We start from the raw sequence: 57,671 nt of genomic DNA, 5'->3' as shown, positions 1-57,671 counted from the left end.
GAAAACGACCAACGGATGAGCGGCTACGACAAACGGCTCGTTCGTCCGACGCTCGTTCCGAAGCTCGCGCGCCTCGCGCTGCTATTGATGCGCAAATGAGCGTGCCGCGCGCGCTCGCACGGGCACATTCACGACACGTCGCGCGGCGCAACGCGCCGTCGAACCGGGAGGGACACAGTACATGCAATGGACCGTCGATGAACAACTCGCGCTGACGGCGACACAGGCCGTCGCCGCCATCCAGTCGGGCCGCCTCAAAGCAACCGATTACGTCGCGACGCTGCTCGCGCGCGCCGCCGCGCTCGCGACGCTCAACGCGTTCACCGCGCTCGACATGGAAGGCGCGCTCGCCGCCGCGAAACGCATCGACGCATTGACGCCCGACGAGAAAGTCCGCCTTCCGCTTGCCGGGCTGCCCGTCGTCATCAAGGACAACATCAACACGGCGGGACTGCTGACTTCGGCTGGCACGCCCGCGCTCGACGGCTTCAAGCCGAAGACCGACGCGCCTTCCGTGCGCAAGCTCGTCGACGCCGGCGCGATCGTGCTCGGCAAGACCAACATGCACGAACTCGCGTTCGGCATCACCAGCACGAATCTGGCCTCGCACGCGGGCCCCGTGCGCAATCCGTACGACCCGTCGCTGATCGCGGGCGGCTCGTCGGGCGGCACGGCCGTTGCCGTCGCAGCGCGCATTTCGACGGCGGGGCTCGGCAGCGATACGGGCGGCTCGACGCGCATTCCCGCCGCGCTGACGGGCATTGCGGGCTTTCGTCCGTCCGTGGGCAACGGCGGCGGCGAGCGCCGCTATCACGATCCGCAAGCGGTGGTTCCCATCAGCCATACGCGCGATACCGTCGGGCCGATGGCGCGCACCATCGCGGACGTCGCGCTGCTCGACGGCGTGATCGCGGGCGACACGACCTTGCCCGATGTGCAGTTGTCCGCGCTGCGCATCGGCTTGCCTTCGCCGCTGTGGGCCGATCTCGAACACGCGACGGAAGACGCCGCGCGAGCCGCGCTCAAGAAGCTCGAAGCGGCGGGCGTCACGTTCGTGCCCATCCACATGCCGGAGTTGCTGCATCTGAACGAACAGACGGGCGGCCCGGTCGCGATTCACGAAGCGTTTGACGACGTGCGCGAGTATCTCGTCGCGAACGATGCGCCCGTCAAGACCGTCGCCCAAGTCGCGGCGCGCATCGCGAGCCCCGATGTGCGCGATGTGTACGACGTGGTGATGGCGCACGCGCTCGCGCAGCAGTATCACGATGCAATGACCATCTGGCGTCCGCGATTGCAGCAGCATTATGCGGACACGTTCGCCTCCGGGCGCCTCGACGCACTGCTCTTCCCGACCACGCGGCTCGTCGCCGCGCCGCTCGACGAAGTGAACGGCTCGTCCGTCGTGTCGATCGACGGCGCGCCCGCCATCGACGAAATGACCGCCTATCTGCGCAATACCGATCCCGCGAGCAACGCGGGCATTCCGGGCCTGTCGCTGCCTGCGGGCCTGACGCGGGACGGCTTGCCCGTGGGCATCGAACTCGACGGGCCGCTCGGCAGCGACCGGCGGCTGCTCGCGATCGGCATCGCATTCGAGGCGGTGCTCGGCCCAGTTCCGGCGCCCACCATCTGACATTCACACGCTGCAATGATCCGACCACGTCTTCGACACCTGGCCGCGCTCGCCCTCGCGCTTTGCACATCGGGTTGCGCGATCATCGCGGCCGCCGACCCCAACGCACTTTGGTCGATCGTCAACCGTCAATGCGTACCTGTTGCCCGCGCGTCCGGCAGCCCCGGTTTCTGCACGACCGTCGATCTCTCGAAACGCTATGCGATCCTGAAGGACATCAACGGCAACACGCAATATCTGCTGATTCCGACTGACCGCGTGACGGGTATCGAAAGCCCGAGCGTGCTCGACGCGAATGCGCCCGAGTATTGGGCCGATGCGTGGAAGGCGCGGCAATATGTGGGCTCGCGCATCGGCCTGACGTTTCCGCCCAATCAGCTGGGACTGGAGATCAACTCGAAGTACCGCCGCACGCAGCAGCAGTTGCACATCCACATGGACTGCATGCACGACGACATCATCAAGAACCTCGCACACTACCGCACGGCCGAGCCAGGCAAATGGCAATGGACGACGCTCGACGGCAACCGGTATCGCGTGATGCGCGTCCTTTCGCTGACGGGCGACAGCGACCCGTTCCGCATCGTCGCGCGCGACCGTCAGGGCAGCGATGCGATGGCGCAGCAGACCATCCTCGTGACGGGCGCGGGTCCGTCGGATAGCGACGGCTGGCTCGTTGTGAACAGCGGGCTCGAACTCGACGATGGCAGCGGTACGGCGGAACCATTGCTCGATCATTCCTGCGAGATCGGCATGCATCAGTAACGTTGATGTTGTTTCGCGCAGACGCAGGCATTTCGCTTAAACCCGCTTTCCTCAAAAGCTTAGCCAAACAAATTGGTTCGGCCGCCGCGTGCGCGCCATTAGGATCGTATCGACTGCAAAACGACCGATCCACCGATGGCCATTTATCTCGACGACGCGCAACGAGTGGCGCTTTTGCATCAACGCACGCGCTTCACATGGCGCACCGAATGGCCGACGTGGCTCTTGATCGGTGTGATCTACGGCGGGTGGTTTTTCATCGCGAGCCATGCGCAGACGCTCGGGTTGACCGTTGCGCTTGCGCTGCTCGCGCTGTTCAGCGCGTGGTACATGTCGTTGCAACACGAACTGCTGCACGGTCATCCGACGCGCTCGGCGGCCGTCAACGGCCTGATCGGCTTTGCGCCACTCGCCGTGTGGTTTCCGTATGCCGTCTATCGCGATCTGCATTTGCAGCATCACGACGACGCGCATCTGACGCATCCCGAGATCGATCCCGAAACGTTTTTCGTGAGCCCCGAAACATGGCAACAGGCAGGAACGCTGACGCGCGTTCTGCTCGTCGCGCGCAATACGTTTGTGGGACGTCTCCTGCTCGGCCCCGCGTTCTCGATTGCGGCGGCGGCCACGCAGTCGCTGCGCAAACCTTTGCGCGGCGACTGGTCGGATGTGCCCGCGTGGCTCGCGCATTGTTTCGCGCTCGCCGTGCTCGTCAGCTGGCTCGATCGCGCATGCGCCATTGCGCCGTGGCTCTTTATCGCGGGCGTCGGCTATCCGGCGCTCGCGCTGAGTTCGGTACGCTCGTTCCATGAACATCGCGCGGCGGCTTCACACGAGGAACGCTCGGTCATCAATGAAGCCGCATGGTTCTGGCGGCTGCTGTTTCTGAACAACAACTACCATCTGGTTCATCACGACCTGCCGCATGTCCCCTGGTTTGCGCTTCGCGCCGTCTATGAAAGATCCCGCCAGCAATACATAGAACGCTCAGGAGGCTTTCTGGTAAAGGGCTATGGCGAATGGGCGAGGCTCTACTCGATCATGCCGGTCACGCATCCGGAGCACGCTGATCGTTGCGGCTTCATCCACTTTAATCCGCCTGCATCGGCCACTGCCGAACGCCACGCCACAAGACAAACGCTATAGCATGCGTGAGCGCGACTCCATGTATTTGCTGGTATAGGTCGGTGGTTCGAAGTGCTGAATCGAGCTCATCTGTCTAAAGTCGCCACCCGCAAACGCCGATAACCGGTCATGTGGTGTCAATCGCTTCACTCACGGCATAGCGATCCCCGCTGTCGAGCCGAGGTTGACGGACATCCGGTGCGTGCCGCGGAGGCGTCGATCCCTGCCCTTTTCGCGTTCCCGGTCACCGCATGGGGCGACAAATAATCGTCGCGAGGCAATTCGCAGGTGCTCAAGTGACGAATCCAATCAAATCGTTCAGCTTGCCGCAGGGCAAGCTTGCTTGCTGGCTGCTGCACCCCGGCAGAGACACTCCGAAAGAGATCCGGACAGCGCTTGTCTATACGCTGTTCGGCACACTGCCGATTTTCCTGGGCGGCGTATTCAACACAATAGCCGTTGCCTGGGTGCTCGAATACCGCCATCCAGGCGCGCTATTCCGGTTCTGGCTGATCTCGGAGATCGTCGTCTGCGTGGCTCGCCTGTTCGTGCTCATGCTGGCTCACCGGCGGGCGCAACAGGGCAAGTCCACGCCGACCGACCTTTATATTCTTCTTGCGCCCTTATGGGGAGCGACAGTCGGTTATGGCGCGTTCATCAGTTCGATAAGCGGCGACTGGGTGGCAGCGACGCTCTCCTTTCTTTCCGCGGCGGCGATGGTGGGCGGAATCTGCTTCCGGAATTTCGCGGCACCGCGGCTCGTCGCCATCATGATCTTTCTGTCGCTCGGCCCGTGCTGTATCGGCGCGGTGCTGTCGGGCGAACCTGTGCTGCTGCTGACGCTGGTTCAGATTCCGTTTTATCTGTTCGCGATGAGCGTTGCCGCCAGAAAGCTCAACGCGATGCTCATTACCACCATGGAGGCGGAGCGCGAGAACGATCGCCGCGCGCGCCACGATGGCCTGACGGGGCTGCTCAACCGCGCCGGCCTTTTCCATGCGACGACCTGTGAACTTGCCGGGTCCGCTCATATCGGAACCGGCGTGCCGCTTTTCTATATCGACCTGGACGGTTTCAAGGCCGTCAACGACGCGCATGGGCACGAGTTCGGCGACAAGCTGCTGGCGCAGGTCGCGGCAAGACTGCGCCAGCTCGCCGGACCGGACGCCCTTGTTGCACGAATGGGCGGCGACGAATTTGTGATCGTCGGTCAGGTGCCAGGTGCCGCAGAACCCAACACCTTTGCAGACAGAGTCATCGCCGGGATCGAAAGGCCGTTCCATCTGGCTGACGACGTGGTAATCGAAATCGGCGCCAGCATCGGTATTGCTCCCGTGACTGGCGTGGGCAACGGGATCGACAAGGTGCTGGGGTCGGCGGACGTCGCGATGTATGAGGCCAAGCGCCACAAAAAGAAGAGCGCGGTTGTCGCTTGAAGCGGTTCAACGCTCAAACCGTTACATCAATGTGCGTGTGACGGCGCAAGCGAGCCGAGTGCAAAACCGAACTACCAGCGATAGTTCATCCCCGCAAAGACCTGGCGTCCGTAACCGAACGCGCACCAGCTTCCGTAATAGCACGAAGCAACGTATTCATTGTTGAACAGGTTCTGCGCGTTCACGTACAGCTCCGCGCCTCTCAGCTGTGATGCAGCGCGGCCGAGATCGTAGCGTAGTGTGGCATCGACGAGGAAGAAGCTCTGCACCTCGAAACTGTTGTCGGTGCTATACGTGGTGCCCGTGTAGCGTCCGCCCGCGCCCATCGACAGACCCGCGAGCGGGCCGCGATCGATCGTGTAATACGCCCACAACGCAGCCTGATTCTGCGGAATCGCGGCGAGATGCTTGCCTTCGAGCCCGCTGTTGTCTTTCGTGTAGACGGTGTTCAGATACGTATAGCTCGCCGCGACGTTCAATGAATTCGTCAGGCTGACCTTAGCTTCGAGTTCGACGCCACGCGACCGCGCCTCGCCTGCTTGCGACTGGAAGTTCGGATTCGAAGCATCCGTGGTCAGCAGATTCTCGCGCGTCAAACTGAAGAGCGCCGCAGTGAAGAGCGCGTTGTAGCCCCTCGGCTGAAACTTGACGCCGACTTCGTACTGGTGCCCGCGCTCCGGATCGAACGCCTTGCCGTTGATGTCGGTGCCCGCCTGCGGCGTGAACGACTGCGTATAGCTGACATAAGGCGCGATGCCGTTGCGGAACACATACGTGAAGCCCGCACGCCCCGTGAACGCGCGATCGAACTGGCTGGACGAGGTATCGAACGTGTCATTGCGTGTCTTGCTGCTTGCCCAGTCCTCGCGTCCGCCGAGTGTCAGGATTGCGTTGCCGAGGCGCGCCTGATCCTGCGCATAGACGCCGTACTGCGTGCCGCTCAGCACCTGATGGTAGCGGTCCGGCGGCGTGACCGGCTGGTTGTAGACGGGCGCGAACATGTCGATCGACGGCCCCGTGCCGAAGCCCGCGTCGAAGTTGCTCGCGTAGTGCTGGTAATCGAAACCGACGAGCAACGTATGGTCGATCGGCCCCGTTGAAAAATTCCCTTCGAGCTGGTTGTCGAGCGCGACGGTGTTCAGGTTATCCGTCGATGCCGCCGTTCCCCGGTCGAGCGTGCGCAGATCGTCTTCGAGCATCGATGCATAGACGCTCTTGTAGTCCTGCGCGAGATGCACGAAGCGGCCGTTCGCGCGGAACGACCACGCGTTCGTCAGACGCCGCTCGAACTTGTAGCCGATCGATTCCTGCACGCGATTGAAGCTCTCGAAGTTCGGGTCGCCGTCGTAGAAGTTGCTGGGCAGCTTGCCATTCGGATTGAACAGCACCGTGCCTTGCGGCGGGACGCTGCCATACGACGTGCTGCGCGGATCGTGCTGATAGAGACCGAACAGTGTCAACGACGTCCTGTTGTCCGGGCGCCAGGTGAACGACGGCGCAATCGCAATGCGCTCGTTCCTCGTCATGTTCACCTGGCCGTCTTCCTTGCGCGCGATGCCCGTCAGGCGAAACAGATAGCGATCATCGCCGGCAATCGGTCCGGACAGGTCGAACTTGCCCTGCGCGTGGCCGAAGTTGCCAACTTCGACGCCGACCTCATGCAGCGGCAGCACGGTCGGCATCTTGCTTTCCATATCGAGAAGCCCGCCCGCCGCCGCCTGGCCGTACAGCACCGATACCGGCCCCTTCACCACTTCGACGCGCTCCATCATGTATGGATCGAGTTGCGGCACCGCGTACCAGCCATTGTTGATCAGCTTCAGTCCGTTCCAGTAGGTGTCGGCGTCGAAGCCGCGGACTTTCAGCTGGTCGTAGCGCGTCGCGATGCTGCCGCGCGTCTCGGGCGTCACGCCCGACGTATAACGCACGACAGCGTTCAGGTTCTGCGCGTTCTGCTGCTCGATCTGATCGCGCGTGATGACGGAAACGGACTGCGGCGTCTCCAGAATCGGCATGCCCGATTTCGTGGCGCTCGAGTTCCATTCCGCGACGTATCCGTTGGTCGGCCCGTACGGCGCGTCCTGATTGCCTTGCGCGCTCACGCTGACGGCTGGGAGCGTGGCTTCGTGCTGAGCATCCGTAGCCGTAGTGGATGGTTGCGCATCCGCGGATTGCGCGCCGGCGTGCGTTGTCGCGAATAACAGCAGCACGGCCATCGTAAGCGGCCCGAGCGAAATGGATAACCTTCCGGGCGCCTCAACAAGAGGCAAGAGAGCGGCGTGCGGATATCTGGAAATGGACTGGACTCGACCTATCACACTCGCGGCATCGTGCGTTCGGGCCGTGGGCGCGTGCTGGCACAAAGTCATGCCTCGGGATTCGCGCTCCGTGCCGCTGGCAACCTGGCCACGGCGACGCGCGTGGCGTTGATGATCACGATCGAACTGGGTGCCGAGCGTATTCCTGGCTACGGCATTGCGATTCGCATCGTGCGCATCGCAGCCCGCTGCGGCAAAGAGTGTCCGCGCTTGTCAAACAGCGCGGAAAGGAGAAGTCGGCGGCTCGATTGGATCAAGCAGCGCTAAAGGTATCGGGGGCACCTGCACTCGCCGGCCTGGTGCTCCCCTGTCACTGACGATATGACGGCCACCCGAGGGCGAAGCCGTCGGATTCCAATGCCCGTATTTATTTCGACGACGGAGACTGGATCATCTTCCAGCCGTTGCCCGCCGGATCGCGGAAGCCGGCGTCGATGCTGCCAAAGCGCTCGACTGGCTCCTGGATGAATTCCACGCCGCGCGCCTTCAACTGCGCATAGCTCGCGCGGCAGTCGGCCACGGACAGAACGAGTGGCGGCATGGCCCCTTTGGCGACCATCGCACGCAGCGTTTGCGCGGTGGCTTCGTCGTGGATGGGCGGGCCGGGTTTGAACAGGCCGAGCTGGAACGACGGCTGCTCCGGATGCTGGACCGTGAGCCAGCGATAGTCGCCGTTGCGCACGTCCGTATGGACGCGAAATCCGAGTCTGTCGACATAGAACGCAAGCGCCTCGTCCTGATTGTCGACGTACAAGCCCACCACATTGATACCCTGGTTCATCACGACACCTCCTCCTCGATTGATGGCCGGAATGTACCTTTGGCCACGCGGCGGCGCTTCTCCAAAACTGCGATCGTGAGGTCCGGCCGCTGCGCCGCCTTCAGAACGCAGGCAGGCACGGGGCCGGGTTGAGCCGTAGCGTTCCGGGCCTCGACGCGCATCGCACCGGGGCTTCGGCCCGTGATGTCGCGAAATGTTCGGCCGAAAGTACCCAGGCTTTCCCAGCCGGTGGCGAACGCAATGTCCGTGATACTGAGTTCAGTGTCGCGCAGCAGGGCCGTGGCACGTTCGATGCGCCGCGTAAGCAGGTATCGGTGCGGAGGAACACCGAAAGCTCGTTTGAACGAGTGCGCGAAATGGGCTTCGGAGACGCCACTGACCTCAGCCAGGCGCCTTACGGGCCAGGCCTCGTGCGATGCAGCGTCCATGCGATCCTTGGCGCGTAGCAGGCGGCGCAGCAGCGCCGGGTCTTGCAATGCGCCGTCATCGACCGACGCGGATGACGGGGTGGATTGCCGGGCGTTGTGCATTTCGCGAAAGGGCATGACCTTCGGGATCTGGTGGCATGTGAGCAGAGTTTAAGTCCCACCAACCGCACTCGCATAGCGAAGGATGCCGCGATAGATGCGCCGCGCGAACATCAGATCGTCGGCCGGAATACCGCCACACTTGTTACTCCCATCGTTTGACGTGACGGCCCAAACTGTCTCTCAGCAAACATCCAGCGACGCATGCTGAACGGAATCGCGCTTCAGCCTGGCGTTGCAGGAATTTTCCCCAGATCAGGAGGTTGCAAAAGCCATGACGACATCAACCGGAAATACAACGAAAGACGCAACGACAGGCGGACAGCCCGCCATGCATACGCCGCCCGTCGTCTCGCAGCAGGCATGGGAAGAAGCGCGCCAGAAGTTGCTCGTGAAGGAAAAGGCCCATACCCGCGCCCGTGACGCACTGGCCGCCGAGCGCCGCCGCATGCCGTGGATGGCCGTCGAGAAAACGTATGCATTCGAAGGGCCTGCGGGCAAGGCGAGCCTGCTGGACCTGTTCGACGGTCGGCGTCAACTGATCGTCTATCGCGCTTTCTTCGAGCCGGGTGTGTTCGGTTGGCCCGACCACGCGTGCCGGGGCTGCTCGATGGTGGCCGACCAGGTCGCCCACCTCGCCCACCTGAACGCCCGCGACACGACCCTCGTCTTCGTCTCTCGCGCGCCTCAGGCGGACATCGAGCGACTGAAGACGCGAATGGGCTGGCAGATACCGTGGTTCACCGTCACGGACAGCTTCGACGCTGACTTCGGCGTCGACGAATGGCACGGCACAAACGTGTTCTACCGTGACGGCGACCGCATGTTCCGCACGTACTTCATCAACAATCGCGGCGACGAGCAGATGGGCGGCACCTGGAACTATCTCGACATCACGCCGCTTGGCCGGCAGGAAGTCTGGGAGGATTCGCCCGAGGGCTATCCTCAGACACCAACCTACAAGTGGTGGAACTGGCACGACAGCTATGTCGCCGACGCGCCGCCCGACAAGAAGTGGGTCGAGGTATCGGATGCGGGAGAGGCGGCGTTCAGGAACCAGCAAACGAACGGGCAGCCGTGAACGCGAGTGTCCGATGGCGGTCCTCGCTGAGCGGCACTGGCGCCGAGCGGGACCCGCCGCCCCAATGACATGCCTAGCCGGTCAACGACGCCGCGATAGCTTTTCTGAAAGGCATCGAGAACGAAGCCGCACGCAGCATGATGTTTCGCGCCAACTTCGCTGGGACGCTACTGTTCGTATAGATGTCGGTGACAAGCCGCGTGGCGAGATAGAGCGGCCTGGTCGCGCGGCGATGGCTATCGCCGTAACGACTCAAGACGGACTCCGCGCCCACATCGACGCCGTTCCTATGCGCAGCGACGATTCCTTTGCACAACGTCTCGACACTCGCCAGTCCGAAGTTGAATCCATGCGCGGTCACGGGGTGCATGCCTACGGCAGCGTCACCCACTGCCGCGAAGCGCTTCCCGACAAATCGCTCGGGGTAAACGGAGACCAACGGGTAAAGATGGCGAGTGCTCGCCAATTTCATCACGCCCAGCCGCCGCGCGAATCTTTGTTCCAGGTTGGCGCTGAATTCGCCCGGATCAAGGGAGGCAAGTCCGGTCGCCTCGCACGCGGGCAGCGTGAGCACCACCGAAGACTGGTGCGCATTCGTCGATCGATCCGGATTCATCGGAAGCAGCGCGAGCGTCTGTCCATATCCGAACCATTCCCACGCCGTGTACTGATGGGGCTGCTCGTGTGTCATTCGGCACACAAGCATCGATTTGCCGAAATCGCGCATATCGGCTGGAATTCCCATCATCTTGCGCGTCGCCGAGAAGCGGCTATCGGCTGCGATGATCAGCCTGGCCGAGAGAGTCTTTCCGCTCTCCAGCGTCACACTGGCAGAGACGTCATCGCTCTTGACGCTGCTCACCTTCTCCGCCGCGAGCAGCGTGACGTCATGGTTCTCGACGATACTGCGATGTACCGCGTCATAAGCGGCCTTGCGGATCAGGTAGTTGGAAACCAGCCAGCCCAGTTCCGTGTGGCCGGCCAGTTCGTGCCCGATCTCCAGTGCGGACAGGGATGCGCCATTGAATACCTTCGCGCGGCGCAGCGGAGAACGCGCGTCTGGGTCGATCAGATCCCAGAGACCCAGTTGCTGCATGAATCGAACTGACTTTTGAGTCAGCGCGATCTCACGGCCATCGAATTTCGGGTCGCTGATTTCATTCAAGGGCTGCTGCTCGATCAATGTGATCCGCAGGCCGAGGCCGCTGAGTGCGCGAGCGAGGCATAGCCCCACAGGGCCGGCACCCACGATAACGATGTCGTTTGCCATGTAAGCGAATTACTGGTCTGAAGTTGCGTGAATGAGGCGAGTGGCTCGTGTATCGTTCACGCGGCTTGAGGAACGCCGTGTTCCTGCATGTAGGCAACCATCATCGCGTCCATCGTTTTCACGTGATGTGCGAACCACACGCGCAACTCGCTCAACAGTCGGCGCCCCAGGTCAAAGCGGCCGTTGTCCGCCATTTCTCCGCGCACCATATCGACCACATGCAGCACATGACGATGCTGGCCCGCATGGCAATGACGCGGACCGAAGTCCATCGCATCCATCCACGCTTCTTCCTGCGAGAAGTGTTCCCTGGTGTGAGCAATCCAGTCGTCGAGCGAGGCGATGAGCGATTCGTCAGTGGCCAGGTCCGCGAGGTCGAGCAGGCGAATAAACTCGCTATGCGTTGCATCGGTTATAGGTTCTCCCAGTTGCAGATCGGGAGGAAGCATTGGCGTGCATTGCATTGCGGATGTCGACATGGCGGGAACTCAAAGCAGAAGCAGCTGGTACGGCTTTCTCAGGAAGCAAAGCAAGATAGCAAAGTGCTGCAGTTCTTCCGCTGATCTCGATCAAGCGTCACATCATTGACGAAATTGAAAATCCGGCCGGATATCGGCATTGGCAATGGCGCGGATTCAGTAGCAATCGTTGTTCCTGCGCCGCTTCTGTTTGCGAAGCCCGAGCGTTGATTCGTTCAATGGGCAATCGAAGGGAGTAGATCGCGCAAATCACACACGTCGAAAAGCATTCACTCTTAATCGCGTGAGAACCACTCGCAATTTGAGAACATTTAAAGCCCTTTCTTGAACGACTTCGAACGTCGCGTCATCGTGCATGTACTCCCAGAACTGCGCATTTCGCTGGATGGCGTACTGATGTTGTGAAGCGCCCGGGCAAATACCTCTCGCCGTCACAAAATATTCTTGCTACGAATGCCGCCGCGACCTAAAGTCCATTGCATTCCGCCGATTATTATCAGCTGTTAAACGGCGGGCCAGCGTAGTACCGCCTGACGACAAGAGCAGACCTGAACGTTGTGATAGAGCCGTAACCGACGCGGTGTCGGTGTTCACCGCTGGTGGCATGCAGCAGCCGGACCGGTAGCGCATGTGCAGCCTCGGAAGCTACTGTCGCGCCTGTTGCAGACCGCAAATGAAAAAGAGAGGCTTTCATGCGTCGCAACATATCCAATGTACTTCTGCCAGGGACAACACTCGTTCTCGCGTTGGCCGCGAGTTCAACGAGCCTGGCTTCCCCCGTTCTCGTTTCCGCTACACCCAGCCCGTTCGCGAACTGCACCATCGGCGGACCCGGTACGAACTTCGTGAACGCCGAGGTCGAACCGTGGCTGGCCGTCAATCCCGCCAATCAGTCGAACCTAATCGGCGTATGGCAACAGGACCGCTGGTCCAATGGCGGAGCACACGGTCTCGTCGCCGGCTACTCTTTCGATGGCGGCCAGACATGGAAACAGACCAACCTTCCGTTCAGCGCGTGCGCAAACGGGCTCGGGTACGAACGTGCGTCGGACCCGTGGGTGTCGATCGGACCGGACGGCACCGCCTATTCGGTATCCATTTCCTTCAACCAGTCCAATAACAACAATGCGGTGGCCGCGGCAGTGTCAACGGATGGCGGCATCACCTGGGGAAACCTGAGCGTGCTCATCGCCAACAATGAACCGACGGTGCAGTTCTTCAACGACAAGGAGTCCGTCACCGCCAACCCGATCAAAGCCGGTGTTGCATACGCGGTGTGGGACCGGCTCGAGTTGCCGAATGGCAATCCGTACGCCAATCTGCACACGGCCGCTTTTCGTGGGCCGGCTTACTTCTCGAAGACTGTGGACGGAGGCAAGACATGGAGTTCGCCTTCCGTCATCGTGAAGGTTCCGTCGCGGCAACAGACTATCGGCAACCAGATCGTGGTCAATTCGCGGACAGGGACTCTCTATGACTTTTTCAATCTGATCACGCCGCCCTTCAGCGTAACGGCCAACAAGGTCGCGTTCATCAAATCGACGGACGATGGCGCAACCTGGACGAAGCCGCAGATCATCGCCGACTTGAGAACCGTCGGTGTCACAGACCCGAACACGACTGAGCCTTTGCGTACCGGCGACATCATTCCCGAGCCCGCAATCGATCCGACGACGGGCCAGCTTTATGTTGTCTGGCAGGACTCGCGCTTCAATGGCGGTCAGTTCGACGAGATCGCGCTGTCCACTTCCACTGACGGCGGGAAAACATGGAGCAGTCCGATCCGCGTCAACACGCCGACGGGGCGCGCCGCTTTCAATCCGTCCATTCGCGTCAACTCCGCCGGGACGGTCGCCGTCACCTACTACGATCTTCGCGACCTGCAGGCCGGAAACATGACGACATTGCCCACCAACATCTGGCGCACCACGTCGACCAATGGCGGACAGAGCTTCGGCGGCGAAGTAAACGTGGCCGGTCCATTCGATATGAGAACGGCACCGAACGCGGAGGGCTTTTTCGTGGGCGACTACCAGGGTCTCGACGTCCGGGGGACGAGCTTCGTGCCGTTCTTCGTGCAAACGAACTCGGGCAATACCACTAACCGCACCGATGTATTCGCTGCGCCGTAATTCGCGGAGTTGTATCTGAACGCGGGCCTGGGGCATCCGCGAAACAGCGCGTGCGCGGCGCGGCGATGGTCGATACCGTCGCTGCGCCGTCGACAGCATCGAGCGTTCGGTTACGTAACAGCGGCATTTCATCCCGGCATCAGTGCAGTGGCCACATCACCGGCGAATCCGCGTTTAGAATCGCAGGCATGAACGCGATCGCCGCCCTGCCGATGTACAACGTGTCGCCCGCACTCGCGGCCGATTGGCATGCGCTGCTCGCAGACGTGCTCAAGCATGTCGAACCGATGGCACAGATCGTCGAGCCGAACGATCTGGATGCGTTCTGGCGTCAGCCCGGCCTGCTGATTTCGCAGACATGCGGCTATCCCTTCGTGCTCGGCCTGCACGAATACGTGCAATTGATCGCGACGCCGCACTTCGACGCGCCGGGCTGCGAAGGCGCGACGTATTCGAGTATGCTCGTCACTCGCGCCGGCACGCGATTCGATTCTCTCGATGCATGTCGCGGCGCGCGCGCCGCTTATAACGCCACCGATTCGAACAGCGGCTACAACGCGTTGCGGCATGCGGTTGCACCGCTGGCCCACGACGGCCGCTTCTTCGGCGCGGCATTGGAGACGGGTTCGCATCTCGGCTCGCTTCGCGCGCTTGCCGACAACCGCGCGGACACCGCCGCGATCGATTGCGTGACGATGGCCTTCGTGCGCGACGCTTATCCGCAGCTCGCAAGTGCCGTGAAGGAAATTGGCTACGCGGGCGCGTCACCGGGCTTGCCGTTGATCGCCTCGAAGAACATATCGATCGAACAGATCGACGCCTTGCGCGTTGCGCTCGATCACGCCATCGCGACACAGCCCGCGCGTGCGCGACGCCTGCGGCTCAAAGGCTTTTCAGTGTTGCCGCACGAAGCGTACGACTGCATCGCGCAAATGGAAAACGAGGCGCGCGTAGCGAACTACGCGCGCCTCGCATGACATCACGCTTCCGCATTATCTGTGCGTTATTCGACGTCGAGCACCAGCAACTGCGCACCGTCGGCGACCTGATCGCCGACGCCGTACAGCACCTCCGCCACCTTGCCCGCCGCGGGCGCGCCGATCGTGTGCTCCATCTTCATCGCTTCCATCACGAGCAGCGGCTGCCCCTTCTCGACGACAGCGCCCTGCTCGACCAGCACCGCGATCACCTTGCCGGGCATCGGCGCGGTGAGCCGTCCTTCGCCGTGCTCGGCATCGGCTGCATGCGCCAGCAGGTTCTGCCATTCGAACGCCAGCGCTTCGCCGCGGCAAAACACATGGAACGTATCGCCGTCGATAAACACGCGGCCCGTCACGTGCGCATCGCCGATCGTCGCGCCGCATTCATGCTTGCCCGCACCCGTCCACCACTTGAACGGCTCGGTCTTGCCATTGTGCGTGAGCGTCCGCGACTCGCCATCGCGCGAGAAAAGCACCGTAAATGCAGACTCTTTCTCGACATCGCGCCAGTTGAGCGTCTGCGTATAGCCGCTGTTCAGGCGCCAGTGCGACAGCGCATCCCACGGCGAAGCGCCGTGCGCGACCCCGCCTTCGCGCGTTATCAGCGCGCCGCAAGCGAGCGCCAGCGCTTCGCGGAACGGCTTCGCGACAGGCGCGAAAAGCGCATCGTGATGACGCTCGATCAAACCCGTATCGAGATCGCCCGTCGAAAACGGCACGCTCGTCACGATACGTTGCAGAAACTCGACGTTCGTATGCGGCCCGACCACTTCGCAGTCGCGCAACGCATGGCTCATGCGCTTCAACGCTTCGTCGCGGCTCGCGCCATGCACGATCAGCTTCGCGATCATCGGATCGTAGAACGGCGTGATCGTATCGCCTTCGCGCACGCCGCTGTCGATACGCACGGGCGCGCGTTCGCCGCCAATGCCCAATGAGAACTCGACGCCTTCCGGCATGCGCAGATGCTTCAACGTGCCCGTCGACGGCAGGAAGCCGCGCGCCGGATGCTCCGCGTAAATACGCGCTTCGATCGCATGGCCTTCGATCTTCAACTGGTCCTGTTCGAGCGGCAGCGGTTCGCCCGCCGCGACACGCAATTGCCACTCGACGAGATCCTGGCCCGTGACCATCTCCGTGACGGGATGCTCAACCTGAAGACGCGTGTTCATCTCCATGAAGTAGAAGTCGCCGCCCGCCGTCATGATGAACTCGACCGTACCCGCGCCGACGTAGTTCACCGCGCGCGCCGCCGCGACGGCCGCCTCGCCCATCGCGCGCCGCACGTGCGGCTGCAGGGCCGGCGCGGGCGCTTCTTCGAGCACCTTCTGATGACGGCGCTGCACCGAGCAGTCGCGATCGAACAGATACACGGCGCCGCCGTGCTTGTCCGCGAACACCTGCACTTCGACGTGCCGCGGCCGCGTCAGATACTTTTCGATCAGCACGCGGTCGTTGCCGAAGCTGCTGGCCGCTTCGCGCTTGCACGACGCGAGCGCGGCCGCGAAATCTTCCGTGCGCTCGACGACGCGCATGCCCTTGCCGCCGCCGCCCGCGCTCGCCTTCAGCAACACCGGATAGCCGATCTCGTCGGCCTGGCGATGCAGCAGATCGGCGTTCTGATCGTCGCCGTGATAGCCCGGCACGAGCGGCACAGCGGCCGAATGCATCAGCGCCTTCGCGGCTGCTTTCGAACCCATCGCGGCAATCGCTTCGACGGGCGGCCCGATGAACTCGATGCCCGCCTTCTCGCACGCGTGCGCGAAGTCCTCGTTCTCCGACAAGAAGCCGTAGCCGGGATGCACAGCCTGTGCGCCCGTCGCAAGCGCCGCTTCGATGATGCGTTCGACGCGCAGATAACTCTCCGCCGCCGTCGATCCGCCGATGTGCACGGCTTCGTCGCACGCGGCGACGTGCTTTGCGTTCGCGTCGGCGTCGGAATAGACCGCGACGCTCGTGATGCCGAGCCGCTTGCAGGTCGCGGCGACGCGGCAGGCAATTTCGCCCCGGTTCGCTATCAGGATCTTGTTGAACATGAGGTGTCTCGATGGGGTGTTGTTCTGTGTGCGCGTGTCTTCGCGTTCGGCCTCATATGCCGCGCGATCACGCGGGCCACGAAGGCGAACGCTTTTCGAGGAACGACGCGACGCCTTCGCGTCCTTCGGCGCTCGCGCGAATCTGCGCGATGCGCGCAGCCGTATCTTCGATCAACGCCGCGTTCAGTTCCTGGCCCGCGATGTCCTGCACGAGTTGCTTGCACGCCTTGACGGCATGCGGGCCATTCGCGCACAGCGTCGCTGCGATCTGCTGCAGGGTTTCGTCGAGCTTGTCCGCGCTCACGCATTCGCTGACGAGGCCAAGGCGATATGCCGTTGCGCAGTCGAACTGCTCGGCTGACGTGAAGTAGCGGCGCGATGCCTGTTCGCCGAGCGCGCGGATCACATACGGCGCGATCGTCGCGGGAATCAGGCCGAGGCGCGCTTCGGAGAGGCAGAACTTCGCGGTATCGACGGCCACGACGATATCGCACGCCGAAATCAGGCCCATGCCGCCCGCGTACGCATCGCCGTTCACGCGCGCGATCACCGGCTTGTTGCAACGGTAGATCGACGCGAGCATGTCGGCAAGACGCATCGCGTCGGCGCGGTTCTCGTCGTCCGAGTAAGCGGCCATCTTCTTCATCCAGTTCAGGTCCGCGCCCGCGCAGAACGCCTTGCCGTTCGCGGCGAGCACGACGGCGCGCACGTCGTCGCGCTCGTTCATCGCGCGAAAGACCGAAGTGATCTCCGCGATCATCGCTTCGTTGAACGCGTTGCGCACGTCGGGGCGATCGAGCGTGACGGTGGCGATCGCGTTGTCGAACGCGACGGTCAGGTTTTCGTATTGCATGATCGAGGCTCCTTGCTCGCTATGCCGCGTCACATGCGGAACACGCCGAAGCGCGTGTCTTCGATCGGCGCGTTCATCGCCGCCGACAGCCCGAGGCCCAGCACGTCGCGCGTCTGCGCCGGATCGATCACGCCGTCGTCCCACAAGCGGGCGCTCGCGTAATACGGATGGCCCTGATGCTCGTACTGCTCGCGGATCGGCTGCTTGAACGCCTCTTCCTGCTCGGCCGTCCACGTGCCGCCCTTCGCTTCGATGCCGTCACGCTTGACGGTCGCGAGCACCGATGCCGCCTGCTCGCCGCCCATCACCGAGATGCGCGCATTCGGCCACATCCACAGAAAGCGCGGCGAATACGCGCGTCCGCACATGCCGTAGTTGCCCGCGCCGAACGAGCCGCCGATGATCACCGTGAACTTCGGCACCTTCGCCGTGGCCACGGCCGTCACCATCTTCGCGCCGTTGCGCGCGATGCCTTCGTTCTCGTACTTGCGGCCCACCATGAAGCCCGTGATGTTCTGCAGGAACACGAGCGGTATCTTGCGCTGGCAGCACAGCTCGATGAAGTGCGTGCCCTTCAATGCGGACTCGGAAAACAGAATACCGTTGTTCGCGACGATGCCGACCGGGTGCCCCCAGATATGCGCGAAGCCACAGACGAGCGTCGTGCCGTAACGCGCCTTGAACTCGTCGAACGCGGAATCGTCGACGATGCGCGCGATCACTTCGCGGATATCGAACGGCTTGCGCGTATCGACGGGAATCACGCCGTAGATGCTCTTCACGTCGTAGCGCGGCGGCTTCGGCTCCTGCATCGTGACGGGCACGTCCTTGCGGCGGTTCAGATTGCCGACGATGCTGCGCGCGATCGCCAGTGCATGCGCGTCATTTTGCGCGAGATGATCGGCGACGCCCGACAGTCGCGTATGCACGTCACCACCGCCGAGATCTTCCGCGCTGACCTCTTCGCCCGTCGCCGCCTTGACCAAAGGCGGGCCGCCCAGAAAGATCGTGCCTTGATTCTTGACGATGATCGACTCGTCGCTCATCGCGGGCACATAAGCGCCGCCCGCCGTGCACGAGCCCATCACGACGGCGATCTGCGGAATGCCTTGCGCCGACAGATTCGCCTGGTTGTAGAAGATGCGGCCGAAGTGATCGCGGTCGGGAAACACGTCGTCCTGGTTCGGCAGATTCGCGCCGCCCGAATCGACGAGATACACGCACGGCAAGCGGTTTTCCTGCGCGATTTCCTGTGCGCGCACGTGCTTCTTCACCGTGACAGGGTAGTAGGTGCCGCCCTTCACGGTCGCGTCGTTGCAGACGATCACGCACTCCTGGCCCGCAATGCGGCCAATGCCCGTGATGACACCCGCGCCCGGCGCATCGTCGTGATACATACCGAACGCCGCAAGCTGCGACAGTTCGAGAAACGGCGTGCCCGGATCGAGCAGTTGCGCGATGCGATCGCGCGGCAGCAGCTTGCCGCGCGACACATGCTTGTCGCGCGCGGCGGGGCCGCCGCCCAACGCGAGCTTGCTGATCTTCGCTTTCAGGTCTTCGACGAGTGCTTCGAGCGCGGCCGCGTTCGTGCGGAAATCGTCGGAGCGCGGATTCAACTTCGATTCGATGATCGGCATCGCGTTGTTCTCCTTTTCGATGCGCGTGCTTTACATCGTTTCCGCGAACAGTTCGCGGCCGATCAGCATGCGGCGGATTTCGCTCGTGCCCGCGCCGATTTCATAGAGCTTCGCATCGCGCCACAGACGGCCCACCGGGTACTCGTTGATGTAGCCATTGCCACCGAGAATCTGGATCGCTTCGCCCGCCATCCACGTGGCCTTTTCCGCCGTGTAGAGAATGACGCCCGCGCAGTCCTTGCGCACCTGGCGCACATGGCCCGAGCCGATCGTGTCGAGCTGGCGGCCGACCGCGTACAGATACGCGCGGCACGCCTGCAATGTGGTGTACAGATCGGCGACCTTGCCCTGGATCAGCTGGAATTCGCCGATCGACTGGCCGAACTGCTTGCGGTCGTGGATATACGGCACGACGGCGTCCATCACCGCCATCATGATGCCCGTCGGGCCGCCCGCGAGCACCGCGCGCTCGTAGTCGAGGCCGCTCATCAGCACCTTCACGCCGCCGTTCAGTTCGCCGAGGATGTTCTCTTCCGGCACTTCGACGTTCTCGAACACCAGCTCGCCTGTGTGCGAGCCGCGCATGCCGAGCTTGTCGAGTTTCTGCGCAACGGAAAAGCCCTTCATGCCTTTCTCGACGATGAACGCGGTGATGCCGCGCGGACCGGCTTCGATATCGGTCTTCGCATAGACGACGAGCGTGTCGCAATCCGGGCCGTTCGTGATCCACATCTTCGTGCCGTTCAGCACATAGCGGTCGCCCTTTTTCTCCGCGCGCAGCTTCATGCTGACGACATCGGAGCCCGCATTCGGCTCGCTCATCGCGAGCGCGCCGACGTGTTCGCCCGACACCAGCTTCGGCAGGTACTTCTGCTTCTGCGCCTCGCTGCCGTTGCGGTGGATCTGGTTCACGCACAGGTTCGAATGCGCGCCATACGAAAGACCCACCGATGCCGAGGCCCGCGAAATCTCTTCCATCGCGACCATGTGCGCCGTGTAGCCCATGTTCGCACCGCCGTACTCTTCAGAGACGGTCATGCCCAGCACGCCCAGGTCGCCGAACTTCTTCCACAGGTCCATCGGGAACTGATCGGTGCGGTCGATTTCGCCTGCGCGCGGCGCGATCTCCTTCGCCGCAAACGACGCGACGGTGTCGCGCAGCATCTCGATCTCTTCACCAAGCGGGAACTGCAAACCGGGCAGGTTACTCATTTGTGTGTCTCCAGGAGTTCATCGTGCGCGGACCACGCGCAGGGTACGCGCCGCGTCGCATCAAGCATTTTTTCTGAGCGAAGCTCAGCCAGTTCGTCGGCCCCGCGCCGCCGGTTTGACGGCCGATGAGTCCGGCACCACCGGCGCGCGACAGCATAGACCGCATTTCACTCCAGATTTACGTAAGCGTCAATCGGTATTTTTGAGTGTCACTCAAAACCGTTAGGCACGCGCCGAACCGCTAATTACCGTGGTAGTATCGGCCACAGCGGGGCTTTCCTGCCCCGAAATCTGAACTGGACTCATATAATGGGCGTAGCAAGGGCCGAAGTGCCGGGATCGCGCCGCCAGCCGGCGGGACGCAAATCGCAGCAGCGCGTGAAGGAAATTCTTCAGGCGGGCCGCGACGTGTTCTCCGAAAAGGGTTACGAGCGCGCGACCACGGCGGAAATCGCGCAACGGCTCGGCATTTCCGAGGCCACCGTGTTCAGCTACTTTCGCGGCAAACGCGAACTGTGCGCGCGCGTGATCGGCGACTGGTACGACGAGATCATCGAGGCCATCGAGTCGGGCTTGCCGCGCGACGGCAGCATCCGCCAGCAGTTCGCGTTCATCGTCCGCACGCATTTGCGGCTGATGCTGGTCAACGGGACCGGCTTGTGCGCGCTCGTGCTGTCCGAGGGGCGCACGCGCCAGCACGAGCTCAGCGAAGAACTGACGGGCCTGCAGAGGCGCTACACCGCGCCGCTGATGCGCGTGCTTTCTCAAGGCCAGCAAACCGGCCAGATCCGTTCGGACGTGCCGCTGCGCCTGTTGCGCTCGCTGGTGTTCGGCCCGATGGAGCATGTGTTGTGGGACGCGGCGCTCGGCAATCGCCGCACCGATATCGATGCGACGGCGGACCGCCTGATCGACGTGCTGTGGACAGCGCTGCAACCGCCCGATGCATCGCTCAGCGCGCTCGTCCAGTTCCGCCAGGAAGTGAGCGAAGCAGCGCGCCGGCTCGCGGAAGCCGAGGCCGCCCAAAAGCTGGCGAAACCACGCGAGACGGCGACCGTCGCCGCGAAAAACAGCGAGAACGCGTAGATCGCGCTCGCGCGGCCGGGAGCGTTACTTGCTGGCAACACCTATGCCAGCAATGAACCCAAGGAGGACCGGCCATGCCCACGAAGCCAGGCCAAGGCGGCGCCCCGATCCGCCACGATCAGTCCGACTTGCCCTCACCCGGGACTGTCGAGACCGACCTGCCCAACGTCGGTCCGCCGCAGGACCCCGACGCTCCGCCACTCGATCCCGACGTCAACCCAGATTACGAAGACGACAAGCCGTAGGTCGGGCGTCGTTCATCAAAAACATCGAACGAGAGCAATCATCGCGCAGGGATGAGAGCAGCGCGCGCCAATGGCGCCAACCATGGTCGACAGGGAGGACCATCGTGCAGCACGCATTCAATCGAACATGCCGGATCGGCCTCGCAAGCCTGCTGGCCGCGCTCGTCTCGACATCGGCGCTCGCGCAAGGCGCGCAGCAGTCGATCACCGGGCGCCACACCGAGGTCACGCAGACGGGCACCGGTTTTCGCATCGAAGCTCTCGGGCGCGACTGTCTATAACCGCGACAAGGACAAGATCGGCATCATCGACGATCTGGTCGTCTCGCCGTCCGATCACACTGCGTTCGCGATACTTTCAGTGGGCGGCTTTCTCGGGATGGGCAAGCACTATGTCGCCGTGCCGTTCAGCGATCTGCAGATCAACAGCAAGCAGGTCATGATGCCGGACGCGACGAAGTCGTCGCTGGAGGCGTTGCCCGAGTTCAAGTACGCGCCGGACTGACGGGCGTTCATCGCTTTCATCGCGCAGCAAGAAACTGCGCGGATATGTGCGCGCTGCACATGTCCAGACAAAAACGCGAGCGCCGTAACGACGCTCGCGTCTTTCGCTCACGCTCGATCAGTAGTAGGGGTACGGTGAGTACACGACACCCGGCGGGCCATAGTAGTAGTAAGGACGCGGCGCGTAATAGACAGGCGGCGCCGAGTAATACGCGGGCGCGGGCGGTTGCGCGATCGTATTGCCCTTCGCCACCATGCACTGCGCGTAGGCGGCGTCGTAGTGCGCCTGCAAACCGTACGCCGAATACGACGCGCTATTCGCACCCGTCGCGCCGCCGAGCAGCAAGCCACTGCCCGCGCCGATCGCCGCGCCCGCGCCCGCATTGCCCGCCGCCGCGCCGAACAGCGCGCCGACGGCTGCGCCCCCGAGCGTGCCGACGGCCGCACTATTCACGGAATTATGCGTCGCCGCCTGCGACGCGCCGTTCGCATCCGTGCTGCGGAACGCGTAGTCCCGGCACGCGTAATCGTCCTGCTGGAACTGCTCGAGCGGCTCGCCCTTGCGCGGCAGCGCGACCACGCTCGGCCCGCTGGGCGGCACAACGGCGCAACCGCCCAACGCGAGCATCGTCCCGACGACGAGCGCCGGCACGGCAAGCTTTCTCGTGATCTGTGTTCTGTTCATCTTCGTCGACACGCCAGTATGTAAATCCAGAGTCCAACATAAGAACAATAGTCGAAGCGACCCGTCGGTGAGTTACGAATCCGTTACTGGATATTTCCGCGCAATTCACTGAAAAACGCAAAAAAGGGTCAGCTGGATTCGCATTGAATCCGCGCGCCGATATGTGCATCATGCACATATGCACATTGCACACATCGAGGTGGCGTCATGGTTCAGCGCACGGCAAACCTGCTCGGCGTGCTCGCCGTTCTGGTGAACGACGATCTGAGCTCGCCATCCACGCTGCCTGCGCTCGCCGGACCGACGGCACGCGCGACGCTGAATGCGATCGGCCAGTATCCCGATTCGTCGATCGAAGTGCTGCGCGAAGCCGTCGCGCTTTCGCACCCCGCCGCCGTGCGCGCAGTCGCCGGGCTGGTCGACGCGGGCCTCGTCGAAAAAAAGGCGGGCAACGACAAGCGCTCGGTCGCGTTGGCTTTGACGCCTTCGGGGCGTCGCGAAGCCGGCCGATTGCGCACGGCGCGCGGACGCCTGCTGGAGCGCATCGTCGGACGGCTCGGCGACGATGAGCGCGCCGTCTTCGAAGACCTGCTGATCAAGATACTCTGGAACGAAACACGCGACGCATCGCACGCGATGCAACTCTGCCGCTTCTGCGACGACAAGCCGTGCCTGAAGGCCGACTGCCCTGTCGAGTGCCGCGAGCAAGGCATGCCGATGCCCCGGCGCAGCGCATCATGAGCGCGCCTGCGCCCGGCTCGACAGTTGTGCAGTGCGCCGGCGCGCCCAGTCCGTCACTCAACGCAGACGCACGAGCGTCGACTTCAACTCCGTATACTTTTCGAGCGCGTGCAGCGACTTGTCACGGCCGTTGCCCGATTGCCTGTAGCCGCCGAACGGGAAGTTCATGTCGCCGCCCTCGTCATAGCAGTTGACCCAGACGGTGCCCGCGCGCAAACGCCGTGCGACTTCATGCGCCGTCGTCAGGTTTGCGGTCCACACGGCTGCGGCGAGGCCGTAGTCGCTGTCGTTCGCGATCTTTACGGCTTCGTCGATCGAATCGAACGTAATTACCGACAGCACCGGCCCGAAGATCTCTTCGCGCGCGATCTTCGCGTCGTGTTGCGATACGTCGAAAACAGTCGGCTCGATATAGAAGCCGCCGCTTTCCTGCTGCACTCGCGAACCGCCGTGCAGCAGCTTCGCTTCGGCGCGCCCCGCTTCGATATAGCCGAGCACGCGATCCAGTTGAAGCTGATCGACGATCGCACCCATCGATGTTTTCGGATCGAGCGGATTGCCCGGTATATAACCGCGCGCTGCATCGACGAGCTTGTCGAGAAACACGTCCTTGATGTCGCGATGCACGAGCAGCCGTGAACCCGCCGTGCACATCTCGCCCATGTTGTAGAAGATCGCGCCCGCCGCCGTCTTTGCGGCGCGGTCGAGGTCCGGGCAATCGGGCAGCACGATGTTCGGCGATTTGCCGCCCAGTTCCAGCCATACGCGCTTCAGATTCGATTGCCCCGCGTATTGCATGATCAGCTTGCCGACATTCGTCGAGCCGGTGAACGCGAGGCAATCGACATCGCGATGCAACGCGAGCAGTTTGCCCGCCTCTCCACCGCCCGGCACCACGTTGAATACGCCAGCAGGAATGCCCGCTTCGAGCGCGAGTTGCGCGACGCGAATCGCCGATAACGGCGACTTCTCCGATGGCTTCAGCACGACGCTGTTGCCCGCCGCGAGCGCGGGTCCGAACTTCCACGAAGCCATCAGGATCGGGAAATTCCATGGCACGACGGCTGCGACGACACCCAGCGGCTCGCGTGTCACCAGTCCGACGAGATGATGATCCGCGGGCACCACTTCGCCGCCCACCTTGTCGATTGCTTCCGCAAACCACTCGACGCAATACGCGGCACCCGGCACATCGACGGAGGTCGTGTCGCCGATCGGCTTGCCTGCATCCAGCGTTTCGAGCAACGCAAGCTCGTCGAGATGTTCACGCATCAGCGCAGCCCAATTGAGCAGCTTCGCCTTACGCTGACGCGGATTGAGACCGGACCACACTCCTGCTTCGAACGCGCGCCGCGCGGCCCTTACGGCCGCATTCACGTCGGCTTCGCCGCAATCGGCGACCTGAGCGAGTACCGTTCCGTCGATGGGGCTCACACTGTCGAACGTACGCCCGCTCTCAGCCGGCCGATACTCGCCGTCGATAAACGCACGGCCTTCGATTGCAAGTGCCGTTGCATTTCCCTGCCAATAAGCCAATGTCGTCTTGTCCATCAGGATGCCTCAATGTCATACAAGTGACGCAAAGCGCCAGCCTTGCGAGTTCGCCGAGGTTCAGCATCTTTGCGCAGCGTGAGACGGCTGCGCACTTCGCTGAGATTTCAAATGTGAAGAATTCCGCAACGCTCATCGGAACACATGCGCACAGTTTCTTCAATGTGCCGACAGAAGGACTCACGGTTCTGTTCGATGAGCGAGAACTATGCGAGAACAGCGGTTCGAATAGCACACACGTGTATTGAATATACTAGTCACTTTAAATTGACTGCCGCCGGGGAAAACCCTGCAAAAAATCGAAGCTTCTCTATACCTGCCGCATTCAAATGCGGACTTGAATGCCAAAGATAGCTCAGGGTAAGCCCGCATAAATTAACGAAAAGACTTTTCCGGAAATTACGACTCGTATATGCTGACGACAGGTTGAGCTTCTTTCGTTCGGTAATCCAATGCGCTGAGCAATTCGAGCGGCGTCAAAGCGATAAAGAATGTATTTTGAATGACAACCCGGCGTCCCGTTTTCTTTTTATTGGCGCGTTTTTCAAGCGGGGCGTTCAATACTTCAACGTGCCAGTCGAGTGTCATCGTGAGAGTCCGTGGCCCTTTGGTAAGGTGGGATCGTAGTCAGTTCGCGAGGTGTCTTCGCGACGACAACGCCATCGCCGACGGCAGCAACGGCAGGCATGCGTTTCGCCGCTTTCTGTCCGTCTCCACGATCCTGTCGCGCCGTTCCGTCCGACGTCATAACTCCATTTCAGCGCGTGCCTTCATCGCGGTGCACACCGACGGTGTCGCATCGCTCTTGCCCTAGCGTCTTTCCCTCTTCCGCTGTCGGGCCCGCTCGTGGGTCAATGCTTCGCGCGCGTCAATGCGCTGCGTCTTCGCTCGCGCTCGTTCCTGCACCGTGCACGCACCCTTGCACGCCCGCAGTTGCTCGCTGCGGAGCAAACCGGACAGCTTATCTGATCGCAACGCGCGGCGCGGTTCGCTGACGACCGTGACAAACAAACACCCTTGAAGCGGCTTTGCATTGCGCACGGCCGCGAAATCGTGCCGCGCGCACGCAGCCACATACACAGTCGCATTTGGCAACGCGTGTCGCGTTAGCGAAGTCAATCAACGAATACGATTAGTCATGCAAACGAAGCCATTGGTCGGCATCAGCGCCGACAGAACGATGAGGGGCGTGCATCCGTCACATGTGGTCGGCGAGAAGTACATCGCAGCCGTGGTCGACGGCGCGCACGCGCTGGCAGTTTTGCTGCCCGCGCTAGGCGAACGCCAGACGCCCGAAGATGTGCTCGCGCACGTCGACGGCCTGCTGTTTACGGGCAGCTATTCGAACGTCGAGCCGCGTCGCTACGGCGGTCATGCGAGCGCGCCCGGCACGCTGCACGACCCCGCACGCGACGCGACGACGCTGCCGCTAATGCGCGCCGCCATTGACGCGGGCATCCCCGTTCTCGCGATTTGCCGTGGCTTTCAGGAAATGAATGTCGTATTCGGCGGGACGTTGCATCAAAGCGTTCACACGGTGGACGGCTACGACGACCATCGCGAGAACAAGGAAGACGACCTCGACGTGCAGTACGGGCCCTCGCATGCGCTGCATCTCGTGCAAGGCGGGCTGTTGCAGAAGCTCGCCGGCGGCGCAAGCGAAGCGCGCGTCAATTCATTGCACGGACAAGGCGTCGAGCGGCTCGGCAACGGCCTCACTGTCGAAGCCCACGCGCCGGACGGTTTGATCGAAGCGATCAGCGTCGCCAATGCGCGTGCTTTCGCGCTGGGTGTGCAATGGCATCCGGAATGGAAGCATGCGAACGACGCGCTATCGACAGCGATCTTCCGTGCGTTTGGCGCAGCGTGCCGCGAGCGGATGCGTATGAAGACGGGATCGGCTGCAAGCGCGCACGCCTGATCCCCGTCTCGAGCAACAAAACAGAGAGAACGATCATGCAAGACATTGATGAATTTCTGAAGAAGCATCACATCACCGAAATCGAAGCGATCATTCCCGACATGGCGGGCATTGCGCGCGGCAAGATCATTCCGCGCAGCAAGTTCGAATTGGGTGAATCGATGCGGCTGCCCCAGGCCGTGATGATCCAGACCGTGACGGGCGAGTATCCGGACGACGGCTCGCTCACGGGCGTCACCGATCCCGACATGGTGTGCGTGCCCGATCCTTCGACGATCCGCATCATTCCGTGGGCCGTCGATCCCACGGCGCAGGTGATTCACGACTGCGTGCATTTCGACGGCACGCCCGTCGCGATCTCGCCGCGTCGCGTACTGCGCCGCGTGCTCGATCTCTACAAGGCCAGAGGCTGGAAGCCCGTCGTCGCGCCGGAGCTGGAGTTCTATCTGGTCGACATGAACAAGGACCCCGACCTGCCTTTGCAGCCTCCCGTCGGGCGCACGGGGCGCGCCGAGACGGGACGCCAGGCTTATTCGATCGAAGCCGTGAACGAGTTCGATCCGCTTTTCGAAGACATCTACGAGTACTGCGACATTCAGGAACTGGAAGTCGACACGCTGATTCACGAAGTGGGTGCCGCGCAAATGGAGATCAACTTCCTGCATGGCGACCCGCTCAACCTCGCTGACCGCGTGTTTCTCTTCAAGCGCACCGTGCGCGAAGCGGCGCTGCGTCATCACATGTACGCCACTTTCATGGCGAAGCCGATGGAAGGCGAACCCGGCTCGGCGATGCACGTGCATCAAAGCATCGTCGATGAAGAGACGGGCCAGAACCTTTTCACCGGCAGCGACGGCAAGCCGACCGCGCTGTTCAACCAGTACCTCGCGGGACTGCAGAAGTACACGCCCGCGCTGATGCCGATCTTCGCGCCGTACATCAACTCGTATCGCCGGCTATCGCGCTTCATGGCCGCGCCGATCAACGTGCAATGGGGTTACGACAACCGCACGGTCGGATTCCGCATTCCGCATTCGAGTCCACAAGCACGCCGTATCGAGAATCGCATTCCGGGTGTCGACTGCAATCCGTATCTCGCGATTGCCGGCACGCTCGCCGCCGGCTATCTCGGCATCACACAGTGCCTGACGCCGACGGAACCGCTCACGAGCGACGGATATCAATTGCCGTATCAGTTGCCTCGCAATCTCGAAGAAGGGCTCACGCTGATGGCCGCATGCGAGCCGCTCGCCGAGATCATGGGCGAGCCTTTCGTCAGGGCGTATCTCGCGCTGAAGGAAACCGAATATGAGGCGTTTTTCCGCGTGATCAGTTCATGGGAACGCAAGCATTTGCTGCTGCACGTCTGAGCTTCGACTCTTTTAAGTACCCGGAATGCAACGTGCAAGCGCAAGACAACTGGAGGCAACATGAGCTACAGAACAGAAGAAATCACTTACGTGCAACCTGCTCAGCCGACTGCAAAGGCCAGCGCATCGCGACAGCAGCGCAGCACGGCGGAATACCGCGCGCTCGACGCCGCGCATCACATTCATCCGTTCTCGGATATGGGCGCATTGAATCGCGCAGGCAGCCGCGTGATCGTGAAGGCCGAAGGCGTCTATCTATGGGACTCGGACGGCAACAAGATCATCGACGGCATGGCGGGACTGTGGTGCGTGAACGTCGGCTATGGTCGCAAGGAACTCGCGGACGCGGCCTATCGGCAGTTGCTGGAACTGCCCTTCTACAACACGTTCTTCAAGACCACGCATCCTCCCGTGATCGAGTTGTCGGCGCTGCTCGCCGAACTGACGCCCGCGCCGTTCAATCACTTCTTCTATTGCAACAGCGGCTCGGAAGGCAACGACACGGTGCTGCGCATCGTCCACCAATACTGGGCGACGCAAGGCCAGAAGCAGAAGAAGTTCGTCATCTCGCGCAAGAACGGCTATCACGGCTCGACGATCGCGGGCGGCACGCTCGGCGGCATGGGCTATATGCATGAGCAGATGCCGTCGCAGGTCGAGCACATCGTGCATATCGACCAGCCATACTGGTTCGGCGAAGGTGGCGACATGACGCCGGAAGAATTCGGTTTCGAACGCGCACGACAACTCGAAACGAAAATTCTCGAACTGGGACGGGAGAGTGTCGCGGCATTTATCGGCGAGCCGTTCCAGGGAGCTGGCGGCGTCATATTCCCGCCATCGACGTATTGGCCTGAAATCCAGCGCATCTGCCGCAAGTACGACGTGCTGCTCGTCGCGGATGAAGTGATCGGCGGCTTTGGCCGGACGGGCGAATGGTTCGCGCATCTGCATTTCGGCTTCGAGCCCGATCTGATCACGATGGCCAAGGGCTTGACGAGCGGTTATGTGCCGATGGGCGCTGTCGGCCTGCATGATCGCATCGCCAAGGCGATCATCGAGAACGGCGAATTCAATCACGGCCTCACGTATTCGGGGCATCCCGTGGCCGCTGCCGTTGCCGTCGCGAATCTGAAACTGCTGCGCGACGAAAAGATTGTCGAGCGAGTGAAGTACGAAACGGGTCCGTACTTTCAAAAGTCGCTGCGCGAGACATTCGCGAATCACCCCATCGTCGGCGAAGTGGCGGGCGTGGGTCTCGTCGCGGGCATTCAACTCGCGCAGAACCCGAAGACCAGGAAGCGCTTCGAAAACGGCGGCGACGTCGGCATGATCTGCCGCGACTTCTGCTTCAACGGCAATCTGATCATGCGCGCAACGGGCGACCGCATGCTGCTCTCGCCGCCACTCGTCATCACGAAGAGCGAGATCGACGAGCTCGTATCGAAGGCGAAAAAAGCCATCGACGCAACCGCCCGTCAATTGGCGCTTTCGTAACGGTACTCAGCCCACGCGCCGGCAACGCGCTTCACACATGACAGGAAGGGGGCGATAGGGGCAGAATGTGCTCCTTGCCTTCAACACGATGTTCGGCCCGTGCATGCCCGAGCAAACGGATTGAAGGCTTACCGTAACCCCTATGTCCGTTATGACGAGGCGTCGATGAATGCCGTGCTCACATCTGAAATCGCATCGAAATTCGCTGGTCTCGCGCTTGCTCATCTGACCCGCGAGTATCCGAACAAGCTCACGCACTCGCTCGCCCGTCCGCAAGACGTGCAAGGTCCGCGCGCGTTGCATCCCATCTTCTATGGCAGCTATGACTGGCATTCGTGCGTGCATGGCTACTGGTTGCTCCTGCATCTGCTCGAACGCTTCCCCGAGTTGCCCGAGGCGCCGCACATCATTGCCGTCGTCGACGAGCACTTCACTGAAGAGAAGGTCACGGGTGAGCGTGCCTATCTCGATCTGCCGCATAACCAAGGTTTCGAGCGGCCGTATGGCTGGGCATGGCTGCTTGCGCTGTCGGGTCATGCCGCATCGCTGAAGCTGCCACAAGCCGAACGCTGGTCGAAGACGATCGAGCCGCTAACGGATGCATTCGTCGAACGCTTCGAAGAGTTCTTGCCGAAGGCGACTTATCCGCTGCGCGTCGGCACGCATTTCAACACGGCTTTTGCACTGGCGCTCACGCTCGAATTCGCGCATCGCACGCAACGCGATTCGCTTGCAACGCTGATCGTCGAAACGGCGAAGCGCTGGTATCTGAACGACGCAGGTTGCCAGGCGTGGGAGCCGTCCGGCGACGAGTTCCTGTCGCCTTCGCTGATGGAAGCGGAGTTGATGCGGCGCGCCTTGCCCCCCGCCGAGTTCGACGGGTGGTTCACGCGCTTTTTGCCCGATCTTGCACAGCGGCAACCCGCAACCCTGTTCGTGCCCGCCACCGTCACCGACCGCAGCGACGGCAAGATTGCGCATCTGGACGGATTGAATCTGAGCCGCGCGTGGTGCCAGCGATCGCTTGCGCGCGCGCTGTCGAATGACGATCCGCGTCGCGCAGTGCTGTTCGAAGCCGCTGACATACATCTGGAAAGCGCGTTGCAGCATGTCGCCGGCGACTATATGGGCGAGCATTGGCTCGCCACTTTTGCGACGCTCGCACTCGAAGCGTGACGAACGCCTGAGCATCTTGGTGAAATGAAAATGGCCGGTGTGTAACGCACCGGCCATTTGCTTTTCAGAAATCGAATCTGTCTTTCAAAGAGACGAGCGCGAAGTCCCTTCCGACGTGACGCCCGCGCGCCGCACGTCGAATGTGGAATCGTTTCTCCACCAACACGTTCAAACCGCTAACGTGACTTCGATGATTGACTATTTTTCCATATATAAAAAACAAATTCTTTATTTAGAAATCATTGACCGCGGACGGATTGGATTTTATAGTCCGCCAACAACACCGACCACGCCGACATAGACATTCACGGAGACACGCGTGCGCCACTATCGCAACTTTATCGATAACCAATTCAAGACTTCGGACGGGGCAACGTTGCTGGAGGTGGTCAATCCGGCGACAGAAGATATTGTCGCCACAGTCGACAGCGCGAATCCGTACGATGCCGACGAAGCCGTACGCTGTGCCGCCGCAGCGCAAAAGAAATGGCGACGTCTTCCTGCAATAGAACGCGGCAAAGTACTCCATCGCCTTGCAGACGCGCTCGTCGCGCGCGCGGATGATATCGGCCGCGCACTCGCGCTCGAGTCCGGAAAAAGCCCGCAGCATGCGCGATCGGAAGTGCTCTATGCGGCCGAAGTAACCCGCTATCACGCCGAGTGGGCGCGCCGGATCACAGGCGAAGTCATTCCAAGCGACAACGCAAGCGAGAATCTGCTGCTCTATCGCGAGCCCATCGGCGTCGTCGTCTGCCTCGTTCCGTTCAATTCGCCCGTCTACACGCTGTTGCGCAAGCTTGCTCCCGCGTTGATCACCGGGAATACCGTGATAGTCCGGCCGAGCAGCTATACGCCCTGCTCCGCGCTCGAGATCGCCCGCGCGGTGCAGGAAGCCGATGTGCCGCCAGGCGTCATCAACATCCTTGCGATGAATCATCAGGTGGCCGAGCAGATCTGCACGCACCCGGCCATTGGGATGATCACGCTGACAGGCAGTGTCGGCGCGGGCCGCAAGGTGCTCGAATATTCGCAGGTGAATATCGCGAAAGTTGCGCTCGAGCTTGGCGGCCAGACACCTGCCATCATCGAACCGGATGCCGACCTCGAAAAGGCAGCCGACGATATCGTGCGCTCCAAGACGACGAATTGCGGTCAGCTTTGCACTGCAGTCGAGCGTGTGTATGTCAACGAAGCCGTTGCGTCGCGATTCATCGATCTGCTGCGGAACCGGATGCGCGAGCGCCAATGGGGCGATCGCAGCAAGAACCACGACTGGATGGGCCCGCTGATTCATGACAACGCCCGCCTGCATATCCACCAGATGGTCGCGCGCGCGATCGACGATGGCGCCGTGCTCGAATGCGGAGGCGTGATCCCATCGGGCAAGGGTTTTTTCTACCCGCCCACGCTGCTGACTGGCTGCCGCCAGGACATGGAGATTGTCCAGGAAGAGACGTTCGGGCCTGTGCTCGCCGTCGTCGTTCACAAAACACTCGACGAAGCGCTGGCGATGGCAAACGATCATCAGTTCGGTCTCGCATCGATGATCTATAGCCAGAACCACGGGACGATCATGCGCGTCGCCAATGAAATCGAAGCGGGCGAATGCTATGTCAACCGCGTGCCGGATGATCCTTATCAGGGACATCACGCGGGCTGGAAACGCTCGGGCATCGGCGGTGACGACGGACAGCACGGCATGCTGGCATTTACGCAGACACGCCTCGTCGTAATGCCGTACTAGCTTCAAAGAACCGGTCCTGCTCGCGAAGAGGAGGACTGGACACTCCCCCAACTTCTATCGAAAGGAACATCGATACATCTGTTTTAATTTGGATATCTAAACGTATTGAGCGACGCACACACAAAAGAGCTCCATAGACTCTTCGCGATCGCGCCAATGCATTCAGCTTGCCGCAAGCCCCATGCATCAACCATGAAGACGGTAACAAAGGAGACATCATGGCAGCATCCCCGGAATCACAACAGAACGCAGTCGCCGTCGATGCGGCGTCATCCGGCGCGCTTGTCCGCTACCTTCAGCTCGGCCTGCTGACGTTGGCCGCGGGCGCGCTGTACCCGTTGCTCTATTTGCGGCAGAACTTCGAAGTCACGATCCTGAACGCATTCGGCATCAATGTCGACCAGTTGGGCGAGTGTTATACGCTCCTCGGGATCATTTACGTGGTCACGTATATTCCGAGCGGCTGGCTTGCCGACCGGATCAGTTCGCGCTGGCTGGTTGTATTCTCGCTGAGCGTCGTCGGCCTGCTCGGTTTCTGGTTCGCCACCTATCCCGGCTTCGCGGCGATGAAATGCATCTTCTTCGGATGGGGCATCGCGGGCGGCCTGACGTTCTGGTCCGCGATGTTGCGGGCCGTCAAGCTGCTGGCGAACCAGCACGAGCAAGGAAGGTTCTTCGGCATTCTCGATGGCGGACGCGGATTGACTGAGGCCATCCTCGCATCGTTGGCCATTGCAATCTTCGCGCATTACGCAAACGATGCGCCGCAAGTGTCGCTGCGTCCGGTGATCCACATGTACGCCGGAGTTTGTCTCGCGATCGCCGCGTTGTCGGCACTCTTTCTGCCCAATGACGGGAGCGATGAGCGACGCTCCGCCTTGAACACGTCGGCTCGCCCCTCCGTATTGCGTGATTTCCTGATGCTGGCGCGCATTCCGGAGATCTGGCTCATCAGTCTGATCGTGCTGGCGGGTTATCAGCTGTTGTGGGCAACGTTCTATTTTTCCAGCTACATCCAGCAGCACTTCGCCGCTTCCGCCGTGCTTGCGGGCGAACTCACCGTAATCAAGCTGTGGATGCGACCGATCGGAGCAATCGGCGGCGGCTTCCTCGGCGATCGCTATACGAACGTCAATGTTCTGGGCTTCGGCATGCTTGCGGCCTCCGTTGCATGGATGCTCTTCGTGCTCGTGCCCTCGACGGTGCCCATGTGGCTCCTCGCCGCTTGCATCGTCGTGCTCGGGCTGATGACCTATTCGGTGCATGGACTCTACTGGGCCATCATCGACCGATGCGACGTGCCGGCGCGCGTCACGGGACTGGCAGTCGGCATCATTTCGATGGTCGGCCTCTCTCCCGACATCTATCTGCCGATGCTCACGTCGGCTATTTCACATCGCTATCCGGGCGCACTCGGAACACAGATCTATTTCGTCTACATCGGAGTGTGTTGCCTGGCCGGCAGCGTACTGGTGCTCGTATTCAAGAAGCGCACCGTGCATTACCGCTTCCCGGGCCAATGAATTTCTTGTAATAGCGTGCAGCACGCTCTCGTCGAATCATCATCGCAAAGAGGTCTGAATGAAGATAACTTCTCTTGAAACCTATGTCGTCGCCGTGCCGCCGCCCTATATCGGCGGACGCTACTGGATCTTCGTCAAACTGAAGACGGCTTGCGGCATAGAGGGCGTAGGTGAAGTGTATGCGGCCACTTTCCATCCGGACGTGATGAAGGCCGCTATCGCCGATGTGTATCAGCGATACCTCGAAAATCATGACCCGCACCATGTCGAACGTTTCTATCGCGAGGCGTATTCCAGCGGCTTCACGCAGCGCCCCGACCTTTCGATGATGGGCATCGTGAGCGGCCTCGAAATGGCGTGCTGGGACATTATCGGCAAGGCCGCGAATCAGCCCGTGTATCAATTGATCGGCGGGAAGGTGAATGAGCGGCTACGCTCCTACACCTACCTGTATCCGAAGACAGCCGACGGCGAGTACTCGCACGATTACGAAGACGTCGACCTCTCGGTCAAATGCGCAGTGGAATACGTAAAGCAAGGCTTTACGGCGATCAAGTTCGATCCGGCAGGTCCTTATACGGCATATTGCGGGCATCAGCTCAGTCTGGACCTGATGGAGTTGTCGGCGACGTTTTGCCGGCGCCTTCGCGAGGCCGTCGGCAACCAGTGCGATCTGATCTTCGGCACGCACGGCCAGATGACGCCGTCGGCTGCCATTCGACTCGCACGACATATCGAGCCCTATGACCCGCTGTGGTTCGAAGAGCCCGTCCCGCCAGGACAGTCGGAAGCGATGGCGCGCGTCGCGCAGAAAACCGGAATTCCCGTTGCAGCGGGCGAACGGTTGACGACCAAGTATGAGTTCTTCGATCTGCTTCGAAACAACTCGGCATCGATTCTGCAAATGAACCTTGGGCGTGTCGGCGGCATTCTCGAAGCGAAGAAGATTGCCAGCATGGCCGAGGTCTACTACGCGCAAATTGCGCCTCACCTCTACAACGGTCCGATTGGCGCAGCCGCCAGTATCCAGTTGGGCGTGGCGTCGCCGAATTTCCTCATTCAGGAAAGCATCATGCGATGGGAGGGTTTCCATGCGCAGATCCTGAAGAAGCCGATTCGCTGGGAGGACGGCTACATCATTGCGCCGACCGAACCGGGCCTTGGCGTCGAGCTCGACATGGATGTCGTCAACGCGCACACGCCCTACACGAGCCGGCGTCTCCATCTGACCGTATCGAGCCAACCGTTCGACGTGAAGGCGGGATTCTCGGAAAGCTGGCGAAATCGCTACGCCGTAGACCAGCAATAGCAAACCAGCAGGCGACCAGAATGGATGCAAGCTCTTTTGATTTCATCATCGTCGGCGCGGGTTCCGCCGGGTGCATACTCGCGGACCGGCTGAGCGAATCCGGCGATTTCCGCGTGTTGCTGCTCGAAGCAGGCGATGCCGACGACTCGTTCTGGATTCGCATGCCGCTTGGCTTCGCGAAGCTGTTTTACCATCCGCGCTACAACTGGCGATATCACACGACGCCACAGGCGGAACTGGCGAACCAGCGCGTCTATACGCCACGCGGCAAGGTCCTTGGCGGTTCGGGCTCGATCAACGCGATGATCTATGTCCGCGGGCAGCGCCGCGATTTCGACGACTGGGCCGCTCAGGGCAACGCGGGTTGGTCTTACGACGATGTGCTGCCCTGGTTCAAACGCATCGAGTCGCACCCGCTAGGTGACACCGAATGGCACAGCAGTGGCGGGAAAATCCGCGTTACGCGCGACGCCGTGCATCCGATCTGCGAGAACTTTTTCCGCGCATGCGACGAGCTTGGCTTCCCGCGAAACGATGACTTCAACGGCGCGCGCTTCGAGGGCGCGGGCGTGTACGACATCAATACGCGCGACGGTCAGCGCGATTCGTCGTGCGCGGCCTACCTGCGGCAGGCCATGAAGAGGCCGAACCTGGTCGTCGAGACGGGTGCGCTCGTCGAGCGCGTGCTATTCGACGGGAACAGAACGGCCGTGGGCGTCAGTGTGCTGATACGCGGTCATCGCCATGAATTCCGTGTGAATCGCGAAGTGATCCTGTCGGCTGGCGCCGTGGAAACGCCCAGGCTGTTGCAATGCTCAGGCGTCGGCGACGCGACGCTTCTTCAGCAGCACCAGATTCCCGTCGTGCACGATGCACCCGCTGTCGGGCGCAATTTGCAGGACCATCTGTGCGCTTCGTATTACTTCGAGGCGACGCGCCCGACAGTGAATGACGAAGTGCGAACCTGGCCGCAGCAGGCTGCCGCAATGCTGAAGTATCTGTTGCGTCGCGAAGGGATCTTCGCCACAACTGTCAAAGCCGGGGGATTTTTCCGGACGAGTGAAGCAGAGCCTCATCCGAACATGCAGCTCTACTTCAACCCTTTGTCGTATGTCTTGCCGGAGTCGGGCGGAATGCCGAAGGTGGAACCCTACTCGGGCTATACGATGTTCTTTGCGCCGTGCCGCCCCACTAGCAGAGGCAGCGTACAACTGAGCAGCCCCGACATTCATGTGCCTCCGCGAATCGATCCGAACTACCTCTCGACAGAACACGACCAGGCGGAAGCGATCGCGGGCAGCAAGCTCATACGGCGTCTTGCAGCGACGGCGGGCCTGCTCGAAGTGACTAGAGCAGAAGTCAGGCCCGCAGAAACCGTCACGGACGATGCAAGCATGCTGCAGTTTTTCCGCGAGCAGAGCGGATCGATCTATCACCTGTGCGGCTCGTGCGCGATGGGCTCCGACACACGCACATCGGTTGTGAACAGCGAGTTGCAGGTACACGGCATCGCGCGATTGCGAATCGTGGATGCATCCATCTTTCCGAACATCACGTCGGGCAATATCAATGCGCCCACGATGATGGTCGCCGAACGAGCCGCGCAACTCTTCCTGACGCATCAAGGTACAACCGAGTCGCGAGGCGCGGCACGCGTCGCCGACGTGCAAGCGTGACGGTTGTTCCGCCCGCTTTCGATCCGACATTCATCGCAACAGGATGTGAGAATCGGGATGCGCCACTCGTTCTGACGGGCGCCTTATGCATGCTTCCCCGATTTTCGCCCTCAACTGAAAGCCGATACAATAAGCGCCAATGAACGCGATCGATCCGCTGCCGGAAGACAAATCCAAAGCGCCTGCTGTAGACGGCGCACTGGACATACTAGAGGCACTCATTCAATCCACCTATCCGCTTTCCCTCTCGGAGATTGCGGACCGGGTGAGCATGCCCGTCGCGAGTTGTCATCGGATCATCGGCACGTTGCTGCGCCGCGAGCTTGTCGTGCGTGACCTGCAGCGCAAGAAGTCTTACTGCGTCGGCGCAAAGCTGTTTCAAATGGCCTCGGCTGCGTATTTCCAGCAACCCATCGTATCCCTGTTTCATTCGACGGCCGACGTACTGAAGAACGAGTTGCATGAAGCCGTCAACCTGACCGTCCTTGCGGGTTCCCATGCTCTCGTTGTCGCGCATGTTACGTGGCCGTTTGCCGAAACCTTCGGCGTGTATGTCGGCATGTCCCATCCGCTGCATCAGGATGCGGCTGGAAAGGCGATGATGAGCATGCGGCCCGAGTACATCCAGAAGCACTATTGGGAAGAGTTCATCGACGGCCGCGCGCATGCGCTTTCGCACGCGATCACTCTCGATGACTGGTTACGCGATCTCGCTGAAATCAAGCGCATCGGTTACGCGTTGACGCGATCCGCCACCGCCCCGGACACCTACAGTCTGGCTGCGCCCGTGCTCAACCGGCGCGGGGAACCGCTGGCTGCGATGGGCGTCTGCTTTGCCGCGCAAAAGGATGCTCGTCCCTATGTCACACCGCTGATTCAGGCGACGTGGCAGTTGTCATCGAGACTGGGATAGCGTCAGAACGCCTGGCTGGTTTCGGACGTCGCGCAACTTGAACGCCTGGCAACGCATCGCGACTCTCACGACAGTCGTTCGCTAGGCGCTGCAGACCGTCACGTCGGCTACACGGGCACGAAGACCTTTGCCGCCTCCCTAGAAAGCTTTGGCCAATTTCATGGCAAAGAACTGATCCTGATCGCAATCGGTGCAGTTCATTTCTTCGGCGAGAATTCGCTGCTGAATAGTCTGACCGCCGCTCGTTACACGATCACGCCTCTGCGAAAGGCTGAAGAGCCACGCTCGTAGCAGTCGGCAGCCGGAGAGCTGATCGGAAAAGAAGGGACAAAAAGAAAGGCCCACCAGGTGGTGGGCCGAATCCATATCAAGAGGAGACATGGAGGAGACAGTTCCTAGTATAAACCCTTAGCGCCGTGATGCAAGTGCGTGTCTCACCACGACAACACGCTCGCTGGAATACCGCTGCTAACAGGAAGTTTATTCCAGCTCGACGCCTGTGGTTTTCGGCCTCATTTAGCCGTTGCTCCAAAGTTATGCAAACCCGCCGAAAATCAGGATGCGGTAAAGATTGCCGAAAATGGCTCCACGAACGATGCGCTACAAATTCAATCCGCCTGCATGACGACGCTCGCTGCAAACATCCCAAGGCAGCGACCGGGTAAAGACCGAACGACGTCGGAACGTGTCCGCCAGAAATCCGCACGCCAGTGTGCCGATAGACAGGCCCGCGAATAATGCAGCACTAAAGCTCGTGGCGCCAGTTCCGAATAGTCCATGCATCGACGGCAAGAGGATGTTGCTTTTCATCAGGCCGGGCGCGACGTCGCCACTGTACAAAAGGTCTAGATCGAAGAAGAAAAACCCCAGACTAAGAAGGATCACTAACTTCTGGGCAGTACGAGCAGCCGGCAATCTATCGCGGCGAGCGGAAATGGTGTCCGCATTGCTTTGGAGCGGTCTTCGAGAAGCGCGCGACACGCGACGACGCAAGGATGGGCAGAACGGAAAACGATGTGTAGCAGGCTTGCGAGGTACCCCGCGCGGCCGCGAGCCGCGCGTAACAGCATGCCGGGCAGCGCCGGCGCGCAATGGACGCCAGGCGGCGTCTAGCGGTATTCGAAATCGTCCGCGGTAATCAACACGTGCGTCGAGCCCTTCGCGAGCGCCTTGCGTTCGGCCACGGCTGCTATGCGGCGCTGACCGTTGCCGAATGCCTTCGTGAGGTGCAATTCGTCCGCGCCACGTTCCAGCCAGAAATGCTGTTCGAGCGCATCGCGCGTGATCGAACATCCGATCGCACGCTTTTGCACGACGATATCGAAAGTCACGGACTGGCCGTTAGTCGAAAGCGCGAAGTTGCGTACGGACTGTTCCATTTTCAGCCTCTCATGAACTGCGATCTAACCGTATTTCGTGTTGCTTTCATGAAACCATGCCCCGATCATCCCGCATTGAAACTATCTCACTCCGTTCGGCATCGATCAGTTCGGAACAACCCTTGACACACACCCGCCGCAAACGTTTGATAGCGCCCAATGCGAGCGACAGCCGTGGATTAAGGGTCGCGGGAACCTGGCGCCAACGCCTGCGAGTACCTTGCGAGACGTTTTCACAACAAAGAAAACGTCCGGAATGTGCCCATTTTGAACGGCTACTGCGGGACTGTTCCCTGCTGTCAGACAGAGGATCGCATCTACAGTTGCACCGCGTGGTTCGCGCGGTTTTCTGTCTGACGAAAGATTGCACGCAAATGAATCGGCACTGCGCGCTACAGCGTCGTCAAGGATACAACGCAATCGTTTGCGTCATATGTCACATCGCACGCAGCAGAAAAATCCATGTCATCGCGGAACCTCGTATGATCGAGGCTCTAAAAAGAACTCATACGAATCGCTCGATGAAGCATCCACGCTGGACAGGGCTCTTCTATCTGCTCATCACCGCAACGGGATGGGCCCTCAACTGGCCTGCAATGAAAGTTCTGCTGCGCGAATGGCCGCCGCTCTTTTCGCGCGGCATCGCGGGCGTGACGGCGTCGGTCCTTCTCGGCATTGTCGCGGTGTGCGCAGGCGAAGCGCCGCGTGTGCCGCGTCGATACATACCGCGATTGATTCTCGCGGCTTGCACAAATGTCTTTGCATGGATGGGTTTCTCCACGCTGTCAATGAAGTGGCTCAGCGTCAGCGAGGGCGCGCTGCTCGTCTACACGATGCCGATCTGGGCAATGTTGCTTGCTTGGCCGATCCTTTCGCGCAGGCCATCCGCAATGGAGTTTCTCGCGTTGCTGCTCGGACTTGCGGGCGTTGTCGTGCTGCTCGGTGGACGCGGCGTCGCGTTCGATGCCGGCAAGGTAGCGGGCATTGCCTTCGCGCTGCTCGCGGCCGTCCTGTTCGCGCTCGGGACCGTCATTGCGCGCACGCCGATACCCGTCGCGCCGATCAGCCTCGTTGCGTGGCAAGTGGGACTCGGCTGCGCACCGATGATCGTCGCCGGCCTGCTGATCGAGCGCCCCGCTTACGCGTCGCTGCACGTGGACGGCTGGGCCGTGATGATCTACATGACGCTCGTGCCGATGGGCGTCTGCTACCTCGCGTGGTTCGCGACGCTGCGGCATCTGCCGCCGCAGATCGCATCGATCGGCATGCTGCTGGTCCCCATCATGGGGATCGTCGCCGCGGCACTCGCGCTCGGCGAACCGCTCGGCTGGAAGGAAGCAATAGCGATGGCGCTGACATTGAGCGGCGTCGCGCTTGCATTGCGGCGGAAAGCGCCTCAAGAAGAATGAGTTCCGTCGATCCCGCTTGAACGCGTGCTACTCGTGCTGCCCCGCTTGCTGTTCAAGTACATTCTTGAGCCGCTCGACGGCTTCGTCCGATTCCGCCTGGATCTTCGCGCGCAGTAGCGCCGCATTCAGCAACGCGAACCAGAGCGTCGGCGAATGGTAGATGAAGGTGCGCTCGAACCGTGTGCCATTCGTGCCGTTTGTGCCATTTCCATCGGGTGTCAGCGTGTAGCTGACCGTGCCTGCGGGTCGGCCGTCGATCGTGCCGTCGATCGTCCACCTGTCCGGCCGGTTGCGCTCGACGACCGTCCATACGACGCGCCCACTGCGTCCCGCGACGCGAAACTCCTCCGTCGTCTGCTCGCCGACGGCCAGCGAATGATCCGTTGCGCCCGTGACCGACAGCGACGACGGATGCCATGCCGGCCAGTGCGCAGGCGTCGTTACATAGTCGAAAACAGCCGTGCTGGGCCGCGCGATGCGCTCAACAGTCACAATGCGCGTCGAAAGATGAAAAGCGCGCGGCAACGGAACGAACAAGAGTCCGAGCGCAGCCGCCATACATGCCACAGTCGCGATCACTCGCACCAGCGTTTTCATTGCTATTCGCGCGAGGTCCGCGCGCCCCGAATGAAGGAAGTACTTTCTTTGCCGTCCACCGATGGCAGAGACCGGCTTGTCGATCTTACCGCCGCTATTCGGAACGGGATCAGATCGAGTGTTATCAATCACACCGCCGGATCGCGCGTTTTCTGACACATTGTGCCTGGAACATTCCTCGCTTATGTGTTCAATTGACCCGATCTGCACGATATAGGAGTGCGCGCTGCAATGCCGTACACTTATCGAGTCGGAAACGAATGGTCCACAAATCAGTGGTTCAAGGAGGGAACGTCCGTGGCAAACAAAATGTTGACGCAAATTTCTGAAAAGGACGGCTTCATTGCCGCGCTCGACCAGAGCGGCGGCTCGACCCCGGGCGCGCTGCGGCAGTATGGCATTCCCGACGACGCTTACAACGGCGACGCGGAAATGTTCAAGCTGATCCATGAAATGCGTGTGCGCATCATCACCTCCCCCGCCTTCACCGGCGAAAAAATCATCGCGGCCATTCTGTTCGAGGCCACGATGGACGGGCAGGCTCAAGGCAAACCCGTGCCGTCGTTTCTCTGGGAAGACCGCGGCGTCGTGCCGTTTCTGAAAGTCGATAAGGGACTCGAAGCAGAAAAGGATGGCGTGCGCCTGATGAAGCCGATCCCCGGGCTCGATACGTTGCTTGACCGTGCGCGCAAGGTCGGCATTTTCGGCACCAAGATGCGCTCGGTAATCGAGCAGAATTCGCCGTCGGGTATTGCCGCCATCGTCAAGCAGCAATTCGAATACGGCGCGCAAATCGACGCGTGCGGACTCATGCCGATTCTCGAGCCCGAAGTGTCGATCAAGGCGCCAGACAAGGCGGGCGCGGAAAAGGCGCTGCGCGATGAAATCAGCAAGGGCCTCGATGCACTGCCTGCCGGCAAGCAGGTGATGCTCAAGCTGACCATTCCCGACGTCGCCGACTTCTACAAGCCGCTGATCGATCATCCGCGTGTCGCACGAGTCGTCGCGCTTTCGGGCGGCTATACGCGCACGGACGCGTGCAAGAAGCTCGCGCACAATCACGGCATGATCGCGAGCTTCTCGCGTGCGTTGATCAACGACCTGAAGAAGCAGATGAGCGACGACGAGTTCAATGCAAAGCTCGCGGAAGCCATCGATGAGATTTACGAGGCTTCCTCCGTCAAGGTCTAAAAGGAAAGCCTTCTGGAAGCCGCGCGGGATGCAGTGCTACTGCGTTTCGATCCCGCGCGGCTTCGTCTCTACCTGCTCCACCCGTTCCGCGCCTTTGCCGATTGATTGTACCCATCGTTCACCTCCCGCGAAAATGAGTGCCCTGAAGGCGCGCAACGAGTGTACCTGAAGCACTTCGCGAAGACGGTTGCCAGCAAGCCTTACCTGGAGCGCGCGATCTCAAGTCAACTTTTCCGAAAACGACTCATCGTTGTCCGTTCTCAAGGGAAGAAGCCGGGTCTACTGGAGATGATGTCAAGCGGCTTCAGCAGCGCGGCAGTATTGGCAACTCAGCAGTGATCACGCCTTGAACTTCCGCGCCAGTGAACGCGTGAGAGGCTCTGGACGAATCCATCGCCGAGTCTGTTAATGAGGCGCGCTCTACTCATTTCACTGCCTGTGTAACGAGTTCGCCGAGTACACGGACGGCACGGTCGATATCCGCATTCCACGGATGCCCGAAATTGATGCGCACGCAATGCCGGAAGCTGCGTGCCGCCGAGAAAATAGGCCCCGGCGCGATGCTCACGCCCTGCTCGATCGCGTGTCGGTGCAGCGTCAACGCGTCGATCGTTTCGGGCAATTCGAGCCATACGAAATAGCCGCCCGACGGACACGTCCATTTCACGTCCTTCGGCATGTAACGTCGTAACGCCACATTCATCGCGTCGAGCTGCGCGCGCAATGCCGCACGTAATTTACGCAAATGCCGGTCGTACCCGCCATGTTGAAGATAATCGGCGATACCCGCCTGCACGGGAATGCTCGCCGAAAGCGTCGTCATCAGCTTGGCGCGCTGTACTTTCTCCGCGAATTTTCCCGCGGCGGCCCAGCCAATTCGATACCCAGGCGCAAGTGTCTTCGAGAAAGAACTGCAATGCATGACAAGACCTTTTCGATCGAACGCAATCGCGGGCAACGGATAATCCGCCTGAAAATGCAGTTCGCCATACACGTCGTCTTCGATCAACGGCACCTCGTGTCGCGCGAGCAGCTCCACTAGCGCCTTTTTCTTTTCGAGCGGCATCGTCGCGCCTGTCGGGTTTTGGTAGTTCGTCATGAACCAGCACGCGCGAACGGGATGCTTGTCGAGCGCCTGTTCGAGCGCATCCAGATCGAGGCCGGTTTGCGAATCGACGGGAATTTCGACGGCCCGCAAATCGAGTCGCTCAATCGCCTGTAGCGCGGCGTAAAAGCCCGGAGACTCGACCGCCACCACGTCGCCAGGACGGGTCACGGCCATCAGGCACAGATTCAACGCTTCTAGCGCGCCATTGGTGACGACGATTTCATCGAGCCGCTGCGACAGCCCCATGCCCAGATAACGCAGCGCTATCTGCTGACGCAATGCCTCGTTGCCAGGCGGCAAATCGACGACGGTACTCCACGGATTCACCGTGCGCGCCGTTTGTGCGAGCGACTTCGCAAGACGCTGCAATGGAAACAACATGGGCGAAGGAAACGCGGAACCGAGCGGCACAACGCCCGGATGCCTTGCTGCTTCGAGTACGCTGAAAACGAGTTCGCTGATATCGACTTTCGCGGACTCGGCGAGCACGCGCTTCGCTGTGGCCTCGCGACTTTCGGGAACAGCCGCGCCGCGCGCGACGTAATAGCCGGAACGCTCCTGCGCGCGAATGAGCCCCCACTCCTCCAATAGATAGTAAGCGCGAAACGCCGTGGACTGACTGACGCCATGCTGCGCGATGACCTGCCGCAACGAAGGCATCCGCGTGCCTACGGCGAGACTGCCCGAGCGTATTTCCGCCGCCATCGTATTGGCGAGTGATTCGTACCGAGTCATCGAAGGGTGCGCGTTGCAAGGCGCTCTTTGTATAGAGCTTTTTATACTAATCGGTACTGCACCGCGCGATCAACGTTTGCTGCTTCTCATCGACAGATAGACGACGAATGCCGAGACGGCCGCCACCAGCGCAGCCGCGCCGAATGCCTGCGAGAAGCCCTCGCCGTAGCTCGAGCGCGCAATGTGGGTCAGCGTGTCTGTCAGTGCAGGCGGATACAGTGTGAATGCGCGCGCGAAGTCGCCCGCCATCACACGCTCTGCGAAGCCCGGCACGGAAGGCACCTGGAAGTGGGACATCTGCGCGGTCAACGCCGAACGCACACCCTCGGCCAGCACTGCGCCGAGTCCGGAGAATCCCAGAAGAATGCCAGTGAAGCGCGATGTCGTGCTGATGCCAGACGCCATGCCCGCGCGTTCTCGCGGGACCGTGCCCATGATCCCCTTTTGCGTTTCTCCATTCAGCAGTCCCCCGCCGCTGCCGAGCAGCGCCATCGCGGCGACGAGCCACGCATGGTTTGCGCTGCGCGCGGCAAGCATCATCGCGAGATTGCCGCATGCGACCACTGCGAGACCAAGCGTCAGAATCCGCCGTGAATCCATATGCGCCGCGAGTTTGCGTCCAAGTTGCGGCAGCAACAGCATCGCCAGCGCAAAAGGCAACATGCCGGCCCCCGCACCGAGCGCGCTCTCGCCTCGCGCATTTTGCAGAAACAGCGGCAACAGCGAGGCCATCACCTGCGCCGACGACGCATACGCGAACATCGCCACGATCGCGCCGACGAAGGGCAGCGAACGGAACAGTGCGAGATCGAGCATCGGATGCGCGCGCCGGCTTTCGACCAGCGCGAACGCAGCGAACAGCGCGACACCGGCACATGCGCGCGACACGGCGGCGGCACTGAACCATCCGTGGTCAGGGCCGAGAATCAGAGACCACGTCAACGAGAACATCGCTGCTGCAAAGAGCGCAATACCCGGCAGATCGAGCGAGCGCGGCGTCGGGTCGCGCGACTCGTCGACGATCTTGACGACACCCGTGGCCAGCAGCGCGCAGATGGGCACATTGATCGTGAACGCCCAGCGCCAGCCCAGATACGCGCTGACGACACCGCCGATCAGCGGCGAAAGCACCATCGTCAGTCCCATGATGCCGCCCCACACGGCCCACGCACGCGCGCGTTCACGCTCGTCATGAAACGCATGGCCGATGATCGCGAGCGCGGGCGCGAGCAGGAACGCCGCGCCCACGCCCTGCGCGGCTCGCGCGATATACAGCAGCGACGCGCTCGGCGCGACGCCGCATGCGAACGAAGCGAGCGCAAAAAGCGCAATGCCAGCGAGGAACACGCGCTTGCGTCCGAAGCGGTCGGCAATCGAGCCGGCGGGCAGCAACAGCGCGGCGAAGCACAGCACGTAAGCGCTGATCACCCATTCGATATCGGCAAACGATGCATTGAGATCACGCGCAATGGTGGGCAGAACGATGCCGACGACATTCGTGTCGAGCACGGTCATCGCGCACCCCATCGACGCGATGAGTAGCAGCGGCGTGCCTCGAGAGACCGAGCGGGTAGCGGTGATTGAACTCATGGAGCTGGTGTGCGGAAAGACGGTGGACGGTAAGCCCGTATTTCACCCGTTTTTTCTATTTCGTTCATTCCTGCGTTTGTTCAATATAATTAGGTATAGCCTAATACTCACCACACCTCATGGAACTCCGGCATCTGCGTTATTTCATCGCCGTCGCGGAGCGGCTGCATTTTGCACAGGCCGCCGAAGACCTCGGCATTGCGCCGCCCACGCTGACGGTGCAGATCCAGGAAATGGAGCGCGCGCTGCAGGCGCAACTGTTTCGCCGCACCAAACGCACGGTCGCGCTCACGCCTGCCGGAGAAGCGTTTCTCGCCGAAGCGCGCGAAACCATTGCGCAGTTCGAACGCACGCTGAATGCCGGCAAGCGCGCCGGACGCGGCGAACTGGGGCGAATCCATATCGGCTATGTCGGCTCGGCCGCGTTTTCGGGCGTCCTGCAGAAACAGATCCGCGCGTTCCGCAAATCGCGGCCGGGCGTCCTCGTGCAGGCAACCGAACATCCGATGGGCGAACTACCCGCGTTGCTGGAGGAAGGACGCGTCGACGTCGCGTTCGTGCGCTTGCCCGTCGAACTGCCGTCCTCGCTGCGCGCACACGTGCTGGCGCGCGATGCGTTTTGCGCGGCGCTGCCCGCCGAGCATCCGCTCGCGGCCGCAGCGGGTCCGATCAAGGCGCGCGCGCTGGCGGGCGAAACCTTCGTCGTGCCCGAACAGGATCTCGGCACGCGGGAAATCGCGCGGCGCGGCCGCTTCAATCCGCGCATCGTGAGCGCGCCGGGCACGCTGCTCGCCGTGTTGACGCAGGTCTCCGTGGGCGCGGGCGTGGCCATCGTGCCCAATGTGCTGACCCGGGTAGTCAATCTGCCGAACGTGGTCTTCAAGACGCTCGCAGGCGAGCCGGTCATGTCGGAGGTCGCCGCCGTCTTCCGCAAATACGAGCATTCGCCCGCGACGAAAAAGCTGATCGAGCAGATGACGGGCAAGGCGGCCTAGTACTTTCCCGGGCTTTTACTCGCCCCGCGACCTATCATTGGAGAGCGAGACCGACGCTCGACATCGCCCGCCATCGGGCTGGGCATGTTCGAAGCGGACTGGATCGTTCCTTGCTGACAGCACCGAAGCGAACGCCCCAGACCGGACCACCTGGCCCCGGGCAAAGGAACAATCGCCCGGAAAACCGCGCTGGCGGACGTTCGTGTATCACACCTGGCACTCACGGAGAAATCAAATGACCATCGAATTCACCAGCCGCCGGCACGTCGTAGCCGCATCGCGAGTCGCATTCGAAGCGAACGTCGAAGGAAAGGAGGTATGGTGCAGCGTATCAATCGACGCCCTCAATGACCACTTCGGCAATACGGGCACGTCGTCCCACGATCTGATCGCGGCGTTCGAGGGTAACAGGAAGGCGATTGAAGCTGCCGCTCGCCGTGTGCTACAGCGAAATGGGGGACAGTCGGTGGAACTGGAGACGCGCGACTTCCATTAGATCTGGCTCGAAAGCGGCGTCGCGCGCAGAAAAAGCCATGCTGGCGCGCGCGACGCCAACAGGATCAACCATCGATCCACGCACGCTCGTCGCGATTCAGCCTGTAGTACTTTCACCTGAAAACAGGTTTTTCAGCGCACCAGGCGGGAATTACGGGGCGTGACGAAATCGATGAGCTTTCCGATCCTCGCGGGACCGAAAACCCACTGCGCATTGGATCGCGCATCTCGCCTTGACAAAAATTCTCAGCGATAGCGAAAAGATCCGGCACGACGACGCGCTTTTAGTCCGTCGTCGTGCGTGGCGTTCGGGCGAGGCAGCGCAGTGCGCCGCCCTCCCATTGACTTTTTAAGCGCGTGATTTTCTCGCAGCCTTCCTGGCCGCTGTCTTTTTCCGGGCAACGCCATTCATTCCCGTGGCCTTTGCACTTCCAATCAGAAACTTGTTACGGTCTTTTTCGGCTGCCAGCCATGCGGGCGCCGGACCACGGCCGCTCCAGGTCGCGCCCGTCTCCGGATGACGATATTTGGCGGGTTGCCGTCCTTTAGGCTGGCCATTGCCCTTCGCGCCCTTGACCGACACGCTCGTCGCAACCTGGCTCGCCGCGCCTGAAACGAGGTACTTGTTGCGATCCTTCGCACCCGCAATCCAGGCCGGCGCGCGGCCGTGACCCGTCCAGGTCGCACCCGTTTTGGGATCGCGATATTTGGCAGCACCTTTTGTCTGCACACCTGCCGACTTCAGCGAAGGACGGCCGCGCTTTCGATGGCCGAGATGCGCATCGATATCGGCTGTCGTCAGATTGTGCTTGACCATCAATGAGCGAATGCTTTCGAGAGCCGCCGCCGACTTTTGAGAAGCGATGGCATCGGCCTGCTCCTGAAGCTTTTGTATCTTTGCCTGAAGGGCTTCGAGTGTAGCCATATTGAAACTCCTGATTGAAGATACCGGCACTATGCCATGGACATGTCATATATGGCTAGAGTTCATCCATTACATGAAAAGAAAGACGCCTTTCGTTTTGCCGCCAGGCGCCGCGTTCAACGAGAGCATTAAGAAAAAATCCGATTCGCGTAGGGAATAGCGAGAATGTCAAATTGCTTGCATTGGCACTGGGTATCCGGCTTGCCGTTCTATGCAGAAGAGAGATCAACCGGGCAAAGGTCTAGTCTTTGAGCATCGCGCGACGAATGAACGGCGCGACTTCAACGAGTCTTTACAAGTGTGTCGACTTTGTTCTTCATCGACGGCTTCGCGCGATGGTGATGTACTGTTTTGAAAGCATAGTCGACGCGAGCCACTACCTTTCACGCTGCCGGCCTTTTCTTTTTCCTTTTCGAGCGACAGTCCGGATTCGATTTCCGCAATCCTCGTCCCGTCAGCGCATGTGCGATCCGGCGTCATCAGTCAGGCATCGAATAAGCGACTCATGAGCACGCTTAATAATGAAAAGGCCGGGACCTGCATCACACAGGTCCCGGCCCTGACTCTGGATCAAAACGCCCAACGCAACGTCAGCAATTCATATCGATCTGTCTTATCGCGGTTATCACAGGCAGCGCACGCGATCAGTGATGCGCGAACGCAACGCCGTTCGTGCGCACGTCACGCACGCCCGCTTGCGACGAACCATTCGACGCCACGCCGTATCCGCTTTGCTGCGCGGACGCCGCATTCTGCGCGGCCAGACGGGCTTCGGCGGCCTCGATGTGGACGGGATAGCTGTTGCGGTCGTCGAGCGGGCTATAGCCGACGTTATGCAGCTGCACCAGTTCTTCTCGAACTTGCGCGCGCGTCACAGGCTGACTTGTCTGCGCAAACGCAGCGAGGGGAGCGCTAATGAGAGCAGCAATGACAAAAGCTTTGGCAAACGTTTTCATGGCAACACCTCCGGGACTGTTCGTTTGGGCTGCTTTGAACCTGCGTTCTGCAACCGTTGAACAGAACTCTAGAGGTGCGGCTCCCGCCGATAAACACGCGGCGTGTGAATAGATCATTCAGGGAATTGCGACAATCCGCGATGCGTCGCCGTGCCCGCATCCAGCGGGCATCCGAAACGCGATGTGCGGTGCGCGGCCCGTCAGCCCGCCAGTTTTCTGAACGTTTCGAGCACGGCGTCACCCTTGAACGGCTTGACGATCCAGCCCTTCACGCCTGCCGCCTTGCCTCGCTCTTTCATCGCGGGACTGCTTTCCGTCGTCAGCATGATGATATTGACGCTCGCATTGGCCAGCTCGCTGCGAATCTTTTCGGCCATCGTGAGGCCGTCCATGTTCGGCATGTTCACGTCGCTGACGACAAGCCGGATACCCGGCGACGACTTCAGCTTCGCGAGACCGTCCTTGCCGTCCACGGCCGTTTCGACATCGAGGCCGTTCTTTCTGAGGAAGCCCGCCACTTCATCGCGAACCGTGCTCGAATCGTCCACCACCAGAACCTTTCCCATTGCTCACCCCGTAGCGCCTTCGAAGCGGCGCATTGATTGATTGAAGATTTGCGTCGTGCGCGAAAGCCAGAACCGTTCAGAACAGTTCGAGTTCTCCGCCGCTTTCCTCGACTTCGGCCACATCGGCGACGAAATCGACGGGCGCGCTCGCGCACACACAAAGCGTCGCGCCGATTTGTACGTTTGCGCCGATGGTCACGCGAAATGCCGCGAGATACGCCGGCTTCAATTCCTTCAGATAAGGCACGCACGCGCCATTCAGCTGATAGGGCGTCGACATGCCCAGATCAGGAAAGTACTCGACCAGTTGCTGATTGATCGCGCCACAACACAGATTGCCGACTTCCATCAGTGCTTCCGCCAGCGAACGGTCTTCGGCGTCACGCAAGTAGTAATCGCGCGTCGTCTGGTCGTCGTCGAAATGCAGCACGAGCAGAAAGCGGAATGCAATCGATGAAATGGTCAAAACGACGATATGGCTCGCGAGCGCCTTATTGGCCAGATGTGCATCGAGGGCCGTGATTTCGCATGCGTCGCCGGCATGGGCGGGCAGACGCGTGCGCGCGGACTGATAGAAGATCCGTTCGATACTTTCTTTCGCTTGCTGACTGATCACGACGTCGCCTGTTCTAACCGGGATTGAATCTGGCCGGCGAGCGCTTCGACGCTCGCCAGCGACGCTGCGATCATCTTGCCGCCTGCCTGAATGTCCTGAAACGTGGCCGTCGTGATGAGGTCGTTGCGGTTCAGGCTGTCGTGATAGCTCTTCGACAGTTCCTGCGAGCGCGAAGCCAGCGCGCGCACTTCGCTCGCGACGATCGAAAACCCGCGTCCCGCCGCGCCCGCGCGCGCCGCTTCGATCGAAGCGTTCAACGATACGATCAGCACGTGCCGCACGATCGACGACAGCTCGTTGTTCTTCGCGTGCATGTCGTGGTTCTGCGCCATCAGTGAAATCATCTGCTCATGCCAGCGCTCGAACGTCGCCGACAGATGCCGCAAGCGTGCCGCTTCGCCGGAAAGACGCGTGGCGTGCTGAAGCCATTCGTCCTTCTGGTTCAATAGCGCATTGAGCGCGGCGCGCGCCTCTTCGGCTTGCGTCGAGTGATGCACGAGATCTTCGCGCAACGTGTCAGCCAGCGCGTGCAATTCACGCGCCTGCTGTTCGTGTTGCCGGATCTCCGCCGCATGCCGCTCTTCGGCTTGCGCCAGTTCCTTCGCCTGCGACTCGAGCGCCGCCCGGTGCTGCTCGCTGGCCTTTCTGATGAGCCATCGATGCGCGAGCACGCCCGCAAGCGCGCTCGCCACAACGCCGGCCAGCGCCGCGATCACATACTGTTCAACCACAACGAATCCCCGTAGTGCTATTCGGAAAGTGCATTCGCCTGAATCGAATTCACCGTTTTGGCGGCATCGTGCATCGACGCGCCGACGCTGTCGACCGCGCAGTTTTCCGGCAGATAGACGATCGTCTGAAACTGGCGGAAGTCGGCGCCCGTGCGCTCGTCGGTGAAGCGCAATTCGATGCGCCCGCCTTCGCGCCGGATGAAATCGCGCACGGCATCCATGCCGACGCCGCGACCTGAGACTTCCGTCACGTTTTGCGCCGTCGAGAAACCCGGCCGGAAAATGAACTCCGCGACGACTTCGTCGCTCAATTGTGTATCGGGCTGAAGCCAGCCGCGCTCGGCAGCAATGCCGCGGATGCGCGACATCGCGAGGCCGCGTCCATCGTCGCTCAACGTGATCTGCAACGCCCCTTCCGCAACGCCCACTTCGACGTCGATCACGCCCGCTTCGGGCTTGCCAAGCGCCACGCGCTGCACCGCAGTTTCGATGCCGTGATCGACGGAATTGCGCAACAGGTGCATGAAGACATTCTTGAGCGCGCTGCCTGCGTGTGCGCGAACGCGATAGCCGTTATCGTCGATACGCACGGTCGGCGCCGCCTTGCCAAGATCCGCTGCAAGCGAAGGCAGCGACTCCAGCACGCCCGCGAGTGCATCTTCGACCTTCTCCGTCCCCAGCAGACGCAAGGTTCTGCGCACCGCATCGCGCGCCGTCAGCAGATCGCGCACGTCGGCGGGGTTCGCTGCATCGAGCAAACGCAGGCTTTCCTGAATGTGTTCGCTGTCGACCATCAGATAGCGCTCGAAGCTGCCGCGGCGACCTGTATTGCGGCGGCCGAGGCTCACTTCGTTGATCGTCGCGTAGTGCTGCAGCGCTTCCTTCACGCGCGCGAGTTCGACGATCAGTTGCTCCTGGTCCCACTCGTGCGCGGTCTCGGGACGGCGCAGCGCGTCGTAACGCTGCTCGGTCTCGTGCACGATGCTCGTCAGATGCTGAAGGCTATAGGTCCGCGCATTGCCTTTGATCGTGTGCATGTTGCGGAACAGCTCCGCAACGGCCGAACCGTCTGCATGCGCGTGCTGGCGAATGATGCGTTCGTTCTCGTTGATGAAGCCCGTCGCGCTTTCGACGAAATGATGGAACTTCTCCTCGCTCACCGCGAGAATCTCGCCGATCATTTCAAGTCGGCGCTTCTGCTCGCCCGCTTCGGCTGCAAGCTGGCGCAGCTCCGTCACATCGCGCACGCACAGCATCAGGCGCATCACGGTGTCGTTTTCGTCGGTGATCGCGGACCAGCTCAAATCGAGCGTCTTCACGCGGCCATCGGGCATCTTGCGCGTCAGTTCGTTGACGAGCAGATGCTGGTTGAACTCGAAGTTGATGCTGTCCTCGCCGATGCACGCTTCAACGGCCGCCTCGACTTGCGACACAGTATCGGCGCCGAGCTCGCTGTCGCCGAACACGAGGTCCATCAACGGACGACCGGCAATGTCCTTCGTTTCGAAGATCGCTTCCAGATAAGCCGAATACTCGGAGTGAATCACAGCGCCTTCGACGACAGTCAGAATGCCCTGCTGCATGTTCTGCAACATCGCCTGAATGTCGGCCGTCTTCTGCTTCAGTTGCGCGGAGCTTTGCTGGATCTTCTCGATCATGCCGTTGAACGCAACGATCGAATGACCGATCTCGTCCATGCGTCCCACGGGTACGCGTCGCGTGAAATCCTGGCTCGATGCGATCTCGCTCATCATCGACTGCATGCGCGAAAGCGGCCGCGTGATCTGACGGTACAGGAGCGAGCCGATCAGGACCAGCACGAGAATGGCTGCACCCGCTGCGGCCGCGATCGCCGTCGTCGTCGTGGCGAGGCCCGCGTTCAGTGCGTCGATTGCGTCATCCTTCTGGCGGTTCTTCTCGATGCGCAACGTTTCGACGATGCCTTCCAGTTCGTCCCGATACTGCGCGACGTTGGCGAACAGATACGCTTGCGCGAGATCGTTCTTCCCGTCCGCCTTCATTTTCGCGGTGTCGTTGATCGCCGCGAAGTAGTTCGCGAGACTGTCGCGCGCCTGCGTGACGAGCCCTTCCTGCGCATGGCTCGCTGCGGCTTTCGCCTGCACGTCGAGTGCTTCGCGCAACGACTTCTCTTTCGCGGCCAGTTCCTTTTGCGCCTGCTCGACCATATTTGCATCGGGCGCATAGACGAGCGTCATCGTCGCGAGCTGAACGTCCTTGACCTGCGAAACGAGATCGGCGGATGCGAGCGCGCTCGGCACGACGCCCTGCGTCACTTGCCGGACGTCTGCGGCGCTGCCGCGTGTCTGATAGACGGCGTATCCGCCGATTGCCGACAAGGCAACCAGCATCGACACCACGAGTAGAGTGATGCGGTGACGGATGGTCATTTGCGGTATTCCCCGAGGTCTTGCACTGCGCTGCGCAGCACTGCCCGTTCGAATTTGTTCATTTGACGGGCGACGCGATTATCGTCGGCGGCTCATGACGAAGCTGTGACCAGACGAATTGTTTTGCGGGCCAAGAAGCGCAATACAACATGTACTCAAATCGGCCTAAAGTTCTCGTATTCACGGCCGTTAACCAGAACACTATTTCACCGACGCAAACGTTTTTCTTGCCGTCGGGCTCAACCCGTCACGAACGGTTGCGCGGCCCGCTCTTTGCCGCTCGCATTGAGCCGCTCGTATTCGGCGATCAGTTGCGCGCCGAACAGCATCAACGTCGCGAGCGCTTCGAAGCTGAACAGCACGACGATGGCCGTCGTCAGCGAGCCATAGACGACGCTCACCTGCGATAGCGTCGCGAAGTACCACACCAGCACGCGCCGCGTGATCTCCCAGAGCACCGCAGCCGCCACCGCGCCGACGAACGCATGCCACGGCGTCGTGCGTCCCGCGGGTATCACCAGATAGATGGCCGCGAGCACGAAGATCTCGCCGGCTAAGCCGAGCAGATAAAGCACGACACGTGTGGCGCCCGTCAACGATATCGTGTGATCGAGCAATACGATGCTGTCGCTTGCGACGGCGCGAAGTCCGCTTGACACGAACGTCACGAGCAGCACGCCGACGCCCAGCGACAGGCTGAACAGATACGGCAGGATCGCCGACAGCAGAAAGTGCCTGCGCCGTATCGCGACGCGATGCACGAAGATGATCGACAGCGCATTTTCGAGCACCGTGAATGCGAGCGAACTGAAGAAGATCATCGTGACGACGAGGAACCAGCCGATCACCGCGCGATGCGCGAGAAAATTGGCAAGCTCCTGCACGATCGCTTTCGATTGCCCCGGCACCAGCCATTCGAGCAGATGCGCGAGCGTATCGAGCAGCAGTTGCTCGCCGACGAAATGACTGAACGCGATCGCGACGAGTATCAGCAACGGCACGATGGACAGCAGCGCATAGTAGGCAATCGCGCCCGCGAGCAGCAGCCCCTGGTTCTTGCGGAATGCCTTGAACACCTGCAACGTGAACTGCGCAGGATGCTTCGCGACGTAATGCAGCGCGCGATTGTGCATCGTCTTCACGTTCGCCTCCGCGTGTCGCGCGAGTGATAGCGACCTCGCCAGAACCGTTAGCAAGCAACGGTCCCGACGACGTCTAAGGCGTCGATTTTCCGAGCATTTGACCACTAAAAGAACAAATGAACCCAATTCGCGGAGCGCGGCACTCCTGATTTACCCCTATCGGCGAGGCGCTTCGCGGCCCTGCTTCATCGCCCGCCAGGCCTTGTGCAGCAAGGTTTTGCACGTCACGGCCCGATCCAACTCGCGACGCGCCGCATCAAACCCGCTTCTTGATTTTTTCGAAGGCCGCTGCTGTACTAACTAAAACAACTTGATTTAGTAAGGCCCGCGCAGCCGGCGACCCATCGCATGGCAAGCGCAACAGAAAGCGCGATCAGCGCCCGTCGAAACCGTTGAACCGATCGCTGTTCACAACGTCGTCGTCAAACATCCGGAGGAGCGTCCATGAACCCGAATTCCCGCAGGCCGTTGCGCCGCGCGTCCCACATGCAGCCCGTCGTCAAGGGCATTGCCGCGGCGTGCGTCGCCGCGTCGGCGCTGTGGTGCGCGAGCGCGAGTCTCGCGGCCGATCAGACCGTCGTCGGCCTGATCACGAAGACCGACACCAATCCGTTCTTCGTCAAGATGAAGCAAGGCGCGGAAGCCACCGCGCAGAAAGACGGCGCGAAGCTGATCACGGCGGCCGGCAAGTTCGACGGCGACAACGCCGCGCAGGTCACGGCCATCGAGAACATGCTGACGGCGGGCGCGAAAGCGATCCTCATCACGCCGAGCGACACGAAGGCGATCGTGCCGAGCATCAAGAAGGCACGCGCGGCGGGCGCGCTCGTGATCGCGCTCGATACGCCGACCGACCCGCAGGACGCCACCGACGCCCTCTTCGCCACCGACAACTTCAAGGCGGGCGTGCTGATCGGCGAATACGCGAAGGCCGCACTCGCCGGCAAGCCCGCGAAGATCGCGACGCTCGATCTCGCGCCCGGCGTCTCCGTCGGCGTGCTGCGTCATAACGGCTTTCTGAAGGGCTTCGGCATCAAGGAAGGCGATCCGTCGATCGTTTGCAGCCAGGACACGCGCGGCGATCAGGCGAAAGGCCAGACGGCGATGGAAAACTGCCTGCAGAAAGCGCCCGACATCAACGTCGTCTACACGATCAACGAACCGGCCGCGGCGGGCGCATATCGCGCGCTGAAGAATGCGGGCAAGGAAAAGAACGTGATGATCGTGTCGATCGACGGCGGCTGCGAAGGCGTGCGCAACGTGAAGGCCGGCGAGCTTGCCGCGACGTCGCAGCAGTATCCGCTGAAGATGGCTTCGCTCGGCGTGGAAGCAGGCGTCGAGTACGCGAAGACGGGCAAGAAAGCATCCGGCTATCACGACACGGGCGTGACGCTCATCACCGACAAGGTGCAAAACGGCGTCGACAGCAAGGACACGAAGTTCGGTCTCGACAACTGTTGGGGCAACAAGTGACAGCGCAAGTCGAATAGCAGTCACCAGGCAGCAACGGAGATGCGCAAGGTGCGCATCTCCGCGAGTTCTCCAGCGTGAGCGCGGCGGGTTCCATCGAGACCTGTTTGCATGAAATCCGCCGCACGCAGATCACGCATCGCTTCGAGGAAACACATCATGTCGACTCCCACCGCTCCCGCTCAAAGCCACCGCCGGTTCGCGGATCATATGCCGACGCTCGCCGAGGCCGGTCCGTTGATCGCATTCGTGCTCGCGTGCCTCTTCTTCATCTCGCAGAGCAACCGCTTCCTGTCGTTCCAGAACCTGTCGCTGATCCTGCAGCAGACGATGGTCGTCGCCGTCATCGCGATAGGCCAGACTTTAATCGTGCTGACGGGCGGCATCGATCTGTCGTGCGGGATGGTGATGGCGTTCGGCTCGATCGTGATGACGAAGTTCGCCGTCGTGATGGGCGTGCCGCCCGTGATCGCGATCGCGTGCGGCGTCGGCGCAAGCACGCTGTTCGGATTGCTCAACGGCGTGCTGATCACGCGCATCAAGCTGCCCGCGTTCATCGTCACGCTGGGCACGCTGAATATCGCATTCGCAGCCACGCAGATCTATTCGAACGCGGAGAGCGTGTCGAATCTGCCCGACGCGATCATGTTCTTCGGCAGCACGTTCAGCGTCGGTCCCGCGACGGTCACGTACGGCACCGTGCTCACGCTGCTGATGTATCTCGCGACGTGGTTCGTGCTGCGCGACACCGTGCCCGGCCGCCATCTCTACGCGCTCGGCAACAACCCGGAAGCCGCGCGCCTGATGGGCCTTTCCGCGCAACGCATCCTGATCACCGTCTATACGCTGTCGGGCGCGATCTACGGCATCGCCGCGCTGCTCTCCGTCGCGCGCACGGGCGTCGGCGATCCGCAAGCGGGACAGACGGAGAACCTCGACAGCATCACGGCCGTCGTGCTGGGGGGCACCAGCCTCTTCGGCGGACGCGGCTCGATTGCGGGCACGCTGCTGGGCGCGCTGATCGTCGGCGTGTTTCGCAATGGCTTGACGCTGATGGGCGTGTCGTCGGTGTATCAGGTGCTGATCACCGGCATTCTCGTGATTCTCGCCGTCGCCGCCGACAAGCTGTCGCGCCGTGGCGCACGTTGAT

52 protein-coding genes and 3 pseudogenes (1 of these 55 only partly in view) are annotated in these 57,671 nt (G+C 61.3%); 29 read left to right on the top strand and 26 right to left on the bottom strand.

What is annotated here, in order from left to right; all coding sequences use genetic code 11:
* The 5 genes from BN2476_RS26200 to BN2476_RS26180 all read left to right on the top strand — a co-directional run.
* Positions 1-99: the final stretch of a ferritin-like domain-containing protein gene (locus BN2476_RS26200; RefSeq protein WP_087737061.1), read on the top strand. The gene continues 801 nt to the left of window position 1, outside the view; the window shows 99 of its 900 coding nt (coding positions 802-900); its start codon lies beyond the left edge, outside the window; it ends in the stop codon at positions 97-99.
* Positions 100-181: 82 nt separating this feature from the next.
* Positions 182-1,636: an indoleacetamide hydrolase gene (gene iaaH / locus BN2476_RS26195; RefSeq protein ID WP_087737060.1), complete on the top strand. Its 1,455-nt coding sequence runs from the start codon at positions 182-184 to the stop codon at positions 1,634-1,636.
* A gap of 15 nt (positions 1,637-1,651) precedes the next feature.
* A complete protein-coding gene (locus tag BN2476_RS26190) occupies positions 1,652-2,401 on the top strand; it encodes a CDP-diacylglycerol diphosphatase (RefSeq protein ID WP_087737059.1) in 750 nt (249 codons plus the stop codon).
* Between the two features lie 135 nt (positions 2,402-2,536).
* A complete protein-coding gene (locus tag BN2476_RS26185) occupies positions 2,537-3,547 on the top strand; it encodes a fatty acid desaturase (RefSeq protein ID WP_087737058.1) in 1,011 nt (336 codons plus the stop codon).
* 275 nt (positions 3,548-3,822) lie between these two features.
* Entirely contained in the window at positions 3,823-4,962 is a 1,140-nt protein-coding gene (locus BN2476_RS26180; RefSeq protein ID WP_087737057.1) for a GGDEF domain-containing protein, read from the top strand.
* Positions 4,963-5,033: 71 nt separating this feature from the next.
* Here BN2476_RS26180 and BN2476_RS26175 read toward each other — a convergent pair whose 3' ends face one another.
* Complete coding sequence (locus tag BN2476_RS26175) at positions 5,034-7,232, bottom strand: TonB-dependent siderophore receptor (protein ID WP_235850966.1); 2,199 nt, start codon at positions 7,230-7,232, stop codon at positions 5,034-5,036.
* A 150-nt stretch (positions 7,233-7,382) separates the two neighbouring features.
* Between BN2476_RS26175 and BN2476_RS26170 the strand changes: the two genes are divergently transcribed.
* Positions 7,383-7,547: a hypothetical protein gene (locus BN2476_RS26170; protein WP_218274543.1), complete on the top strand. Its 165-nt coding sequence runs from the start codon at positions 7,383-7,385 to the stop codon at positions 7,545-7,547.
* A 100-nt stretch (positions 7,548-7,647) separates the two neighbouring features.
* Here BN2476_RS26170 and BN2476_RS26165 read toward each other — a convergent pair whose 3' ends face one another.
* On the bottom strand, positions 7,648-8,061 hold the full coding sequence (locus BN2476_RS26165; RefSeq protein ID WP_087737054.1) for a VOC family protein: 414 nt from the start codon (positions 8,059-8,061) through the stop codon (positions 7,648-7,650).
* The gene (locus tag BN2476_RS26160; RefSeq protein WP_087737053.1) at positions 8,061-8,606 is read right to left on the bottom strand and encodes a helix-turn-helix transcriptional regulator; all 546 of its coding nucleotides are present in this window, start codon (positions 8,604-8,606) and stop codon (positions 8,061-8,063) included. Before BN2476_RS26160 ends, BN2476_RS26165 begins: the two co-directional genes overlap by 1 nt.
* A gap of 256 nt (positions 8,607-8,862) precedes the next feature.
* On the opposite strand from BN2476_RS26160, the gene BN2476_RS26155 reads away from it, so the two are divergent.
* The gene (locus BN2476_RS26155) at positions 8,863-9,669 is read left to right on the top strand and encodes a DUF899 domain-containing protein (RefSeq protein WP_162497890.1); all 807 of its coding nucleotides are present in this window, start codon (positions 8,863-8,865) and stop codon (positions 9,667-9,669) included.
* A gap of 73 nt (positions 9,670-9,742) precedes the next feature.
* Here BN2476_RS26155 and ubiM read toward each other — a convergent pair whose 3' ends face one another.
* Together ubiM and BN2476_RS26145 are read right to left on the bottom strand one after the other, a co-directional pair.
* The gene (ubiM, locus tag BN2476_RS26150; protein ID WP_087737051.1) at positions 9,743-10,939 is read right to left on the bottom strand and encodes a 5-demethoxyubiquinol-8 5-hydroxylase UbiM; all 1,197 of its coding nucleotides are present in this window, start codon (positions 10,937-10,939) and stop codon (positions 9,743-9,745) included.
* A 56-nt stretch (positions 10,940-10,995) separates the two neighbouring features.
* Positions 10,996-11,418 carry a hemerythrin domain-containing protein gene (locus BN2476_RS26145; protein ID WP_087737050.1) on the bottom strand — a complete coding sequence of 141 codons (423 nt, stop codon included), beginning with the start codon at positions 11,416-11,418 and terminating at the stop codon, positions 10,996-10,998.
* 692 nt (positions 11,419-12,110) lie between these two features.
* On the opposite strand from BN2476_RS26145, the gene BN2476_RS26140 reads away from it, so the two are divergent.
* Together BN2476_RS26140 and BN2476_RS26135 are read left to right on the top strand one after the other, a co-directional pair.
* Positions 12,111-13,550: a sialidase family protein gene (locus tag BN2476_RS26140; protein WP_087737049.1), complete on the top strand. Its 1,440-nt coding sequence runs from the start codon at positions 12,111-12,113 to the stop codon at positions 13,548-13,550.
* Between the two features lie 188 nt (positions 13,551-13,738).
* Positions 13,739-14,527, top strand: a complete 789-nt coding sequence (locus BN2476_RS26135) for a phosphate/phosphite/phosphonate ABC transporter substrate-binding protein (protein ID WP_087737048.1) — start codon at positions 13,739-13,741, stop codon at positions 14,525-14,527.
* A gap of 26 nt (positions 14,528-14,553) precedes the next feature.
* Here the strand turns inward: BN2476_RS26135 and BN2476_RS26130 are convergent, their stop codons facing one another.
* The 4 genes from BN2476_RS26130 to BN2476_RS26115 form a co-directional block, all read right to left on the bottom strand.
* Positions 14,554-16,566, bottom strand: a complete 2,013-nt coding sequence (locus BN2476_RS26130) for an acetyl/propionyl/methylcrotonyl-CoA carboxylase subunit alpha (protein ID WP_087737047.1) — start codon at positions 16,564-16,566, stop codon at positions 14,554-14,556.
* Between the two features lie 67 nt (positions 16,567-16,633).
* Positions 16,634-17,419, bottom strand: coding sequence for an enoyl-CoA hydratase/isomerase family protein (locus tag BN2476_RS26125; protein WP_087737090.1), 786 nt, complete (start codon positions 17,417-17,419; stop codon positions 16,634-16,636).
* Between the two features lie 29 nt (positions 17,420-17,448).
* Complete coding sequence (locus BN2476_RS26120; RefSeq protein ID WP_087737046.1) at positions 17,449-19,056, bottom strand: carboxyl transferase domain-containing protein; 1,608 nt, start codon at positions 19,054-19,056, stop codon at positions 17,449-17,451.
* 30 nt (positions 19,057-19,086) lie between these two features.
* Positions 19,087-20,268, bottom strand: coding sequence for an isovaleryl-CoA dehydrogenase (locus BN2476_RS26115; protein ID WP_087737045.1), 1,182 nt, complete (start codon positions 20,266-20,268; stop codon positions 19,087-19,089).
* 309 nt (positions 20,269-20,577) lie between these two features.
* Here BN2476_RS26115 and BN2476_RS26110 point away from each other — a divergent pair, with 309 nt between their 5' ends.
* From BN2476_RS26110 to BN2476_RS26105, 3 genes and pseudogenes are all read left to right on the top strand, one after another.
* Positions 20,578-21,354 carry a TetR/AcrR family transcriptional regulator gene (locus BN2476_RS26110; RefSeq protein ID WP_087737044.1) on the top strand — a complete coding sequence of 259 codons (777 nt, stop codon included), beginning with the start codon at positions 20,578-20,580 and terminating at the stop codon, positions 21,352-21,354.
* A 74-nt stretch (positions 21,355-21,428) separates the two neighbouring features.
* A complete protein-coding gene (locus BN2476_RS47275) occupies positions 21,429-21,599 on the top strand; it encodes a hypothetical protein (protein WP_162849265.1) in 171 nt (56 codons plus the stop codon).
* A 104-nt stretch (positions 21,600-21,703) separates the two neighbouring features.
* Positions 21,704-22,103, top strand: a pseudogene (locus BN2476_RS26105) (PRC-barrel domain-containing protein).
* Between the two features lie 117 nt (positions 22,104-22,220).
* Here BN2476_RS26105 and BN2476_RS26100 read toward each other — a convergent pair.
* Positions 22,221-22,787, bottom strand: coding sequence for a glycine zipper family protein (locus BN2476_RS26100; RefSeq protein ID WP_087737089.1), 567 nt, complete (start codon positions 22,785-22,787; stop codon positions 22,221-22,223).
* 207 nt (positions 22,788-22,994) lie between these two features.
* Between BN2476_RS26100 and BN2476_RS26095 the strand changes: the two genes are divergently transcribed.
* On the top strand, positions 22,995-23,528 hold the full coding sequence (locus BN2476_RS26095; protein ID WP_087737043.1) for a MarR family winged helix-turn-helix transcriptional regulator: 534 nt from the start codon (positions 22,995-22,997) through the stop codon (positions 23,526-23,528).
* Between the two features lie 57 nt (positions 23,529-23,585).
* On the opposite strand, the gene BN2476_RS26090 is transcribed toward BN2476_RS26095, so the two are convergent.
* The 3 genes and pseudogenes from BN2476_RS26090 to BN2476_RS45710 form a co-directional block, all read right to left on the bottom strand.
* On the bottom strand, positions 23,586-25,079 hold the full coding sequence (locus BN2476_RS26090; protein WP_087737042.1) for an aldehyde dehydrogenase: 1,494 nt from the start codon (positions 25,077-25,079) through the stop codon (positions 23,586-23,588).
* A 52-nt stretch (positions 25,080-25,131) separates the two neighbouring features.
* A pseudogene (locus tag BN2476_RS49970) lies at positions 25,132-25,282 on the bottom strand (XRE family transcriptional regulator); the annotation flags it as partial.
* Between the two features lie 196 nt (positions 25,283-25,478).
* Complete coding sequence (locus tag BN2476_RS45710; protein WP_143811045.1) at positions 25,479-25,667, bottom strand: hypothetical protein; 189 nt, start codon at positions 25,665-25,667, stop codon at positions 25,479-25,481.
* A gap of 19 nt (positions 25,668-25,686) precedes the next feature.
* Here BN2476_RS45710 and BN2476_RS48440 point away from each other — a divergent pair, with 19 nt between their 5' ends.
* The 10 genes from BN2476_RS48440 to BN2476_RS26030 all read left to right on the top strand — a co-directional run bounded on the left by BN2476_RS48440 (position 25,687) and on the right by BN2476_RS26030 (position 38,208).
* A complete protein-coding gene (locus BN2476_RS48440; protein WP_087737040.1) occupies positions 25,687-25,893 on the top strand; it encodes a hypothetical protein in 207 nt (68 codons plus the stop codon).
* Positions 25,894-26,217: 324 nt separating this feature from the next.
* A complete protein-coding gene (locus BN2476_RS26070; protein ID WP_087737038.1) occupies positions 26,218-27,000 on the top strand; it encodes a gamma-glutamyl-gamma-aminobutyrate hydrolase family protein in 783 nt (260 codons plus the stop codon).
* Between the two features lie 35 nt (positions 27,001-27,035).
* The gene (locus BN2476_RS26065; protein WP_087737088.1) at positions 27,036-28,370 is read left to right on the top strand and encodes a glutamine synthetase family protein; all 1,335 of its coding nucleotides are present in this window, start codon (positions 27,036-27,038) and stop codon (positions 28,368-28,370) included.
* Positions 28,371-28,430: 60 nt separating this feature from the next.
* Positions 28,431-29,867 carry an aspartate aminotransferase family protein gene (locus BN2476_RS26060; protein ID WP_087737037.1) on the top strand — a complete coding sequence of 479 codons (1,437 nt, stop codon included), beginning with the start codon at positions 28,431-28,433 and terminating at the stop codon, positions 29,865-29,867.
* Between the two features lie 165 nt (positions 29,868-30,032).
* Positions 30,033-31,043: a DUF2891 domain-containing protein gene (locus BN2476_RS26055; RefSeq protein WP_087737036.1), complete on the top strand. Its 1,011-nt coding sequence runs from the start codon at positions 30,033-30,035 to the stop codon at positions 31,041-31,043.
* Positions 31,044-31,362: 319 nt separating this feature from the next.
* The gene (aldA, locus tag BN2476_RS26050) at positions 31,363-32,787 is read left to right on the top strand and encodes an aldehyde dehydrogenase (RefSeq protein ID WP_087737035.1); all 1,425 of its coding nucleotides are present in this window, start codon (positions 31,363-31,365) and stop codon (positions 32,785-32,787) included.
* A gap of 218 nt (positions 32,788-33,005) precedes the next feature.
* Positions 33,006-34,310: an MFS transporter gene (locus BN2476_RS26045; protein ID WP_087737034.1), complete on the top strand. Its 1,305-nt coding sequence runs from the start codon at positions 33,006-33,008 to the stop codon at positions 34,308-34,310.
* A gap of 58 nt (positions 34,311-34,368) precedes the next feature.
* Positions 34,369-35,619: a mandelate racemase/muconate lactonizing enzyme family protein gene (locus BN2476_RS26040; protein ID WP_087737033.1), complete on the top strand. Its 1,251-nt coding sequence runs from the start codon at positions 34,369-34,371 to the stop codon at positions 35,617-35,619.
* A 20-nt stretch (positions 35,620-35,639) separates the two neighbouring features.
* On the top strand, positions 35,640-37,295 hold the full coding sequence (locus BN2476_RS26035; protein ID WP_087737032.1) for a GMC family oxidoreductase: 1,656 nt from the start codon (positions 35,640-35,642) through the stop codon (positions 37,293-37,295).
* Between the two features lie 139 nt (positions 37,296-37,434).
* On the top strand, positions 37,435-38,208 hold the full coding sequence (locus BN2476_RS26030) for an IclR family transcriptional regulator (protein ID WP_087737031.1): 774 nt from the start codon (positions 37,435-37,437) through the stop codon (positions 38,206-38,208).
* Positions 38,209-38,346: 138 nt separating this feature from the next.
* Here BN2476_RS26030 and BN2476_RS26025 read toward each other — a convergent pair whose 3' ends face one another.
* From BN2476_RS26025 to BN2476_RS26015, 3 genes and pseudogenes are all read right to left on the bottom strand, one after another.
* Positions 38,347-38,589: a hypothetical protein gene (locus tag BN2476_RS26025; protein ID WP_143811044.1), complete on the bottom strand. Its 243-nt coding sequence runs from the start codon at positions 38,587-38,589 to the stop codon at positions 38,347-38,349.
* A 264-nt stretch (positions 38,590-38,853) separates the two neighbouring features.
* Positions 38,854-39,201: pseudogene (locus BN2476_RS48435) on the bottom strand (MFS transporter); the annotation flags it as partial.
* Between the two features lie 116 nt (positions 39,202-39,317).
* Entirely contained in the window at positions 39,318-39,587 is a 270-nt protein-coding gene (locus tag BN2476_RS26015; RefSeq protein ID WP_087737029.1) for a DUF1488 family protein, read from the bottom strand.
* A gap of 521 nt (positions 39,588-40,108) precedes the next feature.
* Between BN2476_RS26015 and BN2476_RS26010 the strand changes: the two genes are divergently transcribed.
* Positions 40,109-40,996, top strand: a complete 888-nt coding sequence (locus BN2476_RS26010; RefSeq protein ID WP_087737028.1) for a DMT family transporter — start codon at positions 40,109-40,111, stop codon at positions 40,994-40,996.
* A 27-nt stretch (positions 40,997-41,023) separates the two neighbouring features.
* Here BN2476_RS26010 and BN2476_RS26005 read toward each other — a convergent pair whose 3' ends face one another.
* A complete protein-coding gene (locus BN2476_RS26005) occupies positions 41,024-41,593 on the bottom strand; it encodes an SRPBCC family protein (protein ID WP_087737027.1) in 570 nt (189 codons plus the stop codon).
* 297 nt (positions 41,594-41,890) lie between these two features.
* Between BN2476_RS26005 and BN2476_RS26000 the strand changes: the two genes are divergently transcribed.
* Complete coding sequence (locus BN2476_RS26000; RefSeq protein WP_087737026.1) at positions 41,891-42,784, top strand: fructose bisphosphate aldolase; 894 nt, start codon at positions 41,891-41,893, stop codon at positions 42,782-42,784.
* Positions 42,785-43,208: 424 nt separating this feature from the next.
* Here the strand turns inward: BN2476_RS26000 and BN2476_RS25995 are convergent, their stop codons facing one another.
* Together BN2476_RS25995 and BN2476_RS25990 are read right to left on the bottom strand one after the other, a co-directional pair.
* Positions 43,209-44,627 carry an aminotransferase-like domain-containing protein gene (locus tag BN2476_RS25995; protein ID WP_087737025.1) on the bottom strand — a complete coding sequence of 473 codons (1,419 nt, stop codon included), beginning with the start codon at positions 44,625-44,627 and terminating at the stop codon, positions 43,209-43,211.
* A 69-nt stretch (positions 44,628-44,696) separates the two neighbouring features.
* Positions 44,697-46,217, bottom strand: a complete 1,521-nt coding sequence (locus BN2476_RS25990; RefSeq protein ID WP_087737024.1) for an MFS transporter — start codon at positions 46,215-46,217, stop codon at positions 44,697-44,699.
* Positions 46,218-46,336: 119 nt separating this feature from the next.
* On the opposite strand from BN2476_RS25990, the gene BN2476_RS25985 reads away from it, so the two are divergent.
* Together BN2476_RS25985 and BN2476_RS25980 are read left to right on the top strand one after the other, a co-directional pair.
* Positions 46,337-47,212 (top strand): LysR substrate-binding domain-containing protein, encoded by an 876-nt coding sequence (locus BN2476_RS25985; RefSeq protein ID WP_087737023.1) that lies wholly within the window; start codon positions 46,337-46,339, stop codon positions 47,210-47,212.
* A 235-nt stretch (positions 47,213-47,447) separates the two neighbouring features.
* Positions 47,448-47,708: a DUF1488 family protein gene (locus BN2476_RS25980; protein WP_087737022.1), complete on the top strand. Its 261-nt coding sequence runs from the start codon at positions 47,448-47,450 to the stop codon at positions 47,706-47,708.
* 348 nt (positions 47,709-48,056) lie between these two features.
* Here the strand turns inward: BN2476_RS25980 and BN2476_RS25975 are convergent, their stop codons facing one another.
* From BN2476_RS25975 to BN2476_RS25945, 7 genes are all read right to left on the bottom strand, one after another.
* A complete protein-coding gene (locus tag BN2476_RS25975; RefSeq protein ID WP_087737021.1) occupies positions 48,057-48,632 on the bottom strand; it encodes an H-NS family nucleoid-associated regulatory protein in 576 nt (191 codons plus the stop codon).
* A gap of 644 nt (positions 48,633-49,276) precedes the next feature.
* Positions 49,277-49,588 carry a DUF4148 domain-containing protein gene (locus BN2476_RS25970; protein WP_087737020.1) on the bottom strand — a complete coding sequence of 104 codons (312 nt, stop codon included), beginning with the start codon at positions 49,586-49,588 and terminating at the stop codon, positions 49,277-49,279.
* A gap of 200 nt (positions 49,589-49,788) precedes the next feature.
* A complete protein-coding gene (locus BN2476_RS25965; protein WP_087737019.1) occupies positions 49,789-50,154 on the bottom strand; it encodes a response regulator in 366 nt (121 codons plus the stop codon).
* A gap of 76 nt (positions 50,155-50,230) precedes the next feature.
* Positions 50,231-50,770 carry a hypothetical protein gene (locus BN2476_RS25960; protein ID WP_087737018.1) on the bottom strand — a complete coding sequence of 180 codons (540 nt, stop codon included), beginning with the start codon at positions 50,768-50,770 and terminating at the stop codon, positions 50,231-50,233.
* Positions 50,767-51,501: a methyl-accepting chemotaxis protein gene (locus tag BN2476_RS25955; protein WP_087737017.1), complete on the bottom strand. Its 735-nt coding sequence runs from the start codon at positions 51,499-51,501 to the stop codon at positions 50,767-50,769. The genes BN2476_RS25960 and BN2476_RS25955 overlap by 4 nt, the downstream gene beginning before the upstream one ends.
* Positions 51,502-51,518: 17 nt before the next feature.
* Positions 51,519-53,909 carry an ATP-binding protein gene (locus tag BN2476_RS25950; protein ID WP_087737016.1) on the bottom strand — a complete coding sequence of 797 codons (2,391 nt, stop codon included), beginning with the start codon at positions 53,907-53,909 and terminating at the stop codon, positions 51,519-51,521.
* Between the two features lie 239 nt (positions 53,910-54,148).
* Positions 54,149-55,051, bottom strand: coding sequence for a YihY/virulence factor BrkB family protein (locus BN2476_RS25945; RefSeq protein WP_087737015.1), 903 nt, complete (start codon positions 55,049-55,051; stop codon positions 54,149-54,151).
* A gap of 444 nt (positions 55,052-55,495) precedes the next feature.
* On the opposite strand from BN2476_RS25945, the gene BN2476_RS25940 reads away from it, so the two are divergent.
* Together BN2476_RS25940 and BN2476_RS25935 are read left to right on the top strand one after the other, a co-directional pair.
* Positions 55,496-56,524, top strand: a complete 1,029-nt coding sequence (locus tag BN2476_RS25940; protein WP_087737014.1) for a sugar ABC transporter substrate-binding protein — start codon at positions 55,496-55,498, stop codon at positions 56,522-56,524.
* A 156-nt stretch (positions 56,525-56,680) separates the two neighbouring features.
* Positions 56,681-57,670 carry an ABC transporter permease gene (locus tag BN2476_RS25935; protein WP_087737013.1) on the top strand — a complete coding sequence of 330 codons (990 nt, stop codon included), beginning with the start codon at positions 56,681-56,683 and terminating at the stop codon, positions 57,668-57,670.
* The last annotated feature ends 1 nt before the right edge of the window (position 57,671 follow it).

The organism is Paraburkholderia piptadeniae, assembly GCF_900007165.1.
Lineage (GTDB): Bacteria > Pseudomonadota > Gammaproteobacteria > Burkholderiales > Burkholderiaceae > Paraburkholderia > Paraburkholderia piptadeniae.
Note: the sequence above shows the minus strand (reverse complement) of the source record. Positions and strands in the feature narration are given on the sequence as shown.

Coding starts and splice junctions, on each gene's coding strand:
- iaaH (WP_087737060.1), top strand. CDS start 182: ATGCAATGGACCGTCGATGAACAACTCGCGCTGACGGCGACACAGGCC.
- BN2476_RS26190 (WP_087737059.1), top strand. CDS start 1,652: ATGATCCGACCACGTCTTCGACACCTGGCCGCGCTCGCCCTCGCGCTT.
- BN2476_RS26185 (WP_087737058.1), top strand. CDS start 2,537: ATGGCCATTTATCTCGACGACGCGCAACGAGTGGCGCTTTTGCATCAA.
- BN2476_RS26165 (WP_087737054.1), bottom strand. CDS start 8,061: ATGAACCAGGGTATCAATGTGGTGGGCTTGTACGTCGACAATCAGGAC.
- BN2476_RS26160 (WP_087737053.1), bottom strand. CDS start 8,606: ATGCCCTTTCGCGAAATGCACAACGCCCGGCAATCCACCCCGTCATCC.
- BN2476_RS26155 (WP_162497890.1), top strand. CDS start 8,863: ATGACGACATCAACCGGAAATACAACGAAAGACGCAACGACAGGCGGA.
- ubiM (WP_087737051.1), bottom strand. CDS start 10,939: ATGGCAAACGACATCGTTATCGTGGGTGCCGGCCCTGTGGGGCTATGC.
- BN2476_RS26145 (WP_087737050.1), bottom strand. CDS start 11,418: ATGTCGACATCCGCAATGCAATGCACGCCAATGCTTCCTCCCGATCTG.
- BN2476_RS26140 (WP_087737049.1), top strand. CDS start 12,111: ATGCGTCGCAACATATCCAATGTACTTCTGCCAGGGACAACACTCGTT.
- BN2476_RS26135 (WP_087737048.1), top strand. CDS start 13,739: ATGAACGCGATCGCCGCCCTGCCGATGTACAACGTGTCGCCCGCACTC.
- BN2476_RS26130 (WP_087737047.1), bottom strand. CDS start 16,566: ATGTTCAACAAGATCCTGATAGCGAACCGGGGCGAAATTGCCTGCCGC.
- BN2476_RS26125 (WP_087737090.1), bottom strand. CDS start 17,419: ATGCAATACGAAAACCTGACCGTCGCGTTCGACAACGCGATCGCCACC.
- BN2476_RS26120 (WP_087737046.1), bottom strand. CDS start 19,056: ATGCCGATCATCGAATCGAAGTTGAATCCGCGCTCCGACGATTTCCGC.
- BN2476_RS26115 (WP_087737045.1), bottom strand. CDS start 20,268: ATGAGTAACCTGCCCGGTTTGCAGTTCCCGCTTGGTGAAGAGATCGAG.
- BN2476_RS26110 (WP_087737044.1), top strand. CDS start 20,578: ATGGGCGTAGCAAGGGCCGAAGTGCCGGGATCGCGCCGCCAGCCGGCG.
- BN2476_RS47275 (WP_162849265.1), top strand. CDS start 21,429: ATGCCCACGAAGCCAGGCCAAGGCGGCGCCCCGATCCGCCACGATCAG.
- BN2476_RS26100 (WP_087737089.1), bottom strand. CDS start 22,787: ATGAACAGAACACAGATCACGAGAAAGCTTGCCGTGCCGGCGCTCGTC.
- BN2476_RS26095 (WP_087737043.1), top strand. CDS start 22,995: ATGGTTCAGCGCACGGCAAACCTGCTCGGCGTGCTCGCCGTTCTGGTG.
- BN2476_RS26090 (WP_087737042.1), bottom strand. CDS start 25,079: ATGGACAAGACGACATTGGCTTATTGGCAGGGAAATGCAACGGCACTT.
- BN2476_RS45710 (WP_143811045.1), bottom strand. CDS start 25,667: ATGACACTCGACTGGCACGTTGAAGTATTGAACGCCCCGCTTGAAAAA.
- BN2476_RS26070 (WP_087737038.1), top strand. CDS start 26,218: ATGCAAACGAAGCCATTGGTCGGCATCAGCGCCGACAGAACGATGAGG.
- BN2476_RS26065 (WP_087737088.1), top strand. CDS start 27,036: ATGCAAGACATTGATGAATTTCTGAAGAAGCATCACATCACCGAAATC.
- BN2476_RS26060 (WP_087737037.1), top strand. CDS start 28,431: ATGAGCTACAGAACAGAAGAAATCACTTACGTGCAACCTGCTCAGCCG.
- BN2476_RS26055 (WP_087737036.1), top strand. CDS start 30,033: ATGAATGCCGTGCTCACATCTGAAATCGCATCGAAATTCGCTGGTCTC.
- BN2476_RS26045 (WP_087737034.1), top strand. CDS start 33,006: ATGGCAGCATCCCCGGAATCACAACAGAACGCAGTCGCCGTCGATGCG.
- BN2476_RS26040 (WP_087737033.1), top strand. CDS start 34,369: ATGAAGATAACTTCTCTTGAAACCTATGTCGTCGCCGTGCCGCCGCCC.
- BN2476_RS26035 (WP_087737032.1), top strand. CDS start 35,640: ATGGATGCAAGCTCTTTTGATTTCATCATCGTCGGCGCGGGTTCCGCC.
- BN2476_RS26030 (WP_087737031.1), top strand. CDS start 37,435: ATGAACGCGATCGATCCGCTGCCGGAAGACAAATCCAAAGCGCCTGCT.
- BN2476_RS26025 (WP_143811044.1), bottom strand. CDS start 38,589: ATGTCTCCTCTTGATATGGATTCGGCCCACCACCTGGTGGGCCTTTCT.
- BN2476_RS26015 (WP_087737029.1), bottom strand. CDS start 39,587: ATGGAACAGTCCGTACGCAACTTCGCGCTTTCGACTAACGGCCAGTCC.
- BN2476_RS26010 (WP_087737028.1), top strand. CDS start 40,109: ATGAAGCATCCACGCTGGACAGGGCTCTTCTATCTGCTCATCACCGCA.
- BN2476_RS26005 (WP_087737027.1), bottom strand. CDS start 41,593: ATGAAAACGCTGGTGCGAGTGATCGCGACTGTGGCATGTATGGCGGCT.
- BN2476_RS25995 (WP_087737025.1), bottom strand. CDS start 44,627: ATGACTCGGTACGAATCACTCGCCAATACGATGGCGGCGGAAATACGC.
- BN2476_RS25990 (WP_087737024.1), bottom strand. CDS start 46,217: ATGAGTTCAATCACCGCTACCCGCTCGGTCTCTCGAGGCACGCCGCTG.
- BN2476_RS25985 (WP_087737023.1), top strand. CDS start 46,337: ATGGAACTCCGGCATCTGCGTTATTTCATCGCCGTCGCGGAGCGGCTG.
- BN2476_RS25980 (WP_087737022.1), top strand. CDS start 47,448: ATGACCATCGAATTCACCAGCCGCCGGCACGTCGTAGCCGCATCGCGA.
- BN2476_RS25975 (WP_087737021.1), bottom strand. CDS start 48,632: ATGGCTACACTCGAAGCCCTTCAGGCAAAGATACAAAAGCTTCAGGAG.
- BN2476_RS25970 (WP_087737020.1), bottom strand. CDS start 49,588: ATGAAAACGTTTGCCAAAGCTTTTGTCATTGCTGCTCTCATTAGCGCT.
- BN2476_RS25965 (WP_087737019.1), bottom strand. CDS start 50,154: ATGGGAAAGGTTCTGGTGGTGGACGATTCGAGCACGGTTCGCGATGAA.
- BN2476_RS25950 (WP_087737016.1), bottom strand. CDS start 53,909: ATGACCATCCGTCACCGCATCACTCTACTCGTGGTGTCGATGCTGGTT.
- BN2476_RS25940 (WP_087737014.1), top strand. CDS start 55,496: ATGAACCCGAATTCCCGCAGGCCGTTGCGCCGCGCGTCCCACATGCAG.
- BN2476_RS25935 (WP_087737013.1), top strand. CDS start 56,681: ATGTCGACTCCCACCGCTCCCGCTCAAAGCCACCGCCGGTTCGCGGAT.